At 39.0% G+C, this 57,671-nt stretch carries 54 protein-coding genes and 1 other RNA gene (2 of these 55 cut by a window edge); 27 read left to right on the top strand and 28 right to left on the bottom strand.

The genetic code is table 11. The features are described 5' to 3' along the window. The 3 genes from ligA to MWU56_RS04090 all read left to right on the top strand — a co-directional run. A protein-coding gene (gene ligA / locus MWU56_RS04100; RefSeq protein WP_247042526.1) for an NAD-dependent DNA ligase LigA crosses the window boundary here: on the top strand, window positions 1–1,658 show its 3' portion. 346 nt of this gene lie to the left of the window's left edge; 1,658 of the gene's 2,004 nt are visible here — the last part of the coding sequence; its start codon lies off the left edge, out of view; it ends in the stop codon at window positions 1,656–1,658. Continuing rightward, complete coding sequence (locus MWU56_RS04095; RefSeq protein WP_247042525.1) at window positions 1,655–1,948, top strand: hypothetical protein; 294 nt, start codon at window positions 1,655–1,657, stop codon at window positions 1,946–1,948. Before ligA ends, MWU56_RS04095 begins: the two co-directional genes overlap by 4 nt. A gap of 269 nt (window positions 1,949–2,217) precedes the next feature. Then, window positions 2,218–4,374 carry a BspA family leucine-rich repeat surface protein gene (locus MWU56_RS04090; RefSeq protein ID WP_247042523.1) on the top strand — a complete coding sequence of 719 codons (2,157 nt, stop codon included), beginning with the start codon at window positions 2,218–2,220 and terminating at the stop codon, window positions 4,372–4,374. 303 nt (window positions 4,375–4,677) lie between these two features. On the opposite strand, the gene MWU56_RS04085 is transcribed toward MWU56_RS04090, so the two are convergent. Beyond that, complete coding sequence (locus MWU56_RS04085; RefSeq protein ID WP_247042521.1) at window positions 4,678–5,589, bottom strand: metallophosphatase; 912 nt, start codon at window positions 5,587–5,589, stop codon at window positions 4,678–4,680. Continuing rightward, on the bottom strand, window positions 5,590–6,357 hold the full coding sequence (locus MWU56_RS04080; protein WP_247042518.1) for a 5'-nucleotidase C-terminal domain-containing protein: 768 nt from the start codon (window positions 6,355–6,357) through the stop codon (window positions 5,590–5,592). A 61-nt stretch (window positions 6,358–6,418) separates the two neighbouring features. Between MWU56_RS04080 and MWU56_RS04075 the strand changes: the two genes are divergently transcribed. The 13 genes from MWU56_RS04075 to MWU56_RS04015 all read left to right on the top strand — a co-directional run bounded on the left by MWU56_RS04075 (window position 6,419) and on the right by MWU56_RS04015 (window position 18,931). Then, window positions 6,419–6,952: a DUF6913 domain-containing protein gene (locus MWU56_RS04075; protein WP_247042517.1), complete on the top strand. Its 534-nt coding sequence runs from the start codon at window positions 6,419–6,421 to the stop codon at window positions 6,950–6,952. A 4-nt stretch (window positions 6,953–6,956) separates the two neighbouring features. After that, window positions 6,957–7,847, top strand: a complete 891-nt coding sequence (dapA, locus tag MWU56_RS04070) for a 4-hydroxy-tetrahydrodipicolinate synthase (protein WP_247042516.1) — start codon at window positions 6,957–6,959, stop codon at window positions 7,845–7,847. Window positions 7,848–7,954: 107 nt separating this feature from the next. Continuing rightward, the gene (locus tag MWU56_RS04065; RefSeq protein WP_247042514.1) at window positions 7,955–8,791 is read left to right on the top strand and encodes an outer membrane protein assembly factor BamD; all 837 of its coding nucleotides are present in this window, start codon (window positions 7,955–7,957) and stop codon (window positions 8,789–8,791) included. Window positions 8,792–8,815: 24 nt separating this feature from the next. Further along, a complete protein-coding gene (locus MWU56_RS04060) occupies window positions 8,816–9,142 on the top strand; it encodes a DNA-directed RNA polymerase subunit omega (RefSeq protein WP_247042512.1) in 327 nt (108 codons plus the stop codon). Window positions 9,143–9,145: 3 nt separating this feature from the next. Then, window positions 9,146–10,351 carry a bifunctional phosphopantothenoylcysteine decarboxylase/phosphopantothenate--cysteine ligase CoaBC gene (gene coaBC, locus MWU56_RS04055; protein WP_247042511.1) on the top strand — a complete coding sequence of 402 codons (1,206 nt, stop codon included), beginning with the start codon at window positions 9,146–9,148 and terminating at the stop codon, window positions 10,349–10,351. Beyond that, window positions 10,344–11,234, top strand: coding sequence for a DUF4835 family protein (locus tag MWU56_RS04050; protein ID WP_247042506.1), 891 nt, complete (start codon window positions 10,344–10,346; stop codon window positions 11,232–11,234). Before coaBC ends, MWU56_RS04050 begins: the two co-directional genes overlap by 8 nt. Window positions 11,235–11,280: 46 nt before the next feature. Beyond that, window positions 11,281–12,933, top strand: coding sequence for a DNA repair protein RecN (gene recN, locus MWU56_RS04045; RefSeq protein WP_247042505.1), 1,653 nt, complete (start codon window positions 11,281–11,283; stop codon window positions 12,931–12,933). A gap of 194 nt (window positions 12,934–13,127) precedes the next feature. Continuing rightward, entirely contained in the window at window positions 13,128–13,940 is an 813-nt protein-coding gene (locus MWU56_RS04040) for an enoyl-ACP reductase (protein WP_247042500.1), read from the top strand. Between the two features lie 55 nt (window positions 13,941–13,995). Beyond that, a complete protein-coding gene (locus MWU56_RS04035) occupies window positions 13,996–15,003 on the top strand; it encodes a glycosyltransferase (protein WP_247042498.1) in 1,008 nt (335 codons plus the stop codon). A gap of 3 nt (window positions 15,004–15,006) precedes the next feature. After that, entirely contained in the window at window positions 15,007–15,963 is a 957-nt protein-coding gene (locus MWU56_RS04030) for a YbbR-like domain-containing protein (protein ID WP_247042496.1), read from the top strand. Then, entirely contained in the window at window positions 15,960–16,553 is a 594-nt protein-coding gene (coaE, locus tag MWU56_RS04025; RefSeq protein ID WP_247042494.1) for a dephospho-CoA kinase, read from the top strand. The genes MWU56_RS04030 and coaE overlap by 4 nt, the downstream gene beginning before the upstream one ends. A gap of 64 nt (window positions 16,554–16,617) precedes the next feature. Beyond that, entirely contained in the window at window positions 16,618–18,204 is a 1,587-nt protein-coding gene (locus MWU56_RS04020) for a sensor histidine kinase (protein WP_247042492.1), read from the top strand. 10 nt (window positions 18,205–18,214) lie between these two features. Beyond that, on the top strand, window positions 18,215–18,931 hold the full coding sequence (locus MWU56_RS04015; protein ID WP_247042485.1) for a response regulator transcription factor: 717 nt from the start codon (window positions 18,215–18,217) through the stop codon (window positions 18,929–18,931). A 57-nt stretch (window positions 18,932–18,988) separates the two neighbouring features. On the opposite strand, the gene MWU56_RS04010 is transcribed toward MWU56_RS04015, so the two are convergent. From MWU56_RS04010 to MWU56_RS03970, 9 genes are all read right to left on the bottom strand, one after another. Next, window positions 18,989–20,323: a GntP family permease gene (locus MWU56_RS04010; RefSeq protein ID WP_247042483.1), complete on the bottom strand. Its 1,335-nt coding sequence runs from the start codon at window positions 20,321–20,323 to the stop codon at window positions 18,989–18,991. Window positions 20,324–20,327: 4 nt separating this feature from the next. Beyond that, complete coding sequence (locus MWU56_RS04005) at window positions 20,328–20,819, bottom strand: gluconokinase (RefSeq protein WP_247042482.1); 492 nt, start codon at window positions 20,817–20,819, stop codon at window positions 20,328–20,330. After that, window positions 20,806–21,735 (bottom strand): tRNA (adenosine(37)-N6)-dimethylallyltransferase MiaA, encoded by a 930-nt coding sequence (miaA, locus tag MWU56_RS04000; RefSeq protein ID WP_247042480.1) that lies wholly within the window; start codon window positions 21,733–21,735, stop codon window positions 20,806–20,808. Before miaA ends, MWU56_RS04005 begins: the two co-directional genes overlap by 14 nt. After that, on the bottom strand, window positions 21,732–22,583 hold the full coding sequence (locus MWU56_RS03995) for an ion transporter (RefSeq protein ID WP_247042478.1): 852 nt from the start codon (window positions 22,581–22,583) through the stop codon (window positions 21,732–21,734). The genes miaA and MWU56_RS03995 overlap by 4 nt, the downstream gene beginning before the upstream one ends. Then, a complete protein-coding gene (locus MWU56_RS03990; protein WP_247042474.1) occupies window positions 22,580–23,920 on the bottom strand; it encodes an exonuclease domain-containing protein in 1,341 nt (446 codons plus the stop codon). Before MWU56_RS03990 ends, MWU56_RS03995 begins: the two co-directional genes overlap by 4 nt. 14 nt (window positions 23,921–23,934) lie before the next feature. Continuing rightward, on the bottom strand, window positions 23,935–24,618 hold the full coding sequence (locus tag MWU56_RS03985) for a YggS family pyridoxal phosphate-dependent enzyme (protein ID WP_262917774.1): 684 nt from the start codon (window positions 24,616–24,618) through the stop codon (window positions 23,935–23,937). 72 nt (window positions 24,619–24,690) lie between these two features. After that, window positions 24,691–25,926 carry a DUF1015 domain-containing protein gene (locus MWU56_RS03980; protein WP_247042467.1) on the bottom strand — a complete coding sequence of 412 codons (1,236 nt, stop codon included), beginning with the start codon at window positions 25,924–25,926 and terminating at the stop codon, window positions 24,691–24,693. 6 nt (window positions 25,927–25,932) lie between these two features. Continuing rightward, window positions 25,933–26,820 carry a 3-hydroxyacyl-CoA dehydrogenase family protein gene (locus tag MWU56_RS03975; protein ID WP_247042466.1) on the bottom strand — a complete coding sequence of 296 codons (888 nt, stop codon included), beginning with the start codon at window positions 26,818–26,820 and terminating at the stop codon, window positions 25,933–25,935. Between the two features lie 53 nt (window positions 26,821–26,873). Further along, window positions 26,874–27,839, bottom strand: coding sequence for a Gfo/Idh/MocA family protein (locus MWU56_RS03970; protein ID WP_247043698.1), 966 nt, complete (start codon window positions 27,837–27,839; stop codon window positions 26,874–26,876). 115 nt (window positions 27,840–27,954) lie between these two features. Here MWU56_RS03970 and MWU56_RS03965 point away from each other — a divergent pair, with 115 nt between their 5' ends. After that, window positions 27,955–28,596, top strand: coding sequence for a protein-L-isoaspartate(D-aspartate) O-methyltransferase (locus tag MWU56_RS03965; RefSeq protein WP_247042465.1), 642 nt, complete (start codon window positions 27,955–27,957; stop codon window positions 28,594–28,596). Here the strand turns inward: MWU56_RS03965 and smpB are convergent. After that, complete coding sequence (gene smpB / locus MWU56_RS03960) at window positions 28,593–29,054, bottom strand: SsrA-binding protein SmpB (protein WP_247042464.1); 462 nt, start codon at window positions 29,052–29,054, stop codon at window positions 28,593–28,595. The genes MWU56_RS03965 and smpB overlap by 4 nt on opposite strands. An 80-nt stretch (window positions 29,055–29,134) precedes the next feature. Here smpB and MWU56_RS03955 point away from each other — a divergent pair, with 80 nt between their 5' ends. Further along, on the top strand, window positions 29,135–29,878 hold the full coding sequence (locus MWU56_RS03955) for a DUF6503 family protein (RefSeq protein WP_247042462.1): 744 nt from the start codon (window positions 29,135–29,137) through the stop codon (window positions 29,876–29,878). On the opposite strand, the gene MWU56_RS03950 is transcribed toward MWU56_RS03955, so the two are convergent. Further along, on the bottom strand, window positions 29,875–30,399 hold the full coding sequence (locus tag MWU56_RS03950) for a SixA phosphatase family protein (protein ID WP_247042460.1): 525 nt from the start codon (window positions 30,397–30,399) through the stop codon (window positions 29,875–29,877). The two genes, MWU56_RS03955 and MWU56_RS03950, sit on opposite strands and share 4 nt — an antisense overlap. Window positions 30,400–30,472: 73 nt before the next feature. On the opposite strand from MWU56_RS03950, the gene MWU56_RS03945 reads away from it, so the two are divergent. After that, the gene (locus MWU56_RS03945; protein WP_247042458.1) at window positions 30,473–31,918 is read left to right on the top strand and encodes a PorP/SprF family type IX secretion system membrane protein; all 1,446 of its coding nucleotides are present in this window, start codon (window positions 30,473–30,475) and stop codon (window positions 31,916–31,918) included. Window positions 31,919–32,058: 140 nt separating this feature from the next. Here the strand turns inward: MWU56_RS03945 and MWU56_RS03940 are convergent, their stop codons facing one another. After that, on the bottom strand, window positions 32,059–32,655 hold the full coding sequence (locus MWU56_RS03940) for a TetR/AcrR family transcriptional regulator (RefSeq protein ID WP_247042451.1): 597 nt from the start codon (window positions 32,653–32,655) through the stop codon (window positions 32,059–32,061). 122 nt (window positions 32,656–32,777) lie between these two features. Further along, on the bottom strand, window positions 32,778–35,378 hold the full coding sequence (gene clpB, locus MWU56_RS03935) for an ATP-dependent chaperone ClpB (protein WP_247042450.1): 2,601 nt from the start codon (window positions 35,376–35,378) through the stop codon (window positions 32,778–32,780). Between the two features lie 142 nt (window positions 35,379–35,520). Between clpB and ytxJ the strand changes: the two genes are divergently transcribed. Further along, on the top strand, window positions 35,521–35,910 hold the full coding sequence (ytxJ, locus tag MWU56_RS03930) for a bacillithiol system redox-active protein YtxJ (RefSeq protein WP_247042449.1): 390 nt from the start codon (window positions 35,521–35,523) through the stop codon (window positions 35,908–35,910). Between the two features lie 94 nt (window positions 35,911–36,004). On the opposite strand, the gene MWU56_RS03925 is transcribed toward ytxJ, so the two are convergent. Next, window positions 36,005–37,189 (bottom strand): hypothetical protein, encoded by a 1,185-nt coding sequence (locus tag MWU56_RS03925; RefSeq protein WP_247042446.1) that lies wholly within the window; start codon window positions 37,187–37,189, stop codon window positions 36,005–36,007. Window positions 37,190–37,439: 250 nt separating this feature from the next. On the opposite strand from MWU56_RS03925, the gene glyA reads away from it, so the two are divergent. Next, window positions 37,440–38,714 carry a serine hydroxymethyltransferase gene (gene glyA / locus MWU56_RS03920; protein ID WP_247042444.1) on the top strand — a complete coding sequence of 425 codons (1,275 nt, stop codon included), beginning with the start codon at window positions 37,440–37,442 and terminating at the stop codon, window positions 38,712–38,714. Window positions 38,715–38,731: 17 nt separating this feature from the next. Here the strand turns inward: glyA and MWU56_RS03915 are convergent, their stop codons facing one another. The 7 genes from MWU56_RS03915 to MWU56_RS03885 all read right to left on the bottom strand — a co-directional run bounded on the left by MWU56_RS03915 (window position 38,732) and on the right by MWU56_RS03885 (window position 45,608). Further along, window positions 38,732–39,394, bottom strand: a complete 663-nt coding sequence (locus MWU56_RS03915) for a hypothetical protein (protein WP_247042443.1) — start codon at window positions 39,392–39,394, stop codon at window positions 38,732–38,734. 180 nt (window positions 39,395–39,574) lie between these two features. Further along, window positions 39,575–40,243 (bottom strand): histidine kinase, encoded by a 669-nt coding sequence (locus tag MWU56_RS03910; RefSeq protein WP_247042442.1) that lies wholly within the window; start codon window positions 40,241–40,243, stop codon window positions 39,575–39,577. A 29-nt stretch (window positions 40,244–40,272) separates the two neighbouring features. Continuing rightward, window positions 40,273–42,357 (bottom strand): sensor histidine kinase, encoded by a 2,085-nt coding sequence (locus tag MWU56_RS03905; RefSeq protein WP_247042441.1) that lies wholly within the window; start codon window positions 42,355–42,357, stop codon window positions 40,273–40,275. 326 nt (window positions 42,358–42,683) lie between these two features. Further along, window positions 42,684–42,860 carry a hypothetical protein gene (locus tag MWU56_RS03900; protein ID WP_247042440.1) on the bottom strand — a complete coding sequence of 59 codons (177 nt, stop codon included), beginning with the start codon at window positions 42,858–42,860 and terminating at the stop codon, window positions 42,684–42,686. A gap of 139 nt (window positions 42,861–42,999) precedes the next feature. Continuing rightward, entirely contained in the window at window positions 43,000–43,734 is a 735-nt protein-coding gene (locus tag MWU56_RS03895) for a LytR/AlgR family response regulator transcription factor (RefSeq protein WP_247042439.1), read from the bottom strand. 420 nt (window positions 43,735–44,154) lie between these two features. Further along, window positions 44,155–44,544: an acyl-CoA thioesterase gene (locus MWU56_RS03890; protein ID WP_247042438.1), complete on the bottom strand. Its 390-nt coding sequence runs from the start codon at window positions 44,542–44,544 to the stop codon at window positions 44,155–44,157. Continuing rightward, a complete protein-coding gene (locus MWU56_RS03885; RefSeq protein WP_247042436.1) occupies window positions 44,544–45,608 on the bottom strand; it encodes a glutaminyl-peptide cyclotransferase in 1,065 nt (354 codons plus the stop codon). The genes MWU56_RS03890 and MWU56_RS03885 overlap by 1 nt, the downstream gene beginning before the upstream one ends. Before the next feature lie 77 nt (window positions 45,609–45,685). Between MWU56_RS03885 and ffs the strand changes: the two genes are divergently transcribed. The 3 genes from ffs to fsa all read left to right on the top strand — a co-directional run bounded on the left by ffs (window position 45,686) and on the right by fsa (window position 47,313). Next, an RNA gene (ffs, locus tag MWU56_RS03880) (signal recognition particle sRNA small type) lies at window positions 45,686–45,784 on the top strand. A 24-nt stretch (window positions 45,785–45,808) separates the two neighbouring features. Then, window positions 45,809–46,618 (top strand): SDR family oxidoreductase, encoded by an 810-nt coding sequence (locus tag MWU56_RS03875; protein WP_247042435.1) that lies wholly within the window; start codon window positions 45,809–45,811, stop codon window positions 46,616–46,618. Between the two features lie 38 nt (window positions 46,619–46,656). Next, a complete protein-coding gene (gene fsa / locus MWU56_RS03870; RefSeq protein ID WP_247042434.1) occupies window positions 46,657–47,313 on the top strand; it encodes a fructose-6-phosphate aldolase in 657 nt (218 codons plus the stop codon). Window positions 47,314–47,370: 57 nt separating this feature from the next. Here the strand turns inward: fsa and MWU56_RS03865 are convergent, their stop codons facing one another. Continuing rightward, the gene (locus MWU56_RS03865) at window positions 47,371–48,759 is read right to left on the bottom strand and encodes a TlpA family protein disulfide reductase (RefSeq protein WP_247042433.1); all 1,389 of its coding nucleotides are present in this window, start codon (window positions 48,757–48,759) and stop codon (window positions 47,371–47,373) included. 171 nt (window positions 48,760–48,930) lie between these two features. On the opposite strand from MWU56_RS03865, the gene MWU56_RS03860 reads away from it, so the two are divergent. Beyond that, window positions 48,931–50,559, top strand: a complete 1,629-nt coding sequence (locus MWU56_RS03860; protein WP_247042432.1) for an ABC-F family ATP-binding cassette domain-containing protein — start codon at window positions 48,931–48,933, stop codon at window positions 50,557–50,559. Here the strand turns inward: MWU56_RS03860 and MWU56_RS03855 are convergent. Then, window positions 50,556–51,275 (bottom strand): hypothetical protein, encoded by a 720-nt coding sequence (locus MWU56_RS03855; RefSeq protein WP_247042431.1) that lies wholly within the window; start codon window positions 51,273–51,275, stop codon window positions 50,556–50,558. The two genes, MWU56_RS03860 and MWU56_RS03855, sit on opposite strands and share 4 nt — an antisense overlap. A gap of 216 nt (window positions 51,276–51,491) precedes the next feature. Between MWU56_RS03855 and MWU56_RS03850 the strand changes: the two genes are divergently transcribed. Further along, on the top strand, window positions 51,492–52,022 hold the full coding sequence (locus MWU56_RS03850; RefSeq protein ID WP_247042429.1) for a fasciclin domain-containing protein: 531 nt from the start codon (window positions 51,492–51,494) through the stop codon (window positions 52,020–52,022). On the opposite strand, the gene pheT is transcribed toward MWU56_RS03850, so the two are convergent. Continuing rightward, a complete protein-coding gene (gene pheT, locus MWU56_RS03845) occupies window positions 52,023–54,434 on the bottom strand; it encodes a phenylalanine--tRNA ligase subunit beta (protein ID WP_247042427.1) in 2,412 nt (803 codons plus the stop codon). 130 nt (window positions 54,435–54,564) lie between these two features. Between pheT and MWU56_RS03840 the strand changes: the two genes are divergently transcribed. Continuing rightward, window positions 54,565–55,803 carry a peroxiredoxin family protein gene (locus MWU56_RS03840; protein ID WP_247042426.1) on the top strand — a complete coding sequence of 413 codons (1,239 nt, stop codon included), beginning with the start codon at window positions 54,565–54,567 and terminating at the stop codon, window positions 55,801–55,803. Between the two features lie 8 nt (window positions 55,804–55,811). On the opposite strand, the gene leuB is transcribed toward MWU56_RS03840, so the two are convergent. Next, window positions 55,812–56,930: a 3-isopropylmalate dehydrogenase gene (gene leuB, locus MWU56_RS03835; protein ID WP_247042424.1), complete on the bottom strand. Its 1,119-nt coding sequence runs from the start codon at window positions 56,928–56,930 to the stop codon at window positions 55,812–55,814. Between the two features lie 14 nt (window positions 56,931–56,944). After that, a protein-coding gene (locus tag MWU56_RS03830; protein WP_247042423.1) for a 2-isopropylmalate synthase crosses the window boundary here: on the bottom strand, window positions 56,945–57,671 show its 3' portion. It continues 446 nt past the right edge of the window; only the last 727 of its 1,173 coding nucleotides appear in the window; the start codon falls outside the window, past its right edge; it ends in the stop codon at window positions 56,945–56,947.

Raw genomic sequence — 57,671 nt, 5'->3', positions numbered from 1 at the left:
ATGGCGCATCCATAAGCCTGACCTATGAAGAAGGGAAATTGGTCAGGGCGGTTACCCGCGGTGATGGTTTTCAGGGTGATGATGTAACAAACAACATCAAAACCATAAAATCTGTGCCCTTGCAACTGAAAGGAGACTACCCTCCAAAATTTGATATTCGGGGAGAAATTATTTTGACGCTCGACGGTTTTGCGAAAATGAACCAAGAGCGCATTGAAGCAGGTGAAGACCCATACATGAACCCAAGAAATACGGCATCAGGTAGTTTGAAACTTCAGGATAGTGCTTTGGTGGCACAACGGCCTTTGGAATGTTTGTTGTACAGTATCGTAGGAGAAAATCTTGGTGTGACCTCCCAGTTCGAAGTCTTGGAAAAAGCGAGGTCATGGGGATTTAAGGTGCCAACGGTGGCCAAACGCTGCAAATCCACTGCCGAGGTCATGCAATTTATGGATCATTGGGAAGTGCACCGCCACGATCTGCCGTATGAAACAGATGGGGTTGTGGTAAAGGTGAACAGCATACAGCAGCAAGAGGAGCTCGGATATACCGCAAAGTCGCCACGCTGGGCAATGGCCTACAAATTCAAAGCGGAACAAGCAGTTACCATTTTAAATAAAATCACTTACCAAGTAGGGCGAACCGGGGCCATTACGCCAGTAGCCAATCTGGAACCGGTTTTGTTGGCAGGGACTACGGTAAAACGTGCCTCTTTGCACAATGCGGACCAAATTGTCAAACTGGATGTCCGCGAAGGGGATACCGTTTTTGTGGAAAAAGGGGGGGAGATCATCCCTAAAATAGTAAAAGTTGATTTTACCAAGCGAAGTGCAGACTCAAAACCTACCCAATATATTACCCATTGCCCCGAATGCGGCACTGAGTTGATTCGTAAAGAAGGGGAAGCACAGCATTTTTGTCCGAACGATGTGGGTTGTCCCCCGCAGATAACAGGTCGTATCCAACATTTTATTTCGCGCAAAGCCATGGATATTGAAGGTTTGGGAGGCGAAACGGTGGAATTATTGTTTAAGGAAGGTTTAATAGGCAATTACGCAGATCTTTATACGCTAACCAAAGAACAGGTGATGCCCTTGGAGCGGATGGCGGAAAAATCTGCAGAAAATTTAGTGAAAGGGGTTGAGGCATCCAAAGCAATTCCGTTTGAGCGCGTGCTTTTTGCCTTGGGAATTCGCTATGTAGGGGAAACGGTAGCTAAAAAATTGGCAAAGGCCTTTAAAAATATTGATGCCTTAATGGCCGCTTCGCAAGAACAACTCGTGGCCGTGGATGAGATTGGGGAACGTATTGCTGAAAGTGTGGAGAACTTTTTCTCTGAGCCAGCCAATATGGAGGTTATCGACAGGTTAAAATCCTACGGATTGCAATTTTCTTTATCGGAAGAGCAATTGGAGAATCAAACGGAAAAATTAAAGGGGCAGACTTTCGTAGTTTCGGGTGTTTTTGAAACCATCAGCAGGAATGAACTAAAGAAAATGATAGAGGACAATGGGGGTAAAGTATCCTCGTCCATTTCATCAAAAACTAGTTTTTTGGTCGCTGGTGACAAAATGGGCCCCAGTAAAAAAACAAAGGCGGAAAGTTTGGGTGTTCCCATAATATCGGAACAGGAATTTTTACAAAAACTGGAAGCATGACACCTACTACTTTTGAAGCGTTTGAAACAACCTTAGATCGGGATACTCCACCAAAAGAATGGCCTGACTCGTTGAAATCCCTTTGGTTTGATGCAAAAGGTGACTGGGAGTCCTCGCATGATATTGCTCAAGACCTTCATTCCCTAATGGGTAGTTGGATTCATGCTTATCTGCACCGAAAAGAAGGTGATAAGTGGAATGCGGGCTATTGGTATGGAAGAGCTGGCAAACCTTTTCCTGATTATACTTTGGAGGAAGAGTTGAAAGTATTGGTGGAGGCAAACCTTTAAGTAGTAAAAATTAACCATCCATGTAATTTTCCTTAAGGCCCAGCTTCCATATGTTCACAGTCTAAGTCATATTGGCAATCATTTACTCTTCTAATTTACACCAATTATAAGATTAACTTTAAAATTGGTTTCTATTTAATGCAAATGGTTCTTTGTCAATCGATAAGTGCCATCTGTCAATTCAAACCCTTCATTCGTTAATTACTTGATGAGATTACTTTTTAATGATGGAAATTGGTGGTTGGTAATTATCTCAATAATTAGAAATCATGAAAAAGAAACTATTATTTATTGGACTGTTTTTAGTTCTAATTTGGTCTTGTGGCAAAGATGACGGCCCTACGAAACCTAAGAACAATGTTCCCAAAATCAAGGCGCAAAATTTTATAGTTAATGAAAATATTGGCGATACCGTTGTAATTGGTATTATAGCCGCCACTGATGAAGATGGGGATGCGCTAACGTTCACTATTAAGTCAGATGCCAGTGGTTTGTTTAATGTAACTAATAATGGAACATTGACGCTGGTAACCGGAAAAAAGCTTGATTTTGAAATTAGTGATAAACATACCTTGACAGTATCGGTTACCGATGGCTCACTTAGTGCTTCCGCTAGCATCACCGTAAATGTTACGAAAGAAGACCCTGAAAATCAATCCCCTGTAATCGAGGAGCAAGATTTTGTAACAACCGAGGGCATTACCGATACTGATGTAATCGGCACAGTAACAGCAACAGATAGTGAATCGGATACCTTGGTGTTTAGTATTACGGAAAACGATAATGACCTATTTGAGATAACCTCTGATGGAGAGCTAAGTTTAAGGGAAGGGGAAAAGTTGGATTTTGAAATGAGTGAGACACACACATTGACAGTATCGGTTACCGATGGTTCACTCAGCTCTTCCGCTAACATCACCATAAACGTTACAAAGGTAGATACTGAAAATCAGTCTCCCGTAATCGAGGAGCAGGAGTTTGAAACGAGCGAGGGTATTACCGATACAGATGTAATCGGTACGGTAACAGCTACGGATAATGAATCGGATACATTGATGTTTAGTATTACAGATAACGACAATGATTTATTTGAGATAACTCCTGATGGAGAACTAAGTTTGATACAAGGAGGGAATTTGGATTTTGAGACAACCATAAAGCATACTATTGTTGTTGAAGTAACAGATGGAAATAGTAGTGTCTCAAATACCATTACAATAAATGTAACTGATGAAGATGAGGCACCCATAATTGAAGCGCAAGAATTTGAAGCTCCTGAGGATATTTCAGATACCGAGATAATCGGGGTTGTGACGGCTTTAGATCCGGAGGAAGGTGACCTCACTTTCTCGATAAGTGTTAATGACAATGGCCTTTTTGAGATCAGTGCAAATGGCGAACTTACGTTGGCTGATGGAAGGGAACTGGATTTTGAGACCAGTGAAGAACATATTGTTACTATAGCTGTTACTGACGGTATTGCAGTTGCTGAAGCTGAGGTTAGCATAACAGTTGAGGATATAATGGATAGTTTGGCCGAAGAGCCATCTTCTTTTGTCACTACTTGGAACGTAGCATTCGATGGTCAGGAAATCACCATAGGTACTGATTTCAATTTCATTTACCTTTATACTATAGATTGGGGGGATGGTAACATTGAAGAATGGCTAGACCTTCAAAATCCTAGTCACGTTTATGAAACAGCTGGCATGTATACCGTGGCCATACAGGGAAATTTCCCAGCGATCAAGATGGGTTCGAATAATGATGTTGATGATGGTTCCCGATTAGCTCTAAAGAGTATAAAGCAATGGGGAACTATTTCATGGCGCACTTTCAATAATGCTTTTTCTAAATGTTTAAATATGCAATATAGTGCATCCGATGTGCCACAACTTTCCCAAGTGATTGATATGTCCTATATGTTTTATGATGCTGATTCCTTTAATGGAGACCTTAATGGGTGGGATGTTAGTAATGTGGTCAACATGGAATGGATGTTCCTTTCAGCAAATTCCTTCAACGGAAACATCAGTGGGTGGGACACTGGAAAGGTCAACAATATGGCAAGAATGTTCTATAATGCCGATTCTTTTAACAGAAATATTAGTGGTTGGAACACTGGTAATGTTACAAATATGTCACGTATGTTTTGGGGTGCCGACACCTTCAATCAAAATCTTGGAACATGGAACATAGGTCTAGTAACCGACATGATGGATATTTTTTCATTCACAGCCTTTTCCGCACAAAACTTTACATCCACATTGGTAGGGTGGGAAGCTGCTCAGAACACACCCGATAATATTGACTTGGGAGCGAAGGGAATTAATCTTTGTGATCCAGAAGGGGTGTCTGCCCACGATAGTTTAATCAATGACCATAATTGGACCATTGACTATGTAGGGAACGTAAATTGTAATTGAACCAATTTTTTAATAAATAAATTAACAACTACAATTTAGAGAAGTGTAACTATTTGCCACCAGAAAAATATATATTTTTCTGGTGGTTCTTTGTTTTAAAAACCGTCTCAGGTTTTAATGATTTTCGTTTATTTAGGTTTAAGGACCTTATAATAACCTGTCGTAATGTTGAAATGAGAAGTTTTACTTCGATTGACAAATTTCAATGCTAAAAGAATGTGTATACGTTAATTTCAATATATAATAAATTCTTCCTTTTATTATAAATGCTAATAGAAATCTAGGCTTCTAAGATAAAGAAAATCAAACCTCAATACTCACCCCTTCAGCTGATATGTTTTTATCGGAATCAAAATAGAAATCAATACGGCCTAGATTAATACCGTAGCAGCCCACTTGGTTTACCAATACCGAATTTCCATTCTGGTTGGTGCGTACATCGGGCTTATCCAAAAAAGTATGGGTATGTCCGCCAATAATCAAATCGGTGTGAAAGGTTTGTTGCGCCAGTCGGGTATCGCATGGTCTTTGAGGGTTTTGGTAGTCATAGCCCAAGTGGGATAGACAAACAATTAAATCACAAAGTTCTTCCTCCTTGAGTTGCTTCTCCATATCCAAAGCAATCTCATAAGGATTCAGATATTGGGTCTCCTTGTACAGCTTTTTGGTCACCAGTCCATCCAGTTCTATGCCAAGTCCATAAACCCCAATTTTTACACCGTTCACCAAATAAGTTTTATAGGGCTTTACATAACCATCCATCACCGTGTTGGAAAAATCGTAATTGGAATTTACCATTTCGAACGTAGCATTGGGCATCTGAGCTAGAAGACCGTTAATTCCATTGTCAAAATCATGGTTTCCAATGGTGGAGGCATCATATTTAAGCTTGCTCATTAATTTAAACTCCAGTTCACCACCGTAAAAATTAAAATAGGGGGTTCCTTGAAAAATATCACCCGCATCAAAAAGTAAAGTATTCGGATTTTTGTTGCGTATCTCTTCCACCAAAGTGGCTCTACGGGCAACCCCTCCCAAATTCGGGAATTTGGAATGGGAGGCAGGAAAGGTGTCTATATGGCTATGCACATCGTTGGTATGCAAAATAGTGATCTGTTTTTGGCCCAAATTGGAACAGGAGCCTAAGCTAAGGCCTCCCAAGCCAATTAGAGTGGAGGCTGCTGTAGTGTTGGTGATAAAATCCCTTCGTTTCATTTAATCCAATTGTATAATTCTATCATCCACTACCGCTTTTAAGGTATCTACCTTTTTAAAGTGATCGATGATAGCGTTTCTTAAAAGATAATCTGTCTCTGTAATTGAAATGATTTCATTAAAAAAACCTACGCTCGGGCCGCCACTCACTAGGTAGTCCGAGGTGGCCACATAATAATTTCGACTTTCATCAAAAGGTTGACCTTGAATATTTACGGATTCCAGCGAACGGTTTTTATCAGTGATGATTTGAATACCCGATACCGGGTGCCTTCGTGAGGCTTTGGCCACAAAATTGATTAGTTGCCTTGTAGCAGACCCACTGAGTTCCACAACTTCGATATAATTTTCAAAAGGCATTACCTCGTAGGCATTTCGAGCGCTTACATTGCCCTCGGAAATTATGGAGCGGACCCCACCATAGTTCAGAACCACAAAATCCAAGTCGTTTCCCGTTCTTGTTTTAAAAATTGGCACTGTTTCCTTAAAAACGATATCCGCCATCAGGTTTCCCATAGAGGTATTTCGCTTACCATCGTTCAATAAAAGCGGTTTAGGTGCATAGGCCAATGTGCTGTCCAATATTTCATTGATCCTAATCCGGTAGGGTGTTACAAAACTGGAGATAGAATCCATGTGCGATATGGTAGAGTCGATGGGAATTTGCTTCCCTTTTACTTCGGTAAGCTGGACGGTATCACTCTTGCAGGATATAAAAACACAAAATGTTACACATGTAACAAATTGTTTTATAATTAAATTTCTCATCTACATATCTTTGTCATGTCGTCTTGGTAGATTATTTACCTTTGTAAAAATCATCAAAAATATGTTTTTGAAAGGACTCCAAGACAAATTTAAAGTTAAATCCGGGCTTAAATATTTAAAGGAGGAAATGGAGAAACCTCCAAGTTCGGTGACAAGGGATAAAGGAATTAGCAGTGTCGGTTGTATAGTCGATGTTGATAATTTTCAGAATGCGGAAGCCTTTTACGAGCTAATTGATGAGTTTGACTTACGACCCAATGCCATTAAAATTATTGGCTACAAAAGGGAGTATGATAAAAATTCACCATACGCCATCCAAATGTTCTCAGATAGGGACCTTGGATGGAAGGGCCAAATTGAAAATGGTTATGTTCTTGAGTTTTTGGGCAGGGAATACGATATGTTGATCAATTACTATGAAGACGAAAACCTGATGATGAAGTTATTGTCCGTAAAAACGCCGGCTCGCCTAAAAGTAGGCCTGGGAGCCCAAGACCCAAAAGTCAATGATTTGATTTTAAACACACCATTGAACGATTTTAAGTTGTTCAAAAGTGAATTGAAAAAGTACTTAACAGTATTAAAAGAAATTTGAAGAAATGAAACAATTGATCGGAACAGGAGTAGCATTGGTAACTCCGTTCAGAGAAGATTTATCGGTAGATGTAGATGCATTGGTAAGCTTGGTTGAGCACAACGTTCAAGGAGGCGTGGATTATTTGGTGGTGTTGGGGACAACGGCTGAATCCGCAACCCTTTCGCAAGATGAAAAACAGTTGGTGGTGGACGTAGTGGTGCGCACTAATGCAGGAAGACTACCATTGGTACTTGGGGTTGGCGGCAATAATACAATGGCCGTGGTAAACGAGTTAAAAACGTTGGACCTATCGGAGTTCGATGCTATACTTTCGGTATCCCCATATTACAATAAGCCCACACAAGAAGGAATTTACCAACATTTTAAATTGATCGCAGCGGCATCACCTGTACCTATTATATTGTATAACGTACCTTCCAGAACGGGAAGCAATATGTTGCCCAAAACAATTTTGAGATTGGCTTATGATTTCCCCAATATTATAGGTGTTAAGGAGGCGTGTGGAGATTTGTTACAAATCGATGAGGTCATCAGACACAAACCAGAAAACTTTTTGTTGATTTCTGGTGATGATACTACTGCATTGCCCACCGTTTTGGCCGGTGGAGCAGGGGTTATCTCCGTTTTGGGACAAGGATTGCCTGCACTTTTCTCCGATATGATGAAAAAAGGATTGGAGGGGAATGTAAAACAAGCATACGAAATCCATCATAAATTGTCGCCCTTAATGACTCTTATTTTCGAAGAGGGCAACCCCGCTGGTATTAAGAGTGTTCTGGAAAACAACGGAATTTCACAAGCCTATGTTAGGCTACCATTAATAGAGGCAACCGCTGGTTTAAAAGAGAAAATCATGCTTTCGTTGAAGATGTTGAACAAAACACATGTTTAAAATTAGTTAAATGTTGCCCAATTCTTTGGGGATTGACCGGAGTACCCGTTACATTTGAGATGTAAAATTCATTTTTTATATCCATTCAATATCACTAATTTTGCAAAATGTTTTTGAAAATGAGGTCAATACTTCTCTTCTGTTGCGCGACAGTTTTTCTCGTATCCTGTAGTGAATACCAAAAGGTACTCAAGGAAACCGATGTAAAGGCCAAATATGATATGGCCGAAAAGCTGTACAATGAAGGTGATTATAGAAAAGCCGTTCGTCTGTTTGAACAAATTGCGCCAAAATACGTGGGCAAGCCTCAAGGTGAACGTGTTATGTTCTTCTTTGCAGATAGTTATTTCAAAAATGGGGATTACTATTTGTCGGGTTACCAGTTCGAACGTTTTGTAAAATCCTACCCTAGGAGTGATAAAATCCAAGAAGCAAGTTTTTTGGGAGCAAAAAGTTACTACGAACTGTCACCAGATTATTCATTGGATCAATCTGATACGGATAAGGCATTGGCCAAGCTCCAAACCTTTATAAATAATTATTCAGAGTCAGAATATTTCGAAAGTGCCAATGCAATGGCCAAGGAATTGACCGCAAAAAAAGAAAAGAAACAAATAGAAGTCGCAAAACAATTCAATAAGATTGGAGAATTCAATTTACCAATTTTGATTTCCGCCATTACCGCATTCGACAATTTTATTACCGACAACCCCGGTTCTATATATAGAGAAGAAGCGTTATATTATCGAATTGAAGCAGCTACCGAGTTGGCGATGAACAGTACAGAGGACAAAAAACAAGAACGATTGGAAGATGCGCTTGATTCCTATAATAATTTATTGCGTTATTTTCCAGAAACAGAATTCAAAAAAGAAGCAGATAAGCTTGCTGAATCAATTCAAGAAGAGTTGAGCACTTATCAAAATAGTACTTTATCCAAATAAAAATTAGTTTTTAAACTACTGCATATGCAAGATTTGAAAAACACAAAGGCCCCGGTTTCCACAGTCACACTTAACAGAAATGAGTTTGACGTAAAAACCGAAAATATTTACGAAGCCATCTCCATTGTGTCAAAAAGAGCCATCCAAATCAACTCCGAGATTAAAAAGGAGCTGTTGGAGAAGTTGGAAGAGTTTGCTACATATAGCGACAGCTTGGAAGAAGTGTTCGAGAATAAGGAACAGATTGAGGTTTCTAAATTCTACGAAAAATTGCCTAAACCACATGCGCTTGCAGTTCAAGAGTGGTTGGAAGATAAAATTTACTACAGGAATACAGAGAAAGACTCCTAAGAAATGCTTAGCGGTAAAAATATCCTTTTGGGAATTTCCGGGGGAATTGCCGCATACAAGACAACATTTCTTGTTAGGTTATTGATAAAAGCTGGTGCCCAGGTCAAAATTGTAATGACCCAGAGCGCCAGCTCGTTTGTTTCTCCCCTTACATTGTCCACACTTTCCAAAAATCCAGTTTTACTCGACTTTGTAAATCAGGAAGATGGAAGTCTATCATGGAATAACCATGTAGAGTTGGGACTATGGGCAGACGTTATGTTGATTGCCCCGGCTTCGGCCAACACCCTGTCCAAAATGGCCAATGGCACGTGCGACAATTTGCTATTGGCAACTTACTTATCGGCAAAATGTCCAGTTTACTTTGCTCCAGCCATGGATTTGGATATGTATAAGCATCCTTCTACTAAAAGTTCGTTGGAAAAACTGAGTACTTTTGGCAATATCATGATTCCGGCAGAGTCTGGCGAATTGGCAAGCGGATTGTATGGAGAAGGACGCATGGCGGAACCCGAAAACATGCTAGCGTTTTTACAAACGGATTTAGCCAAAGGACTGCCCCTAACGGGCAAAAAAGTACTTATTACTGCGGGACCTACCCACGAGGCGATTGACCCTGTTCGTTTTTTGGGAAATCGCTCATCAGGTACCATGGGATTCGAACTAGCTAAGAAGGCAGCGAATTTGGGAGCTAAAGTGATTTTGGTCTCTGGTCCTACGCATCTCGATATCGATAAAAATTCCATACAATTGATTCGGGTGACTTCTGCACAGGAAATGTATGAAGCCTGTCATAATTATTACGCCGATATCGATGTTGCTATTTGTGCCGCTGCTGTGGCGGACTATAGGCCCAAATCCATTGCAACGGAAAAGGTAAAGAAGAAGGAAGGGGATATGTTTTTAGCGTTGGAGCGTACTCCTGACATACTTAGGTCCTTAGGCGAAAATAAAGAAAATCAATTTTTGGTGGGATTTGCCCTAGAGACCCAAAATGAACTTGAAAATGCTAAAGGCAAACTGAAAAAGAAACATTTGGACGGTATTGTTCTCAACTCCTTAAAAGATGATGGTGCCGGATTTGGAAGCACCACAAATAAAATTACGTTTATAGATAAGAATTTTGAGATAAAAACGTTTGGTTTGAAGACGAAGTCCGAAGTGGCCTCCGATATTTGGGAAGAAATCATCTCCAGGATCCATGCGTAAAATACTAGTTGCTGTTGTTGTATTATTTATGATCAATGCTGTTCCAGCTCAGGAACTGAATTGCGAGATCATTGTGAATTCCGATCAAGTCGGACAGACCAATCAGCAAATATTCAGGACCTTAGAGCGTTCATTGAACGATTTTGTGAACAAGAGCAAATGGACAACTAAAGTTTATCGTGAAAACGAACGTGTTAATGCACGAATGTTCATCACAGTTACCCAGTACGAATCCGATCGCTTTGAAGCCAATATCCAGATTCAATCCACGCGACCCATATTCAACGCCTCATACGAAAGCCCTGTTTTTAACTACAAGGACAACGCCTTTAATTTTCAGTATCAAGAATTTCAACCTCTGGTTTATAATCCTAATTCCTTCGACTCCAATTTAGTAGGGGTTATTTCATATTATGTATATGTAATTTTAGGATTGGATGCTGATACATTTTCGCTGGAAGGAGGCAACGATTATTATCGCAGGGCCCAAAATATTGTGACACAGGCACAGAGTTCCAGCTACAGCGGATGGAGCCAGGAAACAGGCGATAGAAGCCGTTTTGAATTGGTTGACAATCTCCTGAGCAACTCTTTTAGGGAATATCGTATCGCCATGTACAACTATCACAGGAAAGGTCTCGATATACTTGCCGACAACAACAGCACGGGAAAACAGATTATTGCAGGTAGCCTTCGATTATTCGAAACACTTATAAGCCGAAGGCCCAATGCCTTCTTAATTCAAACGTTTTTCGATGCAAAATCGGAAGAAATCCAAAACATCTTTTCCGATGGTCCCAAAGTGGATATTGTAAAACTCAAAGAGTCCCTTAACAAAGTAGCACCATTTTATTCCAGCACATGGAATGAAATAAATTACTAGTGCAGTTCTATAAAGAGGTTTATCTTTACAGGTAAAATCTTCAATATTGCTAGTAAATCTATCCATTCAAAATTTCGCACTTATTGATGATGTAAGTGTATCGTTTTCCAACGGGTTTACCACTATTACAGGGGAGACCGGGGCTGGAAAATCAATACTTTTGGGAGGACTATCCATGGTATTGGGCAAACGTGCCGACCTGTCTTCACTTAAGAACAAGGAGCAAAAATGTGTAATAGAGGCGGAGTTTGATATTTCCAAATACCAACTCTATCCTTTTTTTGAAGAAAATGATTTGGATTATGAGCATACGACGATTCTTCGTAGGGAGATATTGCCAAGCGGCAAGTCCCGGGCGTTTGTAAATGATTCCCCTGTTACTTTGGATGTGATGCGAGCCCTGGGGGACCAATTGGTGGATGTACATTCCCAGCACCAGACCATGCGCCTCACTGAGAACGATTTTCAGATGAAAGTGCTAGATGCTTTGTCTAATAACAATGATAATATTTCTAGGTATACTGAAGAATTGGACAAATTGAAAATTGCGTCCAGTGAGCTTCATAAAATGGAGGATTTTCAGACAACTGCGGATAAAGAGCACGATTACAATAGTTTTTTACTTAAAGAATTGGAGGATGCTAAGCTTAAAGAAGGCATGCAGGAAGCGTTGGAGGCCGAATATGAGCAGCTTAGCAATGTAGAACAGATAATGGAGCAGTTATCCACAGGGCATCAATTGTTATCGGATGAGCAATTGGGTATTGTGGGAAGACTTACCGATTTAAAAAGAGCTTTTCAAAATCTATCGGATTTTGGAACGGAGTATAAATCTTTGAGCGATAGGATTCAATCGGTATTGATTGAAACTGATGATATTTCTTCCGAACTCGAACAGTTAAAAGATGGGGTAGAGGCCAATCCGGAACAATTGGAAGTGGTGAACGGACAGTTACAACAATTGTACGATCTTCAGAAAAAACACCACACCGATACCGTATCCGATTTAATTGCCATTCGAGAGGAATTGGCTAAAAAGGTGGACGCAGTGGCCAATATTGAGTCCAATATCAAAGAAAAAAGAAAAGAGGTCGAAGCTATTACCAAAAAAGTGGATGTTTGGGCAAATAAAATTAGCGCTGGTAGAAAATCCGTGATTCCTCGGTTAAAAGAAACCCTGCAAAAAAACCTTACATCTTTAGGTATGCCATCGGCGAGTTTTAATATTGAGGTAAGCCCATCCAAATCGTTCAAGGTCAATGGGAAAGATGATTTAACATTCTTGTTTTCCGCCAACAAGGGCTCTAACTATGGTGAACTTAAAAAAGTGGCATCCGGTGGGGAACTTTCACGTATTATGCTGACCATTAAATCCATTTTAGCTGTATATGAAAATCTACCAACTATGATGTTCGATGAGATTGACACTGGAGTTTCTGGTGAGATTTCAAACCGAATGGGAGAAATTATGCAACAGATGAGTGAAAATATGCAGGTATTCTCCATTACCCACTTACCACAGGTCGCATCAAAGGGAAGTTATCAATTTAAGGTGTACAAAGAAGAAGGACCAGAAGGAACAAGCACCCATATTAAACAGTTGAATATGGATGAGCGTGTTAAGGAACTGGCCGAAATGTTGGGAGGCAAATCCCTGTCCGAATCTGCTTTGGCCCATGCTAAGGAACTGCTACAATAAGGATATGTGATCAACCATGCTTTTAAACTAAAGAAGTATAACACTTCCAGAATTAATTTTCAGTATTTATTGGAATAAACAGGCTGGGCGTACTGCTAAACAAGTTTGCAGGAAAGAAATCTATATACGCATGAATGTTAACAATCAAAATAGTTTAAATATCTTTGTCTCACAATCAACAATTGCAATAAACTATGGCATACAATCTTTTAAAAGGTAAGAAAGGAATCATTTTCGGTGCTTTGGATGCAAATTCCATTGCTTGGAAAACTGCGGAACGTGTTCACGAAGAAGGCGGTACGTTTGTACTGACCAATGCTCCCATCGCCATGCGTATGGGACAAATAAATGAGCTGGCGAAAAAAACCAATTCAGAAATTATTCCCGCAGATGCCACTAATGAAGAGGATCTTAAAAATTTAGTGGAAAAATCCATGGAGATTTTGGGTGGAAAATTGGATTTTGTGCTTCATTCCATAGGAATGTCTGTAAATGTTAGAAAAGGAAGACACTATACAGACGAGAATTACAGTTTTACCGAGAAAGGTTGGGATGTATCCGCACTTTCATTTCATAAAGTGATGCAATCAATTTACAAGGCGGAGGCCATGAACGAGTGGGGAAGCATTGTGGCCTTAACATATATGGCCGCGCAAAGAACGTTCCCGGATTACAATGATATGGCTGACAATAAAGCTTACTTGGAGTCTGTTGCCAGAAGTTTTGGTTACTTTTTCGGAAAAGAACAGAAGGTAAGGGTAAATACCATTTCACAATCGCCGACCCCAACCACTGCTGGACAGGGTGTAAAAGGGTTTGATGGTTTTATCAATTATGCTGAAAAAATGTCTCCGTTGGGTAATGCCACGGCCGGCGACTGTGCAAACTATACCGTTTCTTTGTTTTCAGATTTGACCAAAATGGTGACCATGCAAAATCTCTTTCACGATGGAGGCTTTTCCAATACAGGAGTGAGCCAAGAGGTCATCGATGAATTTTCGAAATAAACATTTAAAAATTTAAGGAAAGCCATCCTTTTATAGGGTGGCTTTTCAGTTTCAAATGAACACTGTTTTCTCCATAGTAGTCCCGGTGTACAATAGGCCGGAAGAAATTCGGGAATTATTGGAAAGTCTACAAAGGCAAGATTTTTCAGAAAATTTTGAAGTGGTCATTGTGGAAGACGGCTCTTCGGAAAGTTCAGAGAACGTGGTTAAATCTTTTCAGGACAATCTTCAAATCTCATACTATTTCAAAGATAATTCAGGTCCTGGAGATTCCAGAAACTATGGAATGCAAAAAGCTAAAGGAAATTATTTCATCATTCTGGATTCGGATTGTATACTCCCAAAACAATATTTGTCCGAAGTGGATAAGGAGCTCACAAAGAAATTTGTGCATTGCTTTGGTGGGCCGGATGCGGCCGATACATCTTTTACAACAGTGCAAAAGGCCATTAATTATGTAATGACCTCATTTTTGACAACTGGAGGCATACGTGGTGGTGAAAAGGCTGTTGGTAAGTTTCAACCACGAAGTTTTAATATGGGAATTTCTCGGGAAGCTTTCGGAAAAGCAGGAGGATTTGGTAGGATACACCCAGGTGAAGACCCGGATCTTACCTTCCGGATTTGGAAAGCAGGGTTTGAGACTAGATTGTTCCCAAAAGCTTTTGTGTACCATAAAAGGCGAATCGACTGGAACAAGTTCTATATTCAGGTGAATAAATTTGGTATGGTTCGACCAATTTTAAACAAATGGCATCCTGGAACGGCGAAGCCTACGTATTGGTTTCCAACCTTGTTCATGCTGGGATTGTGCATAGCCATACTAATGTCATTTGTTGGGCTTTGGTTGCCCTTGTTACTCTATATGTTCTATTTTGTAGTTTTATTTTTAGATGCTTTGACCAAGAATAGAAATTTAAAAGTGGCATTTTTGGCTATATATGCAGCTCTTACCCAATTCACAGGATATGGGATTGGTTTTTTCAAGTCCACAATGTTGCTTAACTTTAGTAAAAAGGAGCCAGAAGAACTGTTTCCCAAACTATTTTTTAAGAAAAAATAAGAAGTGTTCAAAAAGGTATTGCACGGCCTCAACAAAAAAAAAGTGAAAGTGTTTTCACTGTTTTTGCTATGCTCTTTTTTGGCTTGGTTTATAAGTAATCTTTCCGAAACCTACGAATCTAGGGCAAATTTCACCTTGAATTACCGTAATCTGCCCGATTCCTTATTATTGGGAAAAAACTCGAACAACCAAATTGAAGCCAAGCTCAGGACCAGTGGCTTTCAATTTTTATACTATCAAGTCTTTAAACATCGGATAGATATTGATTTGTCACAAGTTGAGTTTCAAAATGGAGACTATATAATGAGTGAGGAAGTGTTGAAAAGACAAATGGATCAACAGCTATCGCAAAATATTTCTCTTTTGGAATTGGATAGAAACCGATTGGAGTTAAACCTTTATCAGGTCGATTCAAAGAAAATCCCGATACAACCTAAGCTAGACCTAAAGTTTCAACAGAATTATATTTTGGATGGGAATGTGAACGTTTCCCCTGATTCTGTGGAGGTAAAAGGGCCAAAAAATGAGATTGACACTATAAAGTCAATTAAAACTTCCCTTGTACAGTTAAACGAGTTAAGTGCTGACTTCACCAACGAGGTAAGCTTAGTTTTTCCCAAAGGATTGGACAATAGTATCTTTTCAACAGGTCGGGCAACGGTCAGTGGCAAAATTTCAAAGTTTTCCGAAAAAGTGTTCGATGTTCCTGTTAAGGTAATTAATGTTCCCGAAGGCTACCGTATAAAAACATTCCCAGATGTGGTCACCGTGTTATGCAAGGCCACTATAGAACGATTAAAAGAAATATCAGCCTCAGATTTTGAAGTTGTAGCGGACTATGGTCAATTAATGAGGTCGGAAAGCAGCACTTTATTTTTAGAGGTTACACAAAGCCCTCAAAAAATATATGATGTAAAGTTGGAAGATAATACCGTAAAATTTGTTCTGGAACAGCAATGATGATAGTTGGAATTACAGGAGGAATAGGCAGTGGGAAAAGTACAGTGGCCAAAATGTTCACGAAGCTTGGCGTTCCTGTTTATGATTCTGATGCCGAAGCGAAAAATTTGATGACCACCTCGCCCGAGGTTAAATCGGCAATTACGGATTTACTCGGAAACGAGGCATATAGTGGTGATGCACTTAATAGGACTTACATTGCGGATAGAGTCTTTAAAGATTCAGCTTTGTTGGAAAAACTCAACGGAATTGTACATCCCGCAGTTGGAAAGCACTTTTTGGATTGGGCGCAAAAGCAAGAGTCGGCATACGTAATACAGGAAACCGCATTGATTTTTGAAAATGATGCCCAGGACAAATATGATTGTACTATCTTAGTAACAGCCCCTGTAGAAACCCGAATACAACGGGTGATGGATAGGGATAAAATAGCTGCACAAGCAGTTGTTGACAGGATGAAAAACCAATTGGATGATGGACAAAAACGGAAATTGGCCCATTATACAATAGAAAACCTTGATTTGGACGAAACCAAAAAAAAGGTTAACGAACTACACCTCAAACTATTAGCATTATCATCTAAATTTTAACATTTATGTTAAGTTTTGGTTAAACGCTAAAATTACTAAATGTTAAATTTTTAATTTTACACCAATGAACAAGAAGCTATTCGTTCTTCTGGTTGTTCTTATGAGCTTATCTCTTTTAGGGATAATTTTTGTGCAGGTTTATTGGATTAGAACATCTATAAACGACAAAGAAGAACAATTTTCAAGAACAGTTACGGACATACTGGATAAAGTAGCGAGTAGGGTAGAGATGCGGGAGATGAAAGAATACTCGGATCGTTTGGCTTCTCTTGCAGATAGTATCGGTGAGCCAAAGAGCACACAGTACAAAAACTTTTTGTTTGTAGATCGTGATCTAAACTCCGATGAAATTCTTTTTTATTCACACGGAATCCTCGAAGAAGATTACAATATAACCTCTGCGTTCTTTGATATAAATACAGATGGAGATAAGGATACAACCACCATCAAAAACTTCACCAGCAAACGGACCCAAGCTGTTTTTAAAGAGGAGTATGGTCTAGATGGTAAAAGTTATAGCCTAACGCCAATACAGCGTGCTGAAAAAATTGGAGGGTTGAGCAGTATTGATAAAGCTGCTTGGGAAGATGTTTTTATGGAGGCTGCCAAAACACGTCCCATCCATAACAGGGTTTCCAAACAAGAATTGGAGTTGCTGCTCAGTCAAGAATTGAGCAACAGGAATATAGATACTGATTATGAGTATGGGGTGTATAGCCAAGGATATCCCACAAAAATCAGATCTAGGCAATTTAAATTTTCCGGCTCCAAAATGTACAAAGCGCCGATTTTTAAGGATAGTGAAGGAGTGTCCAACTTTTCATTGTTGTTGACATTCCCAAGCATGAAAAAGTACATATTTAGCTCCTTAATGGGAATGGCCATAATGTCGTTGGTGTTTACGTTGATAATTATGTTGGCTTATTCCAGTGCCATTTATCAGTTGATCAAGCAAAAGCGCATTTCAGAAATCAAATCAGATTTCATAAATAATATGACGCACGAGTTTAAAACACCGATAGCAACCATAAACTTGGCAGTAGAAGCAATACGAAACCCGAAGTCCATTGAGGACAAGGAAAAAGTGCTTCGCTATTTGGGTATGATTCGTGATGAGAACAAACGTATGCACGCACAGGTGGAGAATGTGTTAAGAATTTCCAAACTGGAAAAAAACCAGTTGGACATTAATAAGGATAGGGTAAATATGCATGACCTCATTGTTGATGCAATAGCGCATATCGACCTGATTGTTCAAGATAGGGGAGGATATGTAAACGACCATCTTGATGCCGAGAGGTCAGATGTACTGGCCAATGAAATGCACATGACCAATGTAATAGTGAACATCTTGGACAATGCAGTGAAATATTCACCGGAACCTCCTAAAATAGATGTGTACACCGAGGTGGTGAAAAACAGCATCATAATAAAGGTCCAGGATCAAGGTGCTGGTATGAGCAAGGCGGTTCTAAAAAAAGTATTTGAAAAATTTTACCGGGAACATACCGGCGATATACATAACGTTAAAGGCCACGGATTAGGTTTGGCCTACGTAAAACGGATTATAGATGATCATCAAGGTGAGGTTTATGCAGAAAGTGAAAAAGGAAAAGGAAGTACTTTCTATATAAAACTGCCTTTAATTTAAAAAGCGAACTATGGATACAGAAAAAAAGAAGATATTATTAGTAGAGGATGACCCAAACTTTGGAATAGTTTTAAAGGACTATTTGACCATGAACGATTTTGATGTTGTTCTGGCGAAAAACGGAATGGAAGGTTTTGAAAAATTCAAAAAAGACAACTATGATGTGTGTATTTTGGATGTAATGATGCCTTATAAGGATGGGTTTACCTTGGCAAAAGAAATTCGTGAAAAAAATGAGAACGTTCCAATTATCTTTCTGACTGCCAAGACTATGAAGGAAGATGTGCTTAAAGGATACAAAGCTGGGGCAGATGATTATCTTAACAAGCCTTTCGATTCTGAGGTCCTATTAATGAAATTGAAGGCCATCATGCAACGAAAAGCCTCCAGTTCTTTGGCAGATAGCAAGCAGTTTGAGTTTGAGATTGGAAACTTCCACTTGAATTCGAAATTACGTTTCTTGAAATATAAAGAAGAGGAGCCTATAAAATTATCACCTAAAGAAAATGAATTGTTACGTTTGTTGGCACTACATGAGAATGATTTAATGCCTAGGGAATTAGCGTTGACCAAAATTTGGAGAGACGATAATTACTTTACTTCCAGAAGTATGGACGTGTATATCGCCAAGTTGAGAAAATATCTTAAAAAGGATGATTTGGTAGAAATTCTAAACATTCACGGTGAAGGATTTAGGCTTGTAGTGAAAGCCGAGAACGAGCAATAAGATACTTTTATTGATTCATTATTAAAACCACCTTTTTAATTTTAAGAGGTGGTTTTTTTATACCAGCACGTAAACAATAGAGGCTGTGAAAACACCTACAAACGCTAAAATTGTAGTCATAATGGTCCATGATCGGAATGTCTGTTTCTCCGTAATCCCCAAATATTGACCCACCAGCCAAAAGCCGCTATCATTTACATGGGAAAAAATACTGGCTCCAGAGGCAATAGCGATTACCATACAGGCCAATTCTATGGAATTAAGTGCTGCATTTGCCAAGAGGGGAGAAACGAGCCCTGCCGCTGTTATCATGGCCACAGTCGAAGAACCCTGAATTATTCTCACAATAGCTGCACTAATAAATGCAAAGGCCAAAATAGGGATGCCTGCGTTACTCAACGAGATCGCCAATAGTTCACCTGCTCCGGTATCGGTGAGTACCTGTTTAAAAACTCCACCAGCACCCGTTAAAAGAATAATGGTCCCCGCCGGCGCTAAGGATTTTGTTGAAACTTTAAGGAGTTGATCTTTGGTAAACCCTTTCCGTAGTCCAAAAAAGTACCATGCCAGCAAATTGGCAATGATCAGCGCAGAAAAGGGATGTCCAATCAATGCGATTGTGTTTAGGATCATTGGGTTTAATGTGCCAAATGTTCCGGCCGCCACAATTGTGTTCAACAAAATCAATACAATGGGCAAACCTATAATGGATAAGGTCTGTACTATTGGAGGAAGCTCTGGATGGTTCTCATCCTCAATTTCCTCAGGAGCTTCCACAAAAATCTTTTTCGAAATATGCTTTCCAAACCATAGTCCTGCGATTAACGCCGTAGGGATACCGGCAACAAAGCCCATTAAAATAACCCATCCTAAATCTACTCCAATGATGTCTGCAACAGCAATCGGTCCTGGAGTAGGGGGGATAAAAGCGTGTGTTATGGCCAACCCGGCCAGTAATGGAATCGCATAAAGTAACAATGATTTTCCTGTTTTGCGCTGAAGGGCGTACATCATGGGGACAAGAATAATAAAAGCGACATCAAAAAAAACTGGAATAGCAATCAAAAACCCTGATAGTACCATTGCAGCGGGTGCTTTTTTTAACCCGAACTTGGAAATCATAAAATTGGCAATCGTTTTGGCGCCCCCAGAAGCTTCCAAGATTCCCCCAAAAATGGCACCCAATCCCACCACAGTAGCTACGAAACCTAAGGTCCCGCCCATACCTTTTTGCACTGTATTTATAATTTGGTTTGCATCCAGACCCGCAATGAGCCCCACGGAAATGCTACCGATCAACAATGCAATAAACGCATGTACGCGTAGCTTTAAAATCAAAAATAATAGAATGGCAATACCAATAATAACAGCCAATAAGAGTCGGACTTCCATTTTTTTAGAGTTGCTTTACGATTTCATTGATAATCTTTTCGGGTGTTTTTTCAATGGATACTGTAATTGCTTTAAAAGGGGGTTCCAATGTATCAAATTGAGATTTTAGAAGATCCATGGGCATAAAATGTCCTTTTCTGTTCTCCAATCTAGATTTTATCAATTCAAACGAACCATCCAAATAAACAAACACCATAGTATTGCCCATCTCGGCCCGTAAAATGCTCCTGTAGTTCTTTTTTAGTGCGGAGCATGCGATTATAGCTCCTTTGTCCCTGTATTTAACAGCTAATTTATTTAACAGGATGAGCCACTCTTTGCGATCATCATCGTTGAGTGGGCTTCCTGATGCCATTTTCTCTACATTCGCTTTAGGGTGGAAGTCATCTCCGTCGAAAAAGGGAATTGCGAGTTTTTCCGAAAGTAGTTTTCCTATTTTGGATTTTCCGGAGCCACTGACTCCCATAATCACTATCACAGATTTACTGTTTGGCATATGGGTTGGTTTTTAGCTGTTCTGTAACCATTTGCACCACCGCTTCTGGTTCGGTTTGGTAAGGTATCCAAAAAATGGTATTGTTTTTTCGTAACCATGTCAGTTGTCGTTTCGCAAAGCGCCTCGTGTTTTTTTTGATTTCAGAAACGGCAAACTCCAAAGTGCAACGCCCGTCAATATATTCAAAAAGTTCCTTGTAGCCAACTGTTTGAAGAGCGTTCAAATTTCTATGCGGATACAATTTTTTGGCTTCTTCCAGTAGTCCGGTCTCCATCATCAGGTCCACCCTCGTGTTTATCCTTTTATACACAACTTCCCTTGGCGCATCAATACCAATGTAGAGTGATTTAAAAGGTCTAGTTTTCTTTGGTTGGTTAAGAAAAAAGGAATAAGGTTTATCGGCAGCGATGGAAACTTCCAATGCCCGAATAAGTCGGTGTGGATTGTCCAAATCGACGGTATTATAATAATCTGGATCTCTTTGCTTGAGTTCTTTTTGAAGGCTTTCTATACCCTGTTCTTGTAGTTGGAGGTTTAAATCTGCCCTGATATTAGGATCTACTTGTGGGAATTCGTCCAATCCAGATATTACAGCATCTACATATAGACCACTGCCACCGACCATTATAACAATATCTTTTTTTTGAAACAAATTATTTAAAAGGGATATGGACTCTTTCTCAAAATCACCTACCGAATAAGGTTCTAAAATGCTTTTATGTTGAATAAAATTATGTGGTGCCTCATCCAATTCTTGAGCAGTAGGAACAGCCGTTCCAATTTCCATTTCCTTGAAAAATTGTCTTGAGTCCGCAGAAATTATTTCAGTATTGAAATGTTTTGCCAATTGGATACCCAATGCGGTTTTCCCAATGGCTGTTGGCCCCACTACTGCAATTAAAACCTTTGTACTCATAAGGGATGTCCACAATTAAAACAATGGGTGGCGTCATCTCTATGTCCTTCTTTACCACAACTGGGGCAAGCTTGGGTATTCACGTGTACTACATCATCTTTGTCCCCATTTTTACCATCAGTATTATTACTTCTTGCAAATTCAGCTGTTACAATTCCAGTGGGTACTGCTATGATTCCATAACCTAAGATCATAATAATCGCCGCAAGTAATTGCCCTAAACTGGTTACAGGAGTAATGTCTCCATAGCCAACTGTTGTTAAAGTCACTATCGTCCAGTAGATGCTCCGTGGGATACTTGTAAATCCAGCTTCGTTGCCTTCAACAATGTACATCAAGGTGCCTAAAATCACGGATAATATTAAAACAACATAGATGAAGACAGCAATTTTGGTTCGACTTGCTTTCAAAGCTGTTTTTAACTGCGAGGCTTCTCCAATAAACTTGACCAATTTCAATATCCTAAAGATCCTGAGTAACCGGAAAGCCCTAACAGCCAACAATACTTGTGAACCTGCTAATATGTAGGAGAGATATAATGGAATTGTAGATAAGAAATCAATAATGCCATAAAAACTAAAAACGTACTTCCATGGTTTTTTGATACTGATCAATCTCGCAATATATTCGATTGTAAAGAAAATAGTGATTATCCACTCTAAAACCAGTAGTGTTCTATGATATTCTTGGTCAATACCCTCAATACTTTCCAGCATCACTAATATAACGCTGAGAATTATCAGGATAAAAAGAACAATATCAAAAAATTTTCCCGATGGCGTATCTGCTTCATAAATTACTTCATGAAGTTTGCTCTTCCATTTAACTTGTGACTTGTATTTTTTCAATTATGAAGGCTTAGGGGAATGGTTTTAAGTCTATTGTTTTTTCTCAAATAAGTTTCGACTATAAAAATGGTGTTTTCATCATTTTTCATAGGGGTCATTATAGACTCTAAGATAGGGATATTATTGATTTGATGGTTGAGTTCTACATATCCAAAGCCTTGAATCTCACCTTTTTTTATTAAAATAAAGCTTTTTTCCCCAGTTGCTCTGCCACGATCAATTAGAGCAATATTCTTCTCTCGAATACTATATTTTTCAAAGGCGGACAATACTTTTTTATTGCATTCCACCTCATCCTGGATGTCTGATTTTTGGTGCAGATATGTACCGTCTATTTTCACAGAAGATGGACAAAGCTCAAATTCTTCGGATATTTTGCTCAAAAAATTCTTTGCGGCCTCAACACCATTGAATGCCATTTTTTTCGTGTGAAGACATCGATTTTTTTCCACTTTCAAAACTAAGTGTTCGGTTCCATTTTGGGAAAAATCCACTGTATGGGTGAAAAGTTTTTTATTGGAAACATGGTTGTAACGAGGTTTGTTCCTTTGTTGCTCCAAATATGCTTTTAAAATGGCTATAAGTTCACTCCCTGTGGTCTCGTAGGTGACCTTTTTTGTTTCTTTCTGAAGTTTCCGTGCCAGTTTGCCCACATTGGTAAAATGTTGGTTCACTCTTTTTTTAATGTCCTTGGACTTGCCCAAAAAGATGATTTCCCCATCTTTATCATGCATATAATAAACACCCGTTTCCGAAGGTAATTCAAAAACCATGTTCAATTGATTTGGGGAAAGTTCGCCGTGGGTCTCTTCACGAATTACCTCGGTGATGATTCTTTTATCGGAATCTTTGTTCAATAATAACTTAAAGAGTTTTAAAGTGGCCAAAGCGTCTCCATTGGCCCGATGCCTGTCGCTCATGGGGATTCCGAGGGATCGGGTCAATTTTCCTAAACTGTGGGATTCTGCATCAGGAATCAATTGTTTGGAAAGATCGACCGTACAGAGTGTTTTTCTTTGAAAATCGTACCCAAGTCGTCTAAATTCAGTACGTAATATGCGGTAATCAAATTGAGCATTGTGCGCTACCAATATTGTTCCTTCGGTAATTTCTACGATACGCTTTGCCACTTCATGAAATTTAGGAGCAGACCTTAGCATTTTGTTGTTGATACCAGTGAGCTTGGCCACAAATGGCTGGATTTCCCGTTCTGGGTTCACCAAACAGATGAATTTATCCACTACCTGGTGCCCATCATACCTGTGGATGGCAATCTCGGTAATGCCCTCCTCATTATATTTTCCTCCCGTGCTTTCAATGTCGAGTATGGCGTACATGGAAAATTTATGGTTTATGAATAATTCCTTGACCCAAATATACTGCTTCCGATTCGTACCATGGTGCTACCTTCCTCAATGGCAATGGTATAATCTCCGCTCATGCCCATCGAAAGGACCGAAATATGCGGGAGTTTACTTTTTAGCGCATCAAAAACGGATTTAAGTCGAGCAAATTCTTTGCGCACTTGATCTTTGTCATCGGTAAAAGTGGCCATGCCCATCAACCCCTTAATATTTATGTTTTCCATTGCCTTGAAAATGTCAGAATCCATAAGCTCGTATAGTTCTTTTTCATCCAGACCAAATTTGGTATCCTCTTCCGCAATATGGATTTGTAATAGGCAGGGAATTATACGGTCATGCTTTTTAGCTTGTTTATTGATTTCCTTTAACAGCCTAGGACTATCAACCCCGTGGATTAAAGATACGAACTCTGCCATGTATTTGACCTTGTTACGCTGCAGATGGCCAATCATGTGCCATTCGATGTCTTTGGGCAGGTCTTCCCATTTTTGAACCATCTCCTGCACCTTGTTTTCTCCAAATACTCTTTGTCCTGCTTCGTAAGCATTCAAAATATCCTCATTGGGCTTGGTTTTGGAAACCGCGACCAAGGTGACGCTTTTTGGAAGTTCGGATTTTATTTTGTTCAGATTATCTTTTACAGACATAATTTTATTAAAGTAGTTCCGCATTTAATACGGCATTATTGTGGTTAATGGATTCTGAATTTTTTTGAAAAAAGAGTCGCAGAAACAACAATACAATTACAATTCATAAATAGCAAGCCCACTACGGAGCTTGGGTTCAATATACGTGCTTTTGGGGGGCATTACCAAACCTGCATCCGCAATTGTCTTAATTTCTTCAATTGTGGTGGGAACAAGACTGAACCCTATGGCATATTTGCCCGAATCCACCATATCCTTCATTTGGATAAGGATGTTTTTGCCACAACCATAGTAAATTCTTTTATCGTTCCTAAGATCTGAAATCCCTAAAATAGGTTCTAAGATCGTCTTATACAGGATTTGGGTGTCCAACTTGCTCAGTGCATCGGTGAACTTGTGATTGGTTTTTCGTAAATGGAGTGTGTAAAATTCACCATCCAAATACATACTGAACTCATGTTTTTTAGATGGCTTGCACAAACCGTCATCTCTTTTTTCAATTCTGAAATTCTCATCCAGTTGAATCAAAAATTCTTTTTTTGAAAATCCGTTCAAATCCTTGACCATTCGATTGAACTCATAAACCTTCATCTGGGATTCTGGGATAAGGTATGCCATAAAATAATTGTAGGCTTCTTCCCCAGTATGGTTTTTGTTTTCTGCTTTTTTGATGTCCGCCAATAAGCTGGAAGATGCACTTCTATGGTGACCGTCAGCAATATAAAGTGCATTTAAGTCGTCAAAAACCCCTTCCAATCTTTTAATCCCTTCCGGGTATGAAATCTTCCAAAGTTTATGGTTTACTTTGTCCGTGGTCGTAAAATCATACGCTGGTTTTCGCTCTGTTTTACGCTGAAAAATTTCATCCACAAGCGCATTATCCTCATACGTCATCAAAACGGGTTCTGCATTAAAGCCTACAGTATTGAGATAGTCTGCAAAAAGTTCTTCTCGGTCCTTAATGGTATCTTCATGTTTTTTGATGACATTGTTCCTGTAGTCATCAACACTGCAAGCACAAAAAAACCCTAAACTTTTAAAATCGTTTTTCTCTATTTGATATAGGTAAAAACTCGCCTCCTCATCTTTTTGAAAGATATTTTCCTCCAAAAATTCCAAGTAGCGGTTGTGTACCATCCCAAAACGCTCCTTTCCTTTGATGTTCTTTTCAAATTTGAACCCAGGGTTGATAATGTGCAAAAAAGAAAAGGGATTGTATTGGAGTATGGCCTTTAATTCCTCGTTGGTATATTCTTCGTAGGAGCGTGATGCTACAAAAAAAGCTTTGTCCTTTGTTGGGCGAATGGCCTTAAAAGGTTTTACAATAGCCATAGGATTTTATTTGAATTGCTCGGAAACTTTTTCTGCTTTTCTCGAATCGGTATAGTCATAAAAACCTTCTCCTGATTTTACACCCAGTTTGCCCGCCATTACCATGTTCACGAGTAGGGGGCACGGTGCATATTTTGGATTTTTAAATCCGTCGTACATTACATTGAGAATGGAAAGACAAACATCCAACCCAATAAAATCTGCCAATTGTAGCGGTCCCATGGGGTGAGCCATACCCAACTTCATCACCGTGTCAATTTCTTCTACACCAGCTACTCCATTGTACAAGGTTTCTATGGATTCGTTGATCATGGGCATTAAAATACGGTTGGCCACGAACCCGGGATAATCGTTTACCTCGGTAGGAATCTTACCCAATTTTTTTGAAAGTTCCATTATGGTGTCCGTAACCTCGTCCGAAGTGCTGTACCCGCGAATGATCTCCACCAACTTCATGATAGGGACAGGGTTCATAAAATGCATGCCTATCACTTTCTCGGGACGTTGTGTGGCAGCACCAATCTGGGTAATGGAAATTGAGGAAGTATTAGTTGCTAAAATGGTCTCTGCTTTGCATATTTCGTCCAGATCCTTGAAGATTTTCAATTTGATATCCAGATTCTCTGTAGCTGCTTCAACAACTAAATCCGTATTGGCAACTCCATCCTTTAGATTGGTGTATGTGCTAATATTCGAAAGCGTTGTCTTTTTCTTGTCTTCATCGATCACTTCTTTGGCCAACATGCGGTCCAGGTTTTTGGTAATAGTGGCAAGCCCTTTATCCAAAGAGGTCTGTGCTATATCGATTAAATTAACTTTGAATCCGTTTTGGGCAAAAACATGGGCAATTCCATTTCCCATGGTTCCAGCACCGATCACTGCTATTTTTTCCATAGTATTAAAATTAAAATATTTTCAATTACGGAATGGTGGTAAATAACAATCCGTTACTTTTTAAAAGACTCAATTATTTGAAGGGCCACTCGAAGCGCGTTGGTACCTTGTTCTAGACTTACGATGGGGTCAGTATCGTTGTTTATGGCGTCGGCAAATGTTTCCAACTCATCCAAAATCGCATTGTTAACGTCTATTTCAGGGTTTTCAAAATAGATTTGTTTCTTTTCCCCTTCTGCATTCTGGAGAATCATATCAAAGTCTCCAGGGTTGTCGGGAGCGTCTTTCATTTTTACCACTTCCACTTTTTTCTCCAAAAAATCAACGGAAATATAGGCGTCGCGTTGGAAGAAACGTGATTTTCGCATATTCTTCAACGAAATTCGGCTCGAGGTAAGGTTGGCCACACAACCGTTTTTGAATTGGATTCGGGCATTGGCGATATCGGGTGATTTACTTATTACGGAAACACCACTGGCGTTTATTTTTTCCACTTCCGAAGGCACTACGCTCAATATGGCATCAATGTCATGGATCATTAAATCCAATACCACGGGAACATCTGTTCCCCTAGGGTTGAATTCAGCCAATCGGTGTGTTTCGATGAACATGGGGTTTTCTATTTTGTCCTTAACGGCCAAAAATGCTGGATTAAAGCGTTCCACATGTCCAACTTGACCTTTTACACTGTGTTTTTTGGAAAGTTCCAATAACTTTTCTGCTTCTTCAAGTGTATTGGTAATAGGCTTTTCAATAAAAATGTGCTTGCCTTTTTCTATCGCTTTTTTGGCACAATCAAAATGAGACAAGGTTGGGGTTACGATGTCGACAACATCCACAGCGTCAATCAAATTGTTGATGTTTTCGAAATAGGAATAACCAAACTCTGTAGCTACTTTTTTAGCACTGATCTCGTCAGGATCATAAAAGCCTACGAGTTCATATTTGTTCGATTGGTTTAAGAGCCTTAGGTGTATTTTACCTAAATGCCCCGCTCCCAGGACACCAACTTTTAGCATATTACCTGTTTTTGTCAAAAATACGGATATGATGTCAGTTTGCATAAAAATTTGAGTGGAACTATGGCGTTGTTTTAGGGGAACTTTATAAATTCGTGCCACCAGACCATAGACCATGAAGGATACGCTCAAGCATAGGGGAATGCGCAAGAATTTGGCAGAAGTTGTTTCCGCCAAAGGGATTACGGACAAAAAGGTGTTGGAAGCCATAAAAACCATTCCAAGACACTTGTTTTTAGATAGTGGTTTTGAAGACCATGCGTATCAGGACAAAGCGTTTCCAATAGGTGCTGACCAAACTATTTCTCAGCCTTATACGGTCGCCTTTCAAACAGAACTTTTGCAGGTTAAACCCAATGCCAAAATATTGGAAATTGGTACAGGTAGCGGTTATCAAACAGCAGTTCTCCTACATTTGAAGGCTAAAGTGTATAGTATAGAGCGACAGTTGGAGCTATTTAAGACCACTCGATTGTTTTTCAATAAAATGAATTATCGACCGAAGAAGATGATTTTTGGTGACGGCTATAAAGGATTGCCCGAAGAGGCACCTTTTGATGGGATTATTGTAACAGCAGGTGCTCCCGAAGTACCAAGACCTTTATTGTCCCAGTTAAAGGTGGGAGGTAGGTTGGTGATTCCTGTCGGGGTTGATGAGCAGATAATGACTTTGTATGTTCGGAAGTCGGAAAAAGAATTTGAAAAAAAGGAATTCGGCTCATTCCGTTTTGTTCCTTTATTGGAAGACAAGAATTAGTTGTTGAAACTTTTTTTGATTCGGGATAAATTACGCTTATTGTCCCGATCCTTGATGGTTTCCCTTTTATCATAGAGTTTCTTCCCTTTTGCAAGACCAATATTCATTTTGGCCAAACCACGGTCGTTTATAAAAACTTTTAATGGGACAATGGTAAGCCCAGTAGTGGTCACTTCCTTCTGTAATTTCTTTAGTTCACGTTTGTTCAGCAATAGCTTGCGTACCGCTTTGGGCATATGGTTGTAATGTCCTCCGTGACTGTATTCGTCAATTTGCATATTGACCACGAATAGTTCACCTTTATCGTTGAACTCACAAAAGCTTTGGGAAATAGAAGCTTTGCCCAACCGAAGCGACTTTATTTCGGTACCCCCTAAAACAATACCTGCTGTATAGGTGTCCAAAATCTCGTAATCAAATCGAGCTCTTTTATTTTTTATGTTGATATTTTGTTGCATCGTGGACAAAAATATAAACTCTTTGCCAAGAAAATTGTAATGTTGCGGTAGATTTTACGAATAAGTACCAAAAGCAACTCATGAAAAGATTAGTAATTGCCTTTACACTGGTTATGGTTATAGGCTGCAAGGAGGAACCAAAGAAAACTATTACAGTCCAAGAAATTGTGGATAACTCTATTACAGACAGCGGCGGCAGTCTCTTTGAGACGCACAAGGTCACTTTTGATTTTAGAGATATGAAATATGTTTCTGAGAACGTAGATGGAGATCGTGTGTATACGCGAATATCCGATTTGGATTCTGCCAAGATAGTAGATGTGAAACGTGGCAATCATTTTACAAGACATATAAATGATTCCTTGGTAAAGGTTAAGGATTCCATGGCGGTGGTATATTCCAACTCCATCAACTCCGTACACTACTTTGTACGTTTGCCCTATGGATTAAACGATGCTGCCGTAAACAAGGAACTTTTGGGCACAGAGACCATAGCGGACAAGGAATATTACAAAGTAAAGGTGACTTTTGACCAACAAGGTGGTGGTGATGACTTTGAAGATACGTATATGTACTGGTTTGATATGAAGTCTTTTAAGCCAGAGTATCTTGCCTATAGCTTTCATATAGACGGCGGTGGACAACGCTTTAGAAAAGCGTATAACGAAAGCTACGTACAAGGCATACGTTTTGTGGATTATGAAAACTACAAGCCCAAAGAGGATGGCTCGGATATTTTGGAAATTGGCCAACTATATAATAAGGGAGGCCTTGAACTGCTATCCAAAATTGAGCTCAAAAATATAGTTGTTGAAAAAAACTAATCTATTTTTAAGCGAATATCCGTTGGGATTCCATCAATTATACGAACAATAAATAGACTACCGTTGTCGGTGTCATCCATTGAATCGTATTTTTCCATTCCAATTACTTTGTTTACCATCATAGGGGTAGTGTTGCTATGACCGACCATTAGAACGTTTTTACCTTCATTTACAAGTTTAAACTCAGCAATATCTATTGAAGAAGGGTCGTAATATGTAATGTCGATGTCTTTTTTCACTGACGTAGGAGCTGCGGTCATTGATGTGCGCTCGTAATTGGTAGAATAAATGATATCCAATGGAACGGCATCAAATACCTCGGCCCATCTAATGGCTCTGTCCAGACCATCCTGATTTAGCTCCGGATCAGGATTTTCTGAATCAGTTCTGTCTTTTTCAGCATGTCTAATAAAATAAAAGGTGGAAATTACAGGGTCTTCTGCAATTTTCGTATCTTTTTTGCAGCCAATACTTCCAATGAGTATAATCGTAAGCGCAATTAGAGGTTTTATGGTTCGCATAGTTCTTTTCAAAATTTTCCCTTGTATTTTTGTTTTTCAGTTTAAAAGTAACGTTTAATTTTTATTTTCTCGTATGTGCAAATTATGGGTTTGTTTATTTACCGTGATAATATGCACGGTTAGTTGGGGGCAAAAACCTGATTTGCCATCTGACCTTAGACAACATTCACTGACACAATTTAACGCAAGTTTGTTGAACCCGACTTATGCGTTGGACTGGAACAACCCCAATTCGCTTTCTGTTTGGACCCGTTGGCAGTGGCAATCCATTGATGGTGACCCAACATCGCTTTTTGTTAATTATACACATCAATTAAATACAGCTTCGGTAGCATCTTTGGGTTTTTTGCAGCATAATACAGGAATATTTTTATATACGGGTGCCAATCTAAATTTTGCACAAACTTTTGAATTGGATGAAGGCATTCGTTTAATGGCGGGATTGAATGCATTTGCTTTTCAACAAACTGTCGCCGACGAGCGATATGTTTCAGGAGATGAACCAGACCCAGTTACATTGGAAGATTTGGAAGGGTTTAAAGTGCAATTTACCCCTGGATTACGTTTAATGATCAATCAATTTAGTGTGGGACTTGCTTTGGAGAATGCCGTAGGTTTTAATGTTTCGGGTAACAACGGAGATAGTTTGAAGAGTTTTCAAAGTGTTACGGGAACGCTGAGCAATGATTTCCCTATACTATTGTCCGAAGGCTTGGGCGATAGCTATGTACGCCCTGTAATTTACGTTAAATCAGTTCCCAATGGTGACACCCAATTTGGGTTGAATGGTTTGTTCTCGACATCAAAATTTTGGGTGCAAGGAGGATACAATAGTTTTTATGGACCTTCTGGAGGATTGGGTGTTACTATTTCGAATGCATTTTCTGTTGGGGGACTTATGGAATTTGGCACGGATAGTTCTTTGAGTGATGAAGATGCTACTTTCGAAATTATTGCTTCTTATCATTTTGGAAAAACAAAAGTCAAGGAAAAGGAAATTTTGCCCGAAGAGCCAGAAAAGGGGTTGGTGAAAAATGAAATGGTAAATGAAAACCCTGACAACATTGAAGAGAAAATCGAGCAACAACGCATGGAGCGGGAGCAAAGGGAACTTGAGAAAAGGAAACAGTTGGAACAAGACTCTCTAGCGCAAATACAATTTGATAAAAGGCAATTAGAGCTGCAACGTAAACGCGACAGCATCGACAGGGTTCTCAACCAAAACGTGAAGTTACGCCCCAATGAGAAATATGAAGAGGTTGAAAGCGAAGATGGGTTACAACCTGGCTTTTATCTGATTGCCAATGTCTACGGCACAAAAAAATACTTCGAAAACTTTATGGGAACGCTGAAGGAGATGGGACTAGAGCCAAAATCTTTTTACAGAAGTTCGAATAAATATAATTATGTGTATTTGGAGCGTTACAACACCATGGATGAGGCCAGAAAGGCCCGGGACAGTAAGTTTTTTGGTAAATATGTTTATAAAACTTGGATCTTTAGGGTGAAAGGGGAGTGATATCTCATTTATTTTAAGATGTTATTTCGAACGTCCCGATGACATTGGACTAAGAAATATGTTTGCAAATTCTAAAAAATGAGATTCCTCGTCGCTACGCTCTGTCGGAATGACGGGTTTATCCCAAAAAGAATACTATGTTATTTTTTTAACTCTTGCTTTACCAAATATTCCAAATAGGTAGTGGTATTTACCAAATATTTTCTGTCTTGCGTCATGGTGCTCATGGCAATGGCTCCTTGAATCATAGTGAACAATTGTTTCGCAAATTGTAAGGGCGGAACGGGAAGATGGATTTCGTTTTGCTTAGCACCATTTTCTAGGACAAGGGCTATCTTGCCTTCAATTTCTTTAATGGTTTCTTTTACCGCTGCGGCCAAAAGCTTATTGTTGGCATATGCATCCACACCAACATTTAATATTGGACATCCGCCCAAGGGTAGGGAAAAAATATCGTACTGTTTGTAGAAGTTCAAAATTGAAAACAGCTTATCGAACACGTTTGCACCCATCTCCAGTTTATCGTCAATGGTTTTTAGCAATTGGTTTCGGTTGTATTCAAATGCGGAAAGTGCAAGAGCTTCTTTATTCTCAAAATTCCCATAAATGGCTCCTTTGGTAAGACCCGTGGCTTCCGTTAGGTCGCTCATACTTGTTCCAACATACCCATGCTTGTTAAAAATAGGGGCGACGGTCTCAATGATATAGGCTGTAGTCTTTTCCGCTTTCTTGGTCATTCTGGTAAAAGGTTGGTATTGAAGGAATCTAAGATATAAAAAATTAGATACTGTATGGTATTTTCCAAAATAAAAGCCCTTACTTTAACATAGTAAGGGCTTGTTTAGTAGGTGATTTGATATTAATTCACCAATTCATTCTGATTTCTGAAAACTAATTGTTCATCAAAGGAATCCAAGAGTATAATGCTATCGGAAGTTATTTTTCCTGAGAGCAACTCTTTGGATAAATTGTTCAACACCTCTTTTTGAATCAATCGTTTTACAGGTCTGGCACCATATTGCGGGTCATATCCTTTTGCGGCCAAATAGGTTATAGCCTCTTTGGTGGCATCCAAGGTTATGTTCTGCTTGGCCAGCATTTTCTTCAAGTTGTCCAATTGAAGCCCTACGATGTCTTTAATGTCCGATTTGCTCAATGGAGTGAACATGATGATATCATCTATTCGGTTCAAAAACTCAGGTCTAATGGTTTTACGAAGCAGTCCCAAAACTTCTACACGGGCCGCTTCGGAAGCGCTATCGACATCTACGGCATTTTCGAATTTCTCCTGGATAATGTGACTGCCCATATTACTTGTCATAATAATAATGGAGTTTTTAAAATCTGCCACACGACCTTTGTTGTCCGTTAGCCTACCCTCATCCAATACTTGTAAAAGTATATTAAAGGTATCAGGGTGTGCTTTTTCAATTTCATCCAACAAGATTACTGAATATGGTTTTCTTCGTACAGCTTCGGTCAATTGTCCGCCTTCGTCGTATCCTACATACCCAGGAGGTGCACCTACCAATCGGCTTACGGAATGGCGTTCTTGGTATTCGCTCATATCTATTCTGGTGATTGCATTTTCATCATCGAATAGATAAGCGGCCAAGGTTTTTGCCAATTCTGTTTTACCCACCCCGGTAGTACCTAAGAACAAGAATGAACCTATAGGCTTCTTCTCATCTTGCAGGCCAGCCCTACTTCTTCGGATGGCATCGGAAACTGCAATTATGGCTTCATCTTGGCCCACTACACGCTTATGGAGCACGTCTTCTAGTTTCAACAATTTTTCCCGTTCGCTCTGCATCATCTTATTCACGGGGATACCGGTCCATTTGGCCACTACTTCGGCAATATCCTCGTAGGTAACTTCTTCTTTGATTAAAGTGCCTGCGGTTTGTTGCTCTGCAAGTTCGTCCTGCAATTTTTCCAGTTTCTCCTGTGCGTCTTTGATTTTACCGTACCTAAGCTCCGCAACTTTTCCATAGTCACCGTTTCTTTCGGCTCGTTCGGCTTCAACTTTGTAATTTTCAATATCCTCTTTTGTTTTTTGGATGTTGTCCACTACGGTTTTTTCACTTTCCCATTTGGCAAAGATTTCGTTACGCTCTTCTTTGACGTTGGCTAATTCCAAATTCAAGGATTTCAACTTGGTTGTGTCGTTTTCACGTTTAATGGCTTCGACTTCAATTTCCAACTGCATTATCTTTCTGTCCAGCACATCCAATTCCTCTGGTTTGGAGTTGATTTCCATTCGAAGTTTAGATGCTGCCTCATCCATAAGGTCAATCGCCTTATCAGGCAAGAACCTGTTGGTAATGTATCGTTGTGATAGTTCCACGGCCCCAATAACTGCATCATCTTTAATACGAACCTTGTGGTGCGCCTCATACTTTTCTTTAATACCTCTGAGTATAGAAATAGCACTTTCGGTATCAGGTTCGTCTACGATCACTTTTTGGAACCTTCGTTCCAAAGCTTTGTCTTTTTCAAAATATTTTTGATACTCATCCAAGGTGGTCGCCCCGATTGCCCTTAATTCACCACGGGCCAATGCAGGTTTAAGAATATTTGCGGCATCCATGGCTCCTTGTCCGCCTCCGGCACCTACCAAGGTGTGTATTTCATCAATAAACAAAACAATGTTTCCATCTGAAGAGGTTACTTCTTTGATCACGGCTTTTAAACGCTCCTCAAACTCCCCTTTATATTTGGCACCTGCGATCAGTGCGCCCATATCCAAAGAGTAAATTACCTTGTCCTTTAGGTTTTCAGGTACGTCCCCTTGAATGATTCGATGTGCAAGACCTTCGGCAATGGCTGTTTTACCTACACCTGGTTCACCCACGAGCATAGGGTTGTTCTTGGTACGCCTAGATAGAATCTGTAATACCCTACGAATTTCCTCATCCCTGCCAATTACCGGATCTAATTTTCCGCTATCGGCCATTTTGTTAAGGTTGTTGGCGTATTTATCCAATGAGTTATAGGTTTCCTCAGCACTTTGCGAAGTCACTTTACCTCCTTTTCTAAGCTCATCAATGGCTGCTTTCAAATCTTTTTCGGTTGCACCTTGATCTTTTAATATTTGTGCAATTTTGCTCTTAGATTTGAAAATGGCGAGCAATAAATGCTCAATAGATACATATTCATCTTCAAATTTTTTGGCAATGATGCTGGCTTCGTTCACTGTTTTCCCAGCTTCTCTGGAAAGCATTATATCGCCACCGGTAACCTTTGAAAAACTCTGAAGCTCCTTGTCCAATATTTGATTAAGGAGTGAAGTGTTTACGTTCAATTTTTTTAAAATGAACGGAAGTACGTTTTCATCCACCTCCGCAATGGCTTTGAACAAGTGCTCGTTCTCGATTTGTTGATGGCCTAATTCTTGGGCTAATTGTTGCGCCCTTTGAATGGCCTCCTGTGATTTTATTGTAAAATTATTAAAGTTCATAGTTGTCGTTTTTCTCTAATATGGCAACAACCTTACCATTGCGGATGCACCGTCAAAATGTCTGATAAACTCAACAAATAAAGGACATTTAGTCAGGTGTAAGCTTTTTGTTCCCTTGCGACTTATCCCATAAATTTGCACTATGGGAATATTTGACAGCGTTTTCGGAAAAAAGGAGAAATCAGTAAAAGAGAAGAAAGAGTTGCCTTGGGTCCAATTGGAATCCCAAGCGCAATTGGAAGAGATAAAAGAGAACTCAAAAAATAAGACACAAATAATATTTAAACATTCCAGCACTTGTGGTATTAGCAGAATGGTGCTGAACATGTTCACGAAATCTTATGATACCCAATTGGATATAGTGCCCCATTTTTTGACAATCCAAAGCCATAGAGCGATATCCAATGCGATAGCCGAAGAATTTGGAGTTCGTCATGAATCCCCTCAATTATTGGTCATCAAAAATAAAGAAGTAGTTTTTCACACTTCACATGGAGCCATTTCGGACACAGATTTAAAAGAGTATCTCTAACCTCACTAAAGAGACTTATACAAGTCCGAGCGTAGTCAAAATGTAAATGCATCTCAACTGCGCTCGGTGTAAAACTTAGCTCTTCGCTATATTATTAATTGAATTGATATTTGGCTACGATGTTTTTGAGACGTGTTTTCAGGTCCTCACCAGCATCGTATACCATTTGTTCGTTTGATGGGAACGGAACTTCACGTGCATTCAAGTATAGCAACAAATCATCTTCCAAAGCTCTTTTATCCCCTTGGTAATTAGCGAATATGTGTTCAAATATAAATTCGCTGGATAGGGGATAGGAGTTGATTTCCTGTCCGCTCCTAAGGTCTGTGAAACTTACTTTGGCACCAATTTGGGCACTTTTGGTCTGTGTAAATTGGAACAGTTTACAAGTAACTGTTCGCATTTTATCAATTTTTATCTTTTGGCCTAAACTATCTTTTACCACATTTCCTTCAGTGTCCAATAAATATTCCCAACCATCTTTGATTTGCCTTTCCTTAATAACTTGGGTTTCATTGACACGCTCTGGAGACACATTTATCTCCATAAAATCCAAATTCATGGCATAATCATATTGCATGTTTTGCAGTGGATTGGTGTGGTACTGTAGCCAGAAGTTATCAATTCCAAAAGCATTGAAATCCAAAAGTTCTACCTCTAAACGCTCTGGAATGATTTGTTGGGTCTGATTCGCAATTTCCACTTTAACATATTCCAGACCTTTGTTGTAGGCTTCATCCATTTTGGCGACCGTCTCCTTGTACCCTGGATTGATTTCTTGAAGATATTTTAAATCCTCATAAGCATTTCTAAAATCTGTTTTGTATTTGGCAGAGGACAATAGGTTGTTCGCACTTTGATACAAGTGCTCCGAAAGGTCATCTTTGGTGTTCAAGATCTTGTCGTCGTAGTTGACAAAATTAAATTCAGCATTACGACCTTCATCATTGATGTGCAACGGCAATAGGGGTCTAATACGTTGCTGAATTTGTTTCAATTGCAAGTATTTATTATAGATGCTCTCCAAATTTGCCGGATTGCCATCATTTTGAAGAAAAACAATGTCCTGTTGTTCCCTGGCAGCATTTTTAGCAAATGCTTCTTCCAGTAATGTAATATATTGTTGGTGCCCCTTTTTGGTCTTGTTATCGGCCAAATTGGTGATGGCTTTGTTCATGGCCGTGGCATAGTTACCTGTATTAAGGGCTTCTTGTGTTTTTTTTACACCACTACAGGCGCTAAAAACTATAATTACGGATAAGAGTAGAATTTTTTTCATACTGGTCAACTTTATTGGTTGCGTTATGGAATTCAATAGCTATGCCAAAAATCCCCAACCTATAAACGAAAAAGGACGATCGGTAGTATATTTTGGGTAAAAGACATGAAAGACCGGTAGTTCAGGGAGGAATCAACTTTTTTTAAAAATTGTTGATTGATGTTTGATAAAATTAAAGTTCAATCGTTTTTTTTAGATAAAAATCCCCTGTCAATTCGTAATTTTACGGCCTAATAAAACCAAAGGCCAAATGCAACGAGACCAAAAGATTTTTGAACTGATAGCTGAAGAGAAGAACAGACAACTTGAAGGTATTGAATTGATAGCTTCTGAAAACTTTGTTAGTCCACAAGTAATGGAGGCCGCTGGCTCCGTGCTTACCAATAAGTATGCGGAAGGATACCCCGGAAAGCGTTATTATGGTGGATGTGAAGTAGTGGATCAGGTAGAGCAGTTGGCCATTGATCGTGCCAAAGAATTGTTTGGGGCCGTTTATGCTAATGTTCAGCCGCACTCGGGCTCGCAAGCAAACGCATCGGTTTACCATGCATGCTTAAACCCAGGGGATACAATATTAGGTTTTGATCTATCACACGGAGGACACTTGACGCACGGTTCACCGGTAAATTTCTCTGGAAAACTTTATAATCCGGTTTTTTATGGAGTAGATGAGGAGACTGGAATGTTGAATTATGACAAGATCCAAGAGATTGCAGATAAGGAAAAACCAAAACTTATCATTGCTGGAGCTTCTGCGTATTCCCGTGATATGGATTTTAAACGTTTTCGTGAAATAGCGGATAGCGTAGGAGCCATATTGCTCGCCGACATTTCGCACCCCGCTGGATTAATTGCTAAAGGGGTTTTGAGCGACCCAATTCCACATTGTCATATAGTTACTACCACTACTCACAAAACATTGCGTGGACCTCGTGGCGGGCTTATATTAATGGGTGAGAACTTTGAAAACCCATTTGGTATCAAATTAAAGAACGGTAACTTAAGGAAAATGTCCGGTCTTTTGGATTTGGCGGTTTTCCCAGGAAACCAAGGTGGTCCTTTGGAGCATATTATTGCAGCCAAAGCAATTGCTTTTGGCGAGGCATTATCGGATGAGTTCTTGCATTATATGGTACAGGTTAAGAAAAACGCTGCGGCCATGGCCAAAGCCTTCATGGATAAAGATTACAAAGTAATTTCCGGTGGTACCGACAATCATATGATGTTGATCGATCTACGAAACAAGGATATTTCAGGCAAAGAAGCCGAACAAGTTTTGGTAAAGGCAGATATCACGGCCAATAAGAACATGGTTCCTTTTGATGATAAGTCACCATTTATTACTTCGGGAATCCGTTTTGGTACTTCTGCGATAACAACAAGAGGGCTCAAGGAAGAGGATATGGAAACCATTGTTGGGTTTATAGATGAAATAGTCACCGATGCTGAAAATGAACAAAAAATTGGTCAGATAAAACAAAAGGTCAACGACCTAATGAAGTCTCGACCTTTGTTCAGCGCTTAGTATCTGCTTATGTAATTTTATTCAAAAAGGAAAATACTATCCTTGTAAAATTTCTTTTTATCGAGCGCATATATTAGGGCTTCATGCTTTTCCCCTTTATCAAAATAAAGACCCCAATAATCAAAGTATCCGCAAGGAGAGGTTATTTTGGATGCATCACGGGGAATAGAAGTATCCTTAAAAACAGGAACGAAAATTTCATAGGGCATTTCGGATAATCCCTTGGTGAAATAAACAAAGTGCTTTCCTATTGCCGTAAGAATGTTGCTTGCTTGATCAGGAATACTTTTATGGGATAATCTGGTCACAATTATGGATGTATCCTTAAAGTGAAATGAAAGCTCCAAAATATCCGTAGGATAAAAACTTTTTTCGTTAAGTGTTTCCAGTGCTTTTTCCAATGATGCAGAAATGTTTGAGTGGCTTTCTTCTGCAAAATTGTAATTGCCCCAATCTCCGTTGTTAAAATGACGTAGACATTCTGTAATTCCAAAATTGTGATGGAGTTCTATCACCAAATCTGTACAGTGCTTTTCAAAATTGTGTTTGCATTGCACCTTTGCGCTGGCAAAAAAGTATTTTTCTAGGACTAAAAGAAAGTCGTCAAGGCCATCTGTGGCCTCGTAGGTTTTTGGCCCGTTATATTTGTGATTATTATTTTTTTTATTTGATGATGGCATTCGGAGTTAATTGAATTTCTTAATTCTTTCCATATAAAATTAGGATGAATCTTTTTCACGGGATTAAAGATTATCCTTAAAAATTCTATGGGTTTACCCCTGTTTGTAAGATTTTTACGATTTTTCAGTTTTAAACCTACCACAAAACTCTCGACTGGAAGCGGCTTAGACTTTTATTGCCTAAATAAATCCTCTATTTTTTGCAGCCAAGATAAGGGCCATGTCATTCTCATTTTCCGTACCGAACAGTGTTTTTAAGTGCCGTTTTCTATTTTCAATGGAGGAGGGGGAGAGCCTTATGAATTTCTCTAGATCCTTGTTCTTGGTTCCCTTTGAAAGATGAAATAGTATCTGTTTGTCCTTTTCATCAATTTCAATATCATTGGCCATCTTTTTTCTAATAGCCGCCAGTGCCTTGGAAGAATAATAAGGAGGGTCGAGCATAATGGTTTTCACTGCTTCCTCCAATGTTTTGGGGTCAATATCGGTTTTTACCAAATAACCATCTGGGTCTACAGATTTTAGAATACTGTTTATCCTAAAATTATCACTAAAAGAAGACATAAAAACGATTTTGCTTTCAGGAACAATTTTACGGGCCAAAATCCCCAAGTCTTCTCCTGTGTATGGTTGTTCCTCATTTGGAGCAAATAATTGAACATCTAAAAATAGTATGTCGTATTTAAAAGTATTTACCGAATCTTCAATTAACTTTTTGCCTGTGTGGTAGGATGTCGCGGTGTCTACAATTATATTGTGGTCATCAAACTCAATGCCCTCGAGGATAAACTTATATCCGAGCATTGTCATCTCATGGTCATCTATTGCAAGTATCCTCAGTGTTTTCATGGTAGGTTTTATTGTTGATTTTGGGGAATTTATACGTTTATTGCACTTTTTTTATCTGAAACTTCAAATTCAACATACTTGGCCGGGATGGTTATCTTAATAGTGGTCCCTTTTCCAGGTTTACTGTCTATATCCAAAATTCCTTTGATCTTTTTTACTCTTGATATAATATTTCTAAGACCAATTCCTTTCTTTTTTTTGTTGGGGTCAAATCCAATACCATTATCCGTAATGGTAAGCTTTAGGTTATCCTCCAAAGATTGAAAGGAAATGGAAGCATTTTGACTTTTCGCATGTTTCACACAATTTTTCAAGGATTCTTGAACTATCCTGTACGCGTTGATTTTGATATCCCCCAGCAAACTGTCCCAAGGTATCTTTTTGTCATATTCGAAGGTGCACGATATTCCAGACGATTTCTGTATATCTTCGATCATATCTTCCAATGACACGATAAAATTATGAAATTTTTTGTACGAAGCATGGTTAAGCTCGTGTGAAATGGTGCGTATTTCCTCTTCTAGGTCTCTTAATTTTTCAATAAGAGCTGCTCTTTGCTCAATCGACGCCTGGTCTTCTCGCTCGTTCAAACCGCTTAATATTAATCGGATGCCCAGCATTTCACCCAAAATACCGTCATGTAACTCTTCGGAAATGCGCTTTTGTTCCAATTGCTTTCCTTCTTCGAATTTACCTCGTTGGGAGAGCATTAAATTGTAGATTTCCTGATTGCTCTCCTGTTGCTTTTGCCTAAATTTTAGCTGGTTGTTGTTCACATATAGCGATACTATGATCATAAAAGCCACCCCAAATATAATGAGGAGTAAGGCGGCACCTACCCATGCTTGTTTCTCTTTGGTTAGGATTTGGTTTTCTTCAATAATATCGTCCGTTTCCATACGGATGCGGGCAAACTTGTCCCTTTTGGTCCGTTCTTCTTCTTTTATTGTTTCATTAAGTTGGTAATATTCATCTGCATGCGTATAGGCATTGGCGACATCCAGTTGTGTGAGTAACTGTAAGGCATCCAGCGAACGGCCGTTATTGTATGTCCCTCGTGCTATGGCGTAGGATTCTTTTGCCCGAGCTATAGCTTGTAAGGTATCTCCTTTAGCGGCCAAGATTTCAGCCTTGTAATAATTAAGCCTGGCCCTATCATATGCTTTGCCCGAATTTTTGTTTACTAAGAGCGCTTCGTTTAAGAGTTCATCTGCTCTTTCCACATCTTTATCAGCTTTAAGTGTGGAATACGCCAAACCACCTAACGCTTTTTCATATAGTTCAGTTTTTTTATCTATTAAACCCTTGTTATTTAGAATTGCTGTATAGGCTTGTTTTGCTTTAACAAAGTCATTGCTGTTCAGGTGTACATTGGCAATGTTGTTTTGGACTTGCCAAACAAGTTCCGTTTTGTTTTTTGCATTTGATTTATCCAAATATTCTTTCGCCTCTTCGTAGGATTCAATTGCCTTCTCATTGTTTCCCATGCCGTTTGCTAAAATCCCCAGGATATTATAGGCATTGTACAGCCTGTAATTGTCTTCCAATTCATTAAATAATTCAATGGCGGCGGTTGCACTTGCTTCTCCCCCCAAATAGTCCTTATAGGAATCTTGTACCCTTGCCATACTGTACAGCATACGACCTCGCAACGATTGTGATGTTGAATCTGTAGGTAATTGTTCAAAACTGCTCAACGCTTTTCTGTAATGGTAAAAGGCGCTGTCCAAAACGCCATTGGCCATTAAAAATGAAGCCAAATCCCAATGGGAATATCCCAAAGCTTTATTTTCACCCAATTTTGAAGCCATCTTTACAACTTCAGTATTCGAACTTCTAAACCCTGTAGAGTCTTTAAGTTGCATAAAGGCATAGGATACGCGGGATAACTGTTTCAGTTTTATTGTGTCATTGGTCAGCTTCATAGATTTTGAAACCGCATCATTTAAGTATGCTTTACGATCGGCTTCGGTTAGCTCTTTGGCTGTTCGCGCAGTACGAATAAGTTCTTGGATGGAATCTATAGTGGGGTCGGAGACCGTTTGTTCTTTTGGGATGTTTTGTGTACAGCTCCAAAAAAATAAGAAGATGAGTATGTGGGTTACGTTTCTCAAGCTGATTTTTGGCCGTTTATACATCCAAGGTAACAAAAAAGCCCCAAAGCTATCTAAGTTTTGGGGCTGTATTGTGATATAATGTTCAATTAAAGGAATAGTTCATCGTTGTTAAATTGTTCTAGTGGCATAAATAGATGCGTGTTAAAACCAGTATTTGGACGAACTTTATTCCAATTATTATTTTTCAATGTGTCTACCTCATTCCATAAAGCAGGGTTGGTCTTTTGTTGGGTATAGTCTTTCTTGGTAAAAAGACACCCGTTGCAAAGATGAACTTTGAAAAAATACTAAAAGTTGGTAGAGATGGTAAAACTCAATTTTAATTATTGATCACCATCACGACGACCATCAGGTTCAGAAATATCACCGTCTGTGGCGTTCTGGTCCATTTGTAATTGCTCGAACATAGCTTCTGTTTCCTGAACATCATTTTCAGTTTCACATGAATAAAATCCTGTTGTCAATAATGCTAGTGCCAAAATGCTGAATACTTTTTTCATAATAATAGGTTTTAGGTATAAATATTAGGTTTATACCGGCTAAAGTATGTGGCATTTGGAGCAGCAAGGTTATTTAATGTAAGGGAATAGTAAGCGTCTAGAATCTGCTAGAATTTTACTGGAATCTGCTAGAATTTTGTTAACTGAGAGCTTTTGTGGCTGTTTTGGAGAGATTTTCCTTTAATCTATCTACTTTGTCCTTATAGGTTTTGGAAAAGGGAAGTTCCTCTTCCTTTCCATAATTTAAGCTGCATATAGATTTGCCATAATTGATACGGGAAATGTATGTACTGTTAATTATATAACTCTGGTGTACACGGATAAAATCTTTGGGAAGCTTATTTTCGAAAGACTTTAGGGTTTTAAACGCACTTATCACTGTTCCGTCCTTCATAAAAAAGTCCGTAGTGTTGTTGTCCGATTTTAGATAAAGAATATTATTGGTGTCCAGATATCTATAATCCTTATATGATTTTAAACAAATTGTGGACTGAGTATCTAGTTTTGGATATAGTTTTCTTAAACGTAGAATTGTTTTTCGTACGTCAAATTCATTATGGGGCATGATCCAATAATCAAAAAAACCGCTCTTAATTGCGTTGTAGGCATATTTTTTTGATTTGGCATACCCTATTATAATGGGAAGGGTCTGCATGTACTGGTTGAGTTCCGTAACCATTTGAAAATACTCCATGCCATCTTCCCCAAGATTGACAAGTACTAGGTCTGGGTTGTATTTTAAAATAGAATTAAGGCCTGCATTTGCATTGGTATCCTCACCAGCACAAACCAAATCGTCATGCTCCTCTAAATAAAGCTGTAACTGCAGCTTTGAGGTAGCATCCGAGTCGATAATGTTATAGGTATAATCCATATGCAAAATACTGAGTGCAAGTTACTAACGTGCAAAAAAAACCCATTGCTTTTTTCCCTTAAAAAAACTGGGGGTTTCTCCTTAAAACAGGTCATTTTCCTACAATTTTTAATAAAAAATCGTTAAAATGGAATCAACTGTAATGGACTTGGATAATTCTGTTCGCTTATTTGGTGTCAGATATTCAAATAAGAGATACCATTTTATGTAGGTAAAATCAAAGGAAATAAAAAGTCAATGTGATAGTGTGCTATGGGTTCGATTTAATAAAATCATTTGATTTAGGTTTTGGTTGCTTACGATAATACAAATTTGCCATCCCATCATCAAAATTTCGATTGATGGATTGTTGAAAATTCGATGAAATACAGGCGTTTAGCGTCAAAAATGAATCAAATGAGCATTTAAATCCGAGTTTTTCTACTCAAACATGGCCTTAACGCTTTCGGGAATTCTTTTGGGGCGGTAGGTTTTAGCGTCCAACAAGCACCATTCGGTACTACTTCTTACTATTAGCTCATCGGTGCTGTTGTTGGTAATGGTCACAACTCGAGTGGAGATGGGCCCTTTGCTGTTTTTGATATAGGTGCTTATTTTGATGGTGTCGCCCAACAGCGCAGATTTATGATAGGTTATATTGTGGTTTCTCACAACCCATATCATGCTGGTTTGAATGTCTTCGGTGACTGCAGCGTTCCAATGTTTTTTGGAAATATCCTGAATCCATTCCACATACCTTATATTGTTGACATGGTTGAGGTCATCTAGGTCGTCGGGTACAACATCAAAAACTTCCGAGTAGTTTTTCATCAGTTCTTTTTCAAGATTTTTACCTCAAAGAGTTTGTCCCAATTTTTACCTGTCACAAAAAAAGTTTTTCGTTCGGGGTGAAAGGCCACACCATTTAATACGGAATTGCCTTCGTCCCATTCAGGACCTTTTTTCACTTTATTCTTAAGTCCGCCAAAGTTGATGACTCCTTCGATAGCGCCAGATGTGGCATCAATGATCATCATACTCTCTTTTTGATATACATTGGCGTAAATTTTCCCATCTACATATTCTAGTTCATTGGCACGGTTAAAAATGGATTTATTGGTAACCGTTTCAATATATCCTTGTTCTTGCAAGGTTTCTGGGTCCAAGAACCAAATTTTTTCGGTCCCATCACTTTTAAATATTTTTTCACCATCATTGCACAGCCCCCAACCTTCACGGCTTTTATCGTAGAAGAAATCTTTTATCTTTTCTAGGTTGGAAATGTCATACACGTAGCCCAGGCCGCTTTGCCACGTGAGCTGGTAGAGTTTCTCATTCATTATCGTTATTCCCTCACCGAACACAGAATTGTTCATTGGAATATTGGTGAGTACCTCGCCAGTTTCATAGTCTACCTTTCTAAGGGTTGAAAACCCTTTTTTTCCGGTGCTCTCATAAAGAGTGTCCTTATAAAACTCTAGGCCTTGGGTATAAGCACCTGGATCGTGGGGATAACTGGCAATAATTTCATAGGTATATACCTTTGGCGCAGATGCAGCAAGGAGCCTAATATTTTTTTTAATTTCCACGGCATGTTCTTCAACATTGAACTTTGCCACTAATATTTTGTTGCCTAAAGTAGGCAGGTCCAAAGTGATTTTTCCATTTTCCACAGGTAATTCCTTATCATCAATATAATAGTGTAGATCGGAAATCTCAATGTCTTTTTTATTTTTTAATGCAATCCCTACTTGTTGGTTTTGTTGCAAGGCTTTGTTTTCCAATTGAATGGAAAAATGTTTGGATGGATCTGCACTTCCTCCGCAGCCCAAAAAAAAGAGCAGTGCCCCGGTAATTGAAAAAAGTTTGCCCATTGTCCTTAATACTTGTGTCATAAATTGTTGATCGTAAAACACCGAAATTAAGAATGAATTGGGATTGTCACAAATTTAAAAGGTCGTATATTTGCAGTCGGCAAGTCCTACACGACCAGCTCCTGCAGAATCCCCCAGGGCGGGAACGCAGCAAGGGTATGTGGTCGTAGCGGTGCGATGTAGGTAGCTTGCCTTTTTTTGTACCCAAAAATCAGACGATCATGGATAAAAAAGTTGTACTGATCACCGGCGGTTCTTCAGGTATTGGTAAATCCATCGGAACATATTTATCTACAAAGGGGTGTGCGGTCTACGGCACTACAAGAAACACCAAAAACTATCCGGACTTTAATGCATTTGAATTGGTTCAATTGGATGTGAAAGATGTGGAAAGTATCCAAAAGGCAGTTTCTTACGTGATTTCTAAAGAAAAAAGACTGGATGTTTTGATCAATAATGCAGGTGTCGGAATCACCGGACCTATTGAAGAAACACCCCACGAAGAGATACTGCATGTTTTTGATACCAATTTCCATGGCCCCGTACATATGATGAAGGCTGTGTTGCCCCAAATGCGTAAACAGGGTGGCGGAACCATTATTAATGTTACCTCCATTGCTGGTTATATGGGATTGCCGTACCGTGGTTTTTATTCCGCTACAAAAGGTGCCTTGGGACTTATTACCGAAGCACTACGGATGGAAACGAAGGATTTTGGTGTTAGCATTACCAATGTGGCTCCTGGAGATTTTGCGACCAATATTGCATCCGGAAGATATCATTCCCCAGTGATAAAAGGCTCGGCCTATGAAGAAAAATATTCTAAAACACTCAAAGCTATTGATGATGACGTAGATAGTGGGGGAGATCCTATCAAAGTTGCTGAGGCGGTTTATAACATCATCAATCAGAAAAAACCAAAAGTGCACAATCCGGTGGGTGAATTTTTACAGAAGTTTTCGCTTAGGTTAAAGAAAATATTGCCGGACAAAGTGTATGAAAAACTACTGCTCAACCATTATAAATTGTAATTTTACATATATAAAATACTAATAGTAAATACTTAAGGATGAAGTTTTTTATTGATACTGCCAATTTGGACCAAATTAAGGAAGCTCAAGAACTGGGTGTGCTGGATGGTGTAACCACGAATCCATCACTAATGGCCAAAGAAGGTATTACGGGAAAAGATAATATTTTAAAACATTACATAGATATCTGTAACATTGTTGACGGTGATGTTTCTGCCGAAGTGGTGGCTACCGAGTTTGACGCAATGGTAAAAGAGGGTGAAGAACTTGCTGAACTACATGAGCAGATTGTTGTAAAGGTCCCAATGATCAGAGATGGTGTAAAAGCATTGAAATATTTTTCTGATAATGGTATCCGTACCAACTGTACATTGGTGTTTTCAGCAGGTCAGGCGCTTCTAGCGGCCAAAGCGGGAGCAACGTATGTTTCCCCTTTCTTGGGTAGATTGGACGATATTTCCACAGATGGTCTCAACCTTATCGCAGAAATCCGTTTGATTTATGACAATTATGGATTTGAAACTGAAATATTAGCGGCCTCTATTCGACACACCATGCACGTAATTGATTGTGCAAAACTGGGTTCCGATGTTATGACAGGACCTCTATCATCTATTGAAGGTCTGTTAAAGCATCCATTAACGGATATCGGCCTAGAGAAATTCTTAGCAGATTATAGAAAAGGAAATTCCTAAACGAATATCAAAATATAATTACGAAAAGGCCCTGAATGAAAATTCGGGGTTTTTTATTTATAAGGAAGTATACAAATTGGCAAATCCGTCAACAACAATACTGTCTTTTGCAATAACACACTTATTAAGCCCATCTATGATCATGGCCATTTGTAGCTCTTTAAAATTTTCACCATAGAACTGGTTGTCCGCGTCAAGTTTGTGTTCATCCATAAGTTGTTTCCATTGGGTGAAATTGGTCCTTAAGTTGATGCCTACAAAATTATAGTGGGGGTATTTTATCTCCAAAGAGGATATATGTTCTTTCACATTTTGAAAATGTCTCTTTTGTTCAGCCGTCCAAAAATAGAAAACCGTGTTTTTATTATTCTTGGCCAAATCTTTTAAAGTAACCTCGTTGTCTTCAAAGTCCTTGAGTTTAATATTTGGAAGTGTAGTATTGGGCTGCAAGTTCACAATGCCAGTGTATAGCAAATCAATTTCTCTTTGGTGTTCACTATTGCTGGAAAGCGATTTAAAGCTATCAATAAAAGCGGAGGCTTCCTCACTTGGATTGTGCTCTCTTAACAAATAATCCATGGCTACATTTCTGAACAGGATATCCCTAAGCTCAGCTTGCTCTACCAAACTATCCACGAGAGCCAATTTATGTTTGTTGAAATGTAATCGGTCGCTTACCGGTTTTTTGTCAGTTGAACATTTATCTATACAGTTCATGAAAGATAAATTGCCAAAGTGCCATTTCATAAAATCAAAATAAGGTCTAAAATAGGTTAGGTCCTTATTGTTGAGGTCTATGTTTTTTCGGTAACCGTAAAAATCATCGCCAAGCTCATGAATGATTTCCTCTCCCGTTTTCTTCTTGTGATAAAAAGGATACTTTTCCTTGGTAATATAAGTGTTGTAATCGATGGAAGCCTCTGCCATGGCCAAAGCTCTGGTAGAAAGCTGATTGCCTATAGCCAATTCTTCCAGCTGTTTAGCTTTTAAGGTATGCAGGGAATCTATTTTTTTACTAAAAGTCTCAGGTTCCAACGTATAAAAACTGGTAATAAGTGCCTCCTCATTTTCATTTTCTAGAAAAATTTCTATCAAGAAATTGTTTATGTCACTTCCTCTACCGGAATAAACCAAGGATTCATCAAACTCAACCGTATTCAAACGCGCCAAAATGCTATCTCCTTTACTGAAATATATATATTGTAGTTCTGGGGCATGGTCAAAATGATAAAGGCCCTCATCAATATTCTCAAGTAGAAAGGAAAAACGATTTTTATCGTCCAATTTCACTGAATCCACGTAGGAATCATTGTGATATAACACTACATATTCACTGGTCGGATTCACAATTTCACCTCCAAAAAACACTGAAGAGTTGTTAACTGAGGAATCAGAACAAGATAAAAGGGTAGATGCAAAGGTGAGGCCGAGTAAAAATCTTACCATATATTGAATGCGATTCAATGAGTTTCAAAAATAAGCATCCCTTAAAGCTAAACTTGTTAAGGGGTAGTTAAATGTTGTTAAACCAAGTTTTTCCCTTATTTAATTATGCACTTTTTAATTAGAATTACGAGTCCTATTTAGCTATTTTTGCAAAAAAATAAAAATAGTTTCATGTTATCAGTATCGAATTTATCCGTACAGTTTGGCAAAAGAATTTTGTTCGATGAGGTTAACGTAACCTTTGCTCAAGGTAACTGTTATGGTATCATTGGAGCCAATGGCGCAGGAAAATCCACATTTTTAAAAATCCTTTCTGGACAGCTAGATCCTACCTCCGGCCATGTTCACTTAGAACCGGGTAAGCGTATGTCCATATTGGAACAGAACCATAACGCTTACGATGAATTCCCGGTATTGGAAACAGTAGTGATGGGTAATAAGCCCCTGTTTAAAATAAAAAAGGAAATCGACGCACTGTATGCGGATTATACTGATGAAAATGCCGAGAAAATAGGCGAACTTCAAGTAAAGTTCGAGGAGATGAACGGCTGGAACGCCGATAGTGATGCGGCAGCAATGTTATCCAATCTTGGAATTCCAGAAGACTTGCACTACACCAACATGGCGGACTTGGATTCTAAATTAAAAGTTAGGGTTCTTTTGGCCCAAGCATTGTTTGGCAACCCAGACGTGCTGATTATGGATGAGCCTACGAACGATTTGGATTACGATACCATTAATTGGTTGGAAAACTTCTTGGCCAATTATGACAATACGGTAATCGTGGTTTCTCACGATAGACACTTTTTAGATGCGGTTTGCACCACTATTGCAGATATTGATTTTGGGAAAATCAACTTGTTTTCCGGAAACTATACATTTTGGTATGAGAGTAGCCAGCTAGCCGCTCGACAAAGAGCCCAGCAGAACAAAAAGGCGGAAGAAAAAGCCAAGGAACTTAACGAATTTATCCAAAGATTTAGTGCGAATGTTGCAAAAAGTAAACAAGCTACATCTCGAAAAAAAATGCTGGATAAATTAAAGATTGAGGATATAAAACCATCGAGTAGGAGGTATCCCGCGATTATTTTTGACCGTGAACGCGAAGCTGGAGATCAAATTTTAAATGTGGAGAAATTATCGGCCACATCAGACGACGGAATTCTATTGTTTAAAGATGTGAACATTAATTTGGCAAAAGGCGATAAAGTTGCTATCCTGTCCAAAGATTCGCGTGCCACCACAGCTTTTTATGACATTGTTGCTGGTAAAGCAAAACCTGATAATGGTAAATTTCAATGGGGGGTTACCACAACGCAATCCTATTTGCCTGCGGATAATTCCAATTTTTTTCAGAACGACATGAACTTGGTGGATTGGTTGCGTCAATGGGCCAAGACCGAGGAGGAAAGAGAAGAGGTTTATATTAGAGGCTTCTTGGGAAAAATGCTATTTAGCGGCGAAGAAGCCCTGAAAAAAAGTACTGTATTATCTGGAGGAGAAAAAGTACGCTGTATGCTCAGCCGAATGATGATGTTGAGAGCCAACGTACTTATGCTGGATGAACCAACAAACCACCTTGACCTGGAAAGTATTACTGCCTTCAACAACTCATTGAAGAATTTTAAAGGCACGATACTATTGACTACGCATGACCATGAATTTGTGAATACTGTAGCAAATAGAATCATTGAACTTACGCCAAATGGATGTATTGACCGTTACTTGACTTTTGACGACTATATGTCTGACAAGTCCATTAAAGAGCAGCGCGAAAAAATGTATTCTGTTACTGCTTAGGCATTAAAGTATTTGCTTTTCCAAACGGCAGGGCTAAAGTTTTTACCTAGGGCAAAACCGTAGAAAATTACTATGGCCGCCAAAGATTTGAACATAAAAAAATAGATAATCCAAAACTCTGTTGTAGAACTTTTTTTGGAAAACAGTCCTTCCGGGACCAGCTGGGTGACCAAATAGCTGATAAGAAGTACAACCGCGACCAAGTTGGCAACGTTTTTAAAAGGCCATGCAAAAAGTTTTCGCAATGGATGCAGGTCATTCCCCCATTTATGTATCAAATAGTAATAATCGTTTCCGATAGGAGCAAATAGCAAAGGGTCGTCCTTGTCTTCCAATTTGAATAGTTTGGAAGGTGCCATTATTTTATAGCCTTTGATTTCGGTATTGTGGAGAACTTCGAGATGCTTTATTTTGGAAATTGCAGTTTGAGGAATTTCTCCTTTAAAAAAAGAACTGTCCAAAAAGCGTAACCTGTAGTCGATGCATATTTCTTTGATTTGATCAATATGGAAGATTTTTTCTGTTTCTAAGAAATCTAAATCAAAGGTATTGGAGATGGAACTCCTTTTAGATTTAAGTTGATCGTAAATTTCACTTTCATTATCATAATCCTGATTGAGTATCTGCTGGACCTCAGTTAAAATTTGCTCGCTGTCAACACTCTTATTTCTGATTTTTTGAAGTTTCCGCTCAATGTTAGTTCTTTTCAAAATCATGCCATTTATTTTGGTAATCTATTCAAATTTAAGGATTTACTTTTTCGGCGACCATCTTGGTCGTGCCAATCAAATGTTAAGTTTTTGTTAAATAGATTTTTACCACATATTGAATGTGGAATTGATGGCGAAAAAAATGTAACTTATCGAACTTATTGGTAGTTAATCGTATAATTGTAATAATAATATCAAGTCTCAACTGTTGACCATATCATAATGAAAGCCCCCTTATCTAAATTCCTACTAGGCCTAAGTTTGGTTTTTTCCACTTACGCTGCCGCTCAAAATACATCCAATACCCTGTCCTACGCAACTGACAAACTAGATAATCATAAAATCCTTTTGAATGCAGTAAATGCCACGGAACTAGGTGCCTTATTGGCAAAATCCGGACCCTTTACGATTTTTGCTCCTTCCGACGCAGCTTTTGCAGAGTTTTCAAACAATAAAATAATGGAACTGATTAATTCGGAGGACAAAAGTGCTTTAAAATCATTGTTGACCTATCATATTGTAGCAGGACAATTAACTGCCTCCCGAATATTGCGAGCAATGTCCAGGGGAAATGGAAAAGCAAGTTTCACAACCGTGCAGGGTAAAAAATTAATGGCGCATATGGATGGTTATGACATTGTTTTAACCGATTTGGTTGGTAATACTGCTAGGATTACCACAGCCGACCTCAATTTAGAAAATAAAGGTATAGTTCACGAAATAGACAGTGTGATTTTACCTGTTCGAATGTAACTAGCGAAGTTCTGCTCCCAATTGATTTTGATACTGGGTCAATAGTTTGCCCATTATCTTATCAATTTGTTTATCCGTTAGAGTTTTCTTTTCATCCATCAACGTAAAGCTTACCGCATAGGATTTTTTCCCATCTGGAAGGTTTTTACCTGTGTATACATCAAATAAGCTCACTTTTTTAAGGAGTTTCTTCTCTGTGTTCCATGCAATGTCGTACACTTTTTGGAAAGAAATGGTATCGTCCAGTAACAAAGCAAAATCCCTGGTCACTTCTGGGAATTTTGGAATTTCTTTGAAAACTATGTTTTTTGTGCTAACAGATTCCAATATGGCATCCCAATCCAAATCTGAATAAAAAACCTCCTGCTTAATGTCGAATTGCTTTAGAGGGGCTTTTCCAATCAATCCCAAAGAAGCTAATACCTTATTATCTTTTATATATGTAATACCCTCGGCATAATCTTCATTGGTCAAAGGTTTTATATCAACATCAACTAGACCTAAACGATCAAATACATTTTCTACGATACCTTTTAAGTAGAAAAATTCAGTTTTTTTCGAAGTTACCGCCCAACTATTTTGTGTACGGTCTCCTGAAATAAAAATGGAAAGATGTTGTTTTTCCTTATGTCCGCCATCCACTTTGTGGTAGGTTTTGCCAAATTCGAACAGCTTAAGGTCGTTTTTTTGTCTATTGTGGTTATAACTTACCGTTTGAAGGCCTGAATGTAACATTGATGTTCTTAGAACGGATAAATCTGAACTCAAAGGATTCAACATCTGCACCGCACTTTCATCGCCAGCGGTGATTTCTGAAGAAACCAAACTATTGGTCATTATTTCAAAAAAACCTTTTGCTGCCAAAGTATTTCCAATCACATCTTGAATTCTGTGATTTTCAAATCGAGATGACTTGGCGATTGATGCGTTTAATTTCTCCTTAAAATCAATATTGTTGTAACCATAAACTCTTAAAATCTCTTCGATTACATCAACTTCTCTGGTAACATCGACCCGATAGGTTGGGATAGTGAGCCCAATTCCTGATTCTGTGATATTGTTGATTCGAATTTCCAAGGAAGATAGAATGGATTTAATAGTATCCTGTGGTATTTCTTGGCCAATCAATGAGTTTATTTTATCAAAAGTCAAGAATACCTGACTTTCTTGTGGCTTTTTAGGGAATAGGTCAACAATTTCAGATGTGATGTAACCGCCTGCAATCTCTCTGAGTAAAAGCGCAGCCCTTTTAAGGGCATATTTAGTCAAATTAATGTCGATACCACGTTCAAATCTAAAGGAAGCATCTGTGTTTAACCCATGTCTTTTAGCCGTTTTTCTTATGGATACAGGGTCAAAATATGCACTTTCCAAAAATATGGATGTAGTATGTTCGGTCACTCCCGAAGTAAGACCACCAAAAACTCCTGCAATACACATAGGGCTATCGGCATCACAGATCATTAGGTCATCTTCGTGTAATATACGTTCAACCTCGTCCAAGGTTGTGAATTTTGTTCCTGCAGGTAAGGTTTTGACTTCAACCTTGCTTCCTTTTATTTTGGATGCATCAAAAGCATGCAATGGTTGTCCCAATTCATGTAACACATAATTTGTAACGTCCACAACATTGTTGATAGGGGCTAAGCCAATGGCCTTTAACCGGTTCTTTAACCAATCTGGGGACTCTTGTACTATCAGGTTGCTAATGGTGACCCCACAATACCGTGGCGCCAAATCACTCTCCATAACTTCAACATCAATCTTTAAAGACCTGTTGTCTATAGAAAAATTGCTAGTGGAAGGTGTAACAAGTTCTTTTTGAATTTCTTTTTGCTCCAGGCCAGCTTTCAAATCTCGAGCAACACCATAATGACTCATGGCATCAGCACGGTTTGGGGTGAGTCCTATTTCAAAAACCTCGTCACTTTCAATATCAAATACTTGGGAGCAAGGGGTGCCAGGTAGCAACTCCTCATTAAGCACCATAATTCCATCATGGCTATCGCCTATACCAATCTCATCTTCAGCACATATCATACCTTGGCTGACCTCTCCACGGATTTTCCCTTTTTTTATTACCCATGATTCACCTTCTTTGGTATAAAGGGTAGTGCCAACAGTAGCTACAGGGACTTTTTGTCCTTCGGCCACATTAGGTGCACCACAAACTATTTGCAAAGGAGTCTCTTGCCCAACATCTACGGTGGTTATTTTAAGTCTATCTGCATTAGGGTGTTTCTCGCAGGTTAGCACATGACCAACTACAATACCCGATAAACCACCTTTAACTGATTCAAATTGGGCAACACCTTCAACCTCCAGGCCTAAATCTGTTAAAAGTTCACCCGTTTTTTGAGTGTCCCAATCAAGTTGCAAAAATTGTTTTAACCAGTTATAAGAAATCTTCATACCCCATTTTTAGAGGGGACAAATATATAACAATAGAGGAACAGATTCAACGATAATAATGACCTTAAAACGTGTCGGTTGTTTTGTTTTAAAATCTATTTCCTACTTTTAAGGAAAAATCTTGCATTTAATGAATAGGCTGACGCTAATTTTGGGAGGGGTTATTTTGTTTTTGACCGCTTGCAACAATGAGAAAACACTAAAATTGACAGAAGGGGATTGGCTTGGTGAAATGGAAGTTTCAGAATCTCAACAATTACCTTTTGAGTTTACACTAACAACAACTGCAGATGGCGGCTACGTCATGAAAGTGTACAATGCTGAAGAAGTTGTTACTATCGATGAGTTCACCATTAATGGTGACTCCATCAATATAAGAATGCCGATTTTTGATGGACATATAACAGGTACCTTTACGCCTAAAAAGATAACAGGTGAGTTTATTGAAGAAAGTAAGGACCGTAAAGTTCCATTTGTGGCCACGTACGGTGCAAGGGATCGTTTTAAAGTAGTGAACGACGCAGCAGTTAACATTTCTGGGATTTGGGAAACTTATTTTAGCATAAATAAGGAAGATGAGTATCCCGCAAAAGGGATTTTTAGGCAGAATGGAAACAAGGTGAAAGGTACTTTTAGAACCAATACAGGCGATTATAGGTACTTAGATGGTGTAGTGACCGGGGATAGTTTAAAGCTTTCCGCATTTGACGGTTCCCATGTATTCTTATTCTTGGCCCAAGTCACGGATAGTACACTGAACGGTACATTTTACTCAGGCGAGCATACGGTTCAGGATTTTCTGGGCGCCAGGAATGAGGCCTTTGAGCTTCCGGATTCCAATGAGCTGACTTTTTTGAGGGAGGGCTATGATACATTTGACTTCTCTTTTCCAAACTCGGAAGGTGAGATGGTGAGTTTGCAAGATTCTATTTTCAAGGATAAACCTGTGCTTGTGCAAATAATGGGTACTTGGTGCACCAATTGTTTGGATGAAACACGATTCTATGTCGATTTCATCAATAAAAACCCGGATATTGACATACAGTTTGTAGGGCTTGCCTTTGAGTATGCTAAAACTGAGGAAAAGGCGTTTGAAGGGATTAAAAGACTTCAAGAACGGGAAGAGGTACCATATCCTATTTTGTTGGCCCAATATGGAACATCCAACAAGCAAAGGGCGAATGAAAAGTTACCAATGCTAAATCACATCCTATCTTATCCAACATCTATTTATTTAAATAAAAAGGGAGGGGTGCATAAAATCCATACAGGTTTTAATGGACCTGCAACAGGAGAGAAATTTGATGAGTTCAAGTTAGAGTTCAATAAAACGATTGAAGCGTTGACTTCGGAGAGTGCAGAAAATTAGAATTGGTATTAAATAATTGTTGATTTGCCTAAATCAATATTCTCATCGTTCATGAGAAAATTATCGTCGATATCTACAATATTATGGGCTATAAAATCACCGACCTGATTGGTTCCGTATTGGCTGTTCTCTTTTAAATCTGGAGTTACTATACCCTTTTTTAAAGATTTATCTACCGCTTTTTTTACGGCCATCGCCTCTTCGGTCAACCCAAAATGATCCAATAGCATTGCTGCTGATAGAATTGCGGCAATCGGGTTGGCAATGTCTTTACCTTTATCATTCGGGTACGAACCATGAACGGGTTCGAACATTGCATTTTCCTCACCAATGGAGGCAGATGCTAACAATCCAGTAGAACCACTTATAACGCTTCCTTCATCAGATAATATAGCACCGAACAAATTTTCTGTCAAAATAACATCAAACTGTCTGGGGTTAAGAATAATTTCCATGGCAGCATTGTCCACAAATAAAAAATCCAGGGCCACTTCAGGGTAACTCTCTCCAATTTTGGTAACAACTTTACGCCAGAGCCTAGAGGACTCGAGGACATTCGCTTTGTCCACCAAAGTCAGCTTTCTTTTCCGGTTTTTTGCAGCTTTAAATGCCAAATGTGTGATACGGCTTATTTCACTTTCGGAATATTCACATATATCTGATGCAACCGTCCCTTCTTCGTTTAGTTTTTTCTCCCCAAAATAAATGCCTCCTGTGAGTTCGCGGTAAATAACAAAATCCGCCCCCTTAATCGCACTTTTCTTTAAAGGCGATTTATCCAATAAAGTTGAATGTGATAAAATAGGTCTAATGTTTGCAAAAAGACCTAATTCTTTACGTAGTTGGAGTAGTCCTTGTTCCGGTCTTACCTTGGCATCGGGGTTATTATCATATTTTGGGTCACCTATGGTTCCGAAAAGAATAGCATCGGACTCTTTACAAAGTTTAAGTGTGGAATCGGGTAGGGAGACTCCTTTGTTGTCAATGGCAATGGTACCAATGGATGCTTCTTTAAAAATAAAGTGTTGATTAAACGTTTCTTCTACTGCTTCCAAACATTTCACTGCTTGCGCCAACACTTCGGGACCAACCCCATCTCCTGGTAACAATGCTATTTTTAATGTCATAGGGTAACCGTTGTTTATGCCAAGTTTTTCATGCCAATACTGCTGGTTTCAACAATTTGGTGGATATCTTCATCTAAAATTTCTTTTTTAACATCGGCAAATTTCAGGAAGTTTTGATATACCGTATCCAATTGCAATTTTGTAAGCTCGTAACCTACATTTTTTGCTCGGTAAGCCAAAGCTGCGCGTCCACTTCTAGCTGTCAAGACAATAGATGATTCACTGACCCCAACATCTTGTGGATCAATAATTTCATACGTTTCCCTCTGTTTGATTACTCCATCTTGGTGGATACCAGAGCTATGGGCAAAAGCGTTAGACCCTACAATGGCTTTATTGGGTTGCACGGGCATTCCCATTTTCTGTGAAACCATTTGGCTGGTATCCCAAAGCAATTTACTGTTGATGTTAGTATCCAAGTTTAAGTGAGGATGCTGTCTCATCACCATCACTACCTCTTCCAAGGAAGTGTTTCCAGCTCTTTCTCCAATTCCATTAATGGTGCATTCAATTTGTCTGGCTCCGTTAATGACGCCGGCAATAGAATTGGCAGTGGCCAAACCTAAATCGTTATGGCAATGGCAAGAAAGAATCGCTTTATCAATACCCGTTACATTTTCTTTTAAATACTTCATTTTTGCGCCATATTCTTCAGGCAAGCAATAACCTGTAGTATCTGGAATGTTGAGTACAGTTGCCCCTGCTTTTATAACCGCCTCACAGATGCGAGCCAAAAATTCG

This window comes from Allomuricauda sp. F6463D (assembly GCF_023015965.1).
GTDB lineage: Bacteria > Bacteroidota > Bacteroidia > Flavobacteriales > Flavobacteriaceae > Flagellimonas.
The sequence above is the reverse complement of the archived record's forward strand: the minus strand, read 5'-3'. Positions and strand labels throughout refer to the sequence as shown.

What these genes read in the sequence shown, in the direction of transcription:
- MWU56_RS04095 (WP_247042525.1), top strand. Translation starts at nt 1,655, where the DNA reads ATGACACCTACTACTTTTGAAGCGTTTGAAACAACCTTAGATCGGGAT.
- MWU56_RS04090 (WP_247042523.1), top strand. Translation starts at nt 2,218, where the DNA reads ATGAAAAAGAAACTATTATTTATTGGACTGTTTTTAGTTCTAATTTGG.
- MWU56_RS04085 (WP_247042521.1), bottom strand. Translation starts at nt 5,589, where the DNA reads ATGAAACGAAGGGATTTTATCACCAACACTACAGCAGCCTCCACTCTA.
- MWU56_RS04080 (WP_247042518.1), bottom strand. Translation starts at nt 6,357, where the DNA reads ATGAGAAATTTAATTATAAAACAATTTGTTACATGTGTAACATTTTGT.
- MWU56_RS04075 (WP_247042517.1), top strand. Translation starts at nt 6,419, where the DNA reads ATGTTTTTGAAAGGACTCCAAGACAAATTTAAAGTTAAATCCGGGCTT.
- dapA (WP_247042516.1), top strand. Translation starts at nt 6,957, where the DNA reads ATGAAACAATTGATCGGAACAGGAGTAGCATTGGTAACTCCGTTCAGA.
- MWU56_RS04065 (WP_247042514.1), top strand. Translation starts at nt 7,955, where the DNA reads ATGTTTTTGAAAATGAGGTCAATACTTCTCTTCTGTTGCGCGACAGTT.
- MWU56_RS04060 (WP_247042512.1), top strand. Translation starts at nt 8,816, where the DNA reads ATGCAAGATTTGAAAAACACAAAGGCCCCGGTTTCCACAGTCACACTT.
- coaBC (WP_247042511.1), top strand. Translation starts at nt 9,146, where the DNA reads ATGCTTAGCGGTAAAAATATCCTTTTGGGAATTTCCGGGGGAATTGCC.
- MWU56_RS04050 (WP_247042506.1), top strand. Translation starts at nt 10,344, where the DNA reads ATGCGTAAAATACTAGTTGCTGTTGTTGTATTATTTATGATCAATGCT.
- MWU56_RS04040 (WP_247042500.1), top strand. Translation starts at nt 13,128, where the DNA reads ATGGCATACAATCTTTTAAAAGGTAAGAAAGGAATCATTTTCGGTGCT.
- MWU56_RS04035 (WP_247042498.1), top strand. Translation starts at nt 13,996, where the DNA reads ATGAACACTGTTTTCTCCATAGTAGTCCCGGTGTACAATAGGCCGGAA.
- coaE (WP_247042494.1), top strand. Translation starts at nt 15,960, where the DNA reads ATGATGATAGTTGGAATTACAGGAGGAATAGGCAGTGGGAAAAGTACA.
- MWU56_RS04020 (WP_247042492.1), top strand. Translation starts at nt 16,618, where the DNA reads ATGAACAAGAAGCTATTCGTTCTTCTGGTTGTTCTTATGAGCTTATCT.
- MWU56_RS04015 (WP_247042485.1), top strand. Translation starts at nt 18,215, where the DNA reads ATGGATACAGAAAAAAAGAAGATATTATTAGTAGAGGATGACCCAAAC.
- MWU56_RS04010 (WP_247042483.1), bottom strand. Translation starts at nt 20,323, where the DNA reads ATGGAAGTCCGACTCTTATTGGCTGTTATTATTGGTATTGCCATTCTA.
- MWU56_RS04005 (WP_247042482.1), bottom strand. Translation starts at nt 20,819, where the DNA reads ATGCCAAACAGTAAATCTGTGATAGTGATTATGGGAGTCAGTGGCTCC.
- miaA (WP_247042480.1), bottom strand. Translation starts at nt 21,735, where the DNA reads ATGAGTACAAAGGTTTTAATTGCAGTAGTGGGGCCAACAGCCATTGGG.
- MWU56_RS03990 (WP_247042474.1), bottom strand. Translation starts at nt 23,920, where the DNA reads ATGTACGCCATACTCGACATTGAAAGCACGGGAGGAAAATATAATGAG.
- MWU56_RS03985 (WP_262917774.1), bottom strand. Translation starts at nt 24,618, where the DNA reads ATGCGGAACTACTTTAATAAAATTATGTCTGTAAAAGATAATCTGAAC.
- MWU56_RS03980 (WP_247042467.1), bottom strand. Translation starts at nt 25,926, where the DNA reads ATGGCTATTGTAAAACCTTTTAAGGCCATTCGCCCAACAAAGGACAAA.
- MWU56_RS03975 (WP_247042466.1), bottom strand. Translation starts at nt 26,820, where the DNA reads ATGGAAAAAATAGCAGTGATCGGTGCTGGAACCATGGGAAATGGAATT.
- MWU56_RS03970 (WP_247043698.1), bottom strand. Translation starts at nt 27,839, where the DNA reads ATGCTAAAAGTTGGTGTCCTGGGAGCGGGGCATTTAGGTAAAATACAC.
- MWU56_RS03965 (WP_247042465.1), top strand. Translation starts at nt 27,955, where the DNA reads ATGAAGGATACGCTCAAGCATAGGGGAATGCGCAAGAATTTGGCAGAA.
- smpB (WP_247042464.1), bottom strand. Translation starts at nt 29,054, where the DNA reads ATGCAACAAAATATCAACATAAAAAATAAAAGAGCTCGATTTGATTAC.
- MWU56_RS03955 (WP_247042462.1), top strand. Translation starts at nt 29,135, where the DNA reads ATGAAAAGATTAGTAATTGCCTTTACACTGGTTATGGTTATAGGCTGC.
- MWU56_RS03950 (WP_247042460.1), bottom strand. Translation starts at nt 30,399, where the DNA reads ATGCGAACCATAAAACCTCTAATTGCGCTTACGATTATACTCATTGGA.
- MWU56_RS03945 (WP_247042458.1), top strand. Translation starts at nt 30,473, where the DNA reads ATGTGCAAATTATGGGTTTGTTTATTTACCGTGATAATATGCACGGTT.
- MWU56_RS03940 (WP_247042451.1), bottom strand. Translation starts at nt 32,655, where the DNA reads ATGACCAAGAAAGCGGAAAAGACTACAGCCTATATCATTGAGACCGTC.
- clpB (WP_247042450.1), bottom strand. Translation starts at nt 35,378, where the DNA reads ATGAACTTTAATAATTTTACAATAAAATCACAGGAGGCCATTCAAAGG.
- ytxJ (WP_247042449.1), top strand. Translation starts at nt 35,521, where the DNA reads ATGGGAATATTTGACAGCGTTTTCGGAAAAAAGGAGAAATCAGTAAAA.
- MWU56_RS03925 (WP_247042446.1), bottom strand. Translation starts at nt 37,189, where the DNA reads ATGAAAAAAATTCTACTCTTATCCGTAATTATAGTTTTTAGCGCCTGT.
- glyA (WP_247042444.1), top strand. Translation starts at nt 37,440, where the DNA reads ATGCAACGAGACCAAAAGATTTTTGAACTGATAGCTGAAGAGAAGAAC.
- MWU56_RS03915 (WP_247042443.1), bottom strand. Translation starts at nt 39,394, where the DNA reads ATGCCATCATCAAATAAAAAAAATAATAATCACAAATATAACGGGCCA.
- MWU56_RS03910 (WP_247042442.1), bottom strand. Translation starts at nt 40,243, where the DNA reads ATGAAAACACTGAGGATACTTGCAATAGATGACCATGAGATGACAATG.
- MWU56_RS03900 (WP_247042440.1), bottom strand. Translation starts at nt 42,860, where the DNA reads ATGAAAAAAGTATTCAGCATTTTGGCACTAGCATTATTGACAACAGGA.
- MWU56_RS03895 (WP_247042439.1), bottom strand. Translation starts at nt 43,734, where the DNA reads ATGGATTATACCTATAACATTATCGACTCGGATGCTACCTCAAAGCTG.
- MWU56_RS03890 (WP_247042438.1), bottom strand. Translation starts at nt 44,544, where the DNA reads ATGAAAAACTACTCGGAAGTTTTTGATGTTGTACCCGACGACCTAGAT.
- MWU56_RS03885 (WP_247042436.1), bottom strand. Translation starts at nt 45,608, where the DNA reads ATGACACAAGTATTAAGGACAATGGGCAAACTTTTTTCAATTACCGGG.
- MWU56_RS03875 (WP_247042435.1), top strand. Translation starts at nt 45,809, where the DNA reads ATGGATAAAAAAGTTGTACTGATCACCGGCGGTTCTTCAGGTATTGGT.
- fsa (WP_247042434.1), top strand. Translation starts at nt 46,657, where the DNA reads ATGAAGTTTTTTATTGATACTGCCAATTTGGACCAAATTAAGGAAGCT.
- MWU56_RS03865 (WP_247042433.1), bottom strand. Translation starts at nt 48,759, where the DNA reads ATGGTAAGATTTTTACTCGGCCTCACCTTTGCATCTACCCTTTTATCT.
- MWU56_RS03860 (WP_247042432.1), top strand. Translation starts at nt 48,931, where the DNA reads ATGTTATCAGTATCGAATTTATCCGTACAGTTTGGCAAAAGAATTTTG.
- MWU56_RS03855 (WP_247042431.1), bottom strand. Translation starts at nt 51,275, where the DNA reads ATGATTTTGAAAAGAACTAACATTGAGCGGAAACTTCAAAAAATCAGA.
- MWU56_RS03850 (WP_247042429.1), top strand. Translation starts at nt 51,492, where the DNA reads ATGAAAGCCCCCTTATCTAAATTCCTACTAGGCCTAAGTTTGGTTTTT.
- pheT (WP_247042427.1), bottom strand. Translation starts at nt 54,434, where the DNA reads ATGAAGATTTCTTATAACTGGTTAAAACAATTTTTGCAACTTGATTGG.
- MWU56_RS03840 (WP_247042426.1), top strand. Translation starts at nt 54,565, where the DNA reads ATGAATAGGCTGACGCTAATTTTGGGAGGGGTTATTTTGTTTTTGACC.
- leuB (WP_247042424.1), bottom strand. Translation starts at nt 56,930, where the DNA reads ATGACATTAAAAATAGCATTGTTACCAGGAGATGGGGTTGGTCCCGAA.